This is a genomic window from Methylobacterium sp. 142-1Y (assembly GCF_057747795.1).
Map to the genome: position 1 here is coordinate 695,001 of NZ_CM173224.1, position 55,686 is coordinate 750,686.

Sequence of the window (55,686 nt, forward strand, 5' to 3'; positions counted from 1 at the left end):
CACCGGCAGTCTCCCCAGAGTGCCCAACCAAATGATGGCAACTAGGGACGTGGGTTGCGCTCGTTGCGGGACTTAACCCAACATCTCACGACACGAGCTGACGACAGCCATGCAGCACCTGTGTGCACGCCTCCAAAGAGGACAACGGATCTCTCCGCATAACATGCCATGTCAAGGGATGGTAAGGTTCTGCGCGTTGCGTCGAATTAAACCACATGCTCCACCGCTTGTGCGGGCCCCCGTCAATTCCTTTGAGTTTTAATCTTGCGACCGTACTCCCCAGGCGGAATGCTTAATGCGTTAGCGGCGCCACTGACCTGCATGCAGACCAACGGCTAGCATTCATCGTTTACAGCGTGGACTACCAGGGTATCTAATCCTGTTTGCTCCCCACGCTTTCGCGCCTCAGCGTCAGAACCGGACCAGACAGCCGCCTTCGCCACTGGTGTTCTTGCGAATATCTACGAATTTCACCTCTACACTCGCAGTTCCGCTGTCCTCTTCCGGTCTCAAGCCAACCAGTATCGAAGGCCATTCCGTGGTTGAGCCACGGGCTTTCACCCTCGACTAAATCAGCCGCCTACGCGCCCTTTACGCCCAGTGATTCCGAGCAACGCTAGCCCCCTTCGTATTACCGCGGCTGCTGGCACGAAGTTAGCCGGGGCTTATTCCTCCGGTACCGTCATTATCGTCCCGGAGAAAAGAGCTTTACAACCCTAAGGCCGTCATCACTCACGCGGCATGGCTGGATCAGGGTTGCCCCCATTGTCCAATATTCCCCACTGCTGCCTCCCGTAGGAGTCTGGGCCGTGTCTCAGTCCCAGTGTGGCTGATCATCCTCTCAGACCAGCTACTGATCGTCGCCTTGGTGAGCCGTAACCTCACCAACTAGCTAATCAGACGCGGGCCGATCCTTCGGCAGTAAACCTTTCCCCAAAAGGGCGTATCCGGTATTAGCTCAAGTTTCCCTGAGTTATTCCGAACCGAAGGGCACGTTCCCACGCGTTACTCACCCGTCTGCCGCTGACCCCGAAGGGCCCGCTCGACTTGCATGTGTTAAGCCTGCCGCCAGCGTTCGCTCTGAGCCAGGATCAAACTCTCAAGTTGAAGAGCTGATCAAAGCTGATCACAATAGTAACGGAGGCTCACGACCGACCGGCGTTTCCACCAATCGTGTGAGCACCGAAACGTCAGATCAGCATCATCCTACTCACGACCGGTTCCGACGGAACCGACCCGCAGGGACGACGCCGTCCACGCTTCTCTTTCTCGTATGAACTTGTCAAAGAGCGACCCGATCGAAACCGGGGTATCATCGGCAAAAACGGGACCAGCGCCTGACCGAGGTCAGGCTCACCGGCCCGGACTGTCTCGAAGATGGCTCAGCGGCCGGTCCGCGGGAGCGGCCGGCGCCGATGGGTGGTCGTATAGGCCCTACTTCCCGGACCCGTCAACCCCTTGGCGAAACTTTCACGACAGCCCCTCCCCTACCACCTCTCTCAAACCACCTCTCTCAACCCGTGAGCTTGCCGGACACGCGCAGGTCGCTGCGAGACGCGCGCGACAAGTGCCATTTGGCCGACCCTTCATGCAAGGCATGTATTACATCAGCGCATAGGCTAGAACTGCCTTCAGCTGAGACAACCAGTCACCATCGGTGGTGCGCAATCTTGTTTTCCGGGTGTAATTCTGTCGCATTTGCAAAAAGAAATATTGACCTGCGGCTTCCGAGGACGCATGGGCACGCACTCTGTCATTGGAGCCGATTGAATGCTGGACCAAGATCAAGAAACCAACCTGATTGAACGCGCAGCCGACATCGTGTCGGCCTACGTGTCCAACAACTCCGTTCCGCTGGCCGAGCTGCCGGCCCTGATCAATGCTGTGCACCAGTCGCTGAGCCGGCTCGGCGACGACCAGGCGGTCGAGGCAGAGAAGCCGGTGCCGCTGATGCCGGTCAAGAAGACGGTGACCCCGGACTACCTGATCAGCCTCGAGGACGGGAAGCAGTACAAGTCGCTCAAGCGCCACCTGTCGACCCGCGGGCTCACCCCCGAGGAATACCGCCGCAAGTGGGGCCTGCCGCACGACTACCCGATGGTTGCCGCCAACTACGCCGCCCAACGTTCGGAACTCGCCAAGAACAGCGGGCTGGGTCGTCGCCGCAGCGCCTGATCCTTGCCAGGAACCGTCTCGGGCGAGGGGGCTCCGGCCCGAGCGAAAAAAGCCCCCGGATCGTCGGATCCGGGGGCCTTTCTCATCTCAGCGATGGGTCAGGGCGTTCAGTGCGCCACCAAACCGGATGCGTCGTCGTCCGACCGGGCGGGTGAGGCCTTCGGCAGCGGCTCGTCCCAGTCGATCGCCTCCGGCATGCGAATCAGCGCCCGCTCGAGGACCTGATCCATGCGCGAGACGGGAACGATCTCGAGCCCGTTCTTCACGCTATCGGGGATCTCCGCCAGATCCTTGGCGTTCTCTTCCGGGATCAGCACGATCTTGATGCCGCCCCGCAGAGCCGCCAGCAGCTTCTCCTTGAGGCCGCCGATCGGCAGCACCCTGCCACGCAAGGTGACCTCGCCCGTCATGGCGATGTCGCGGCGCACCGGGATGCCGGTGATGACCGAGACGATCGCCGTTGCCATGGCGATGCCTGCCGAGGGTCCGTCCTTCGGGGTCGCCCCCTCCGGCACGTGGACGTGGATGTCCCGACGCTCGAACAGGGGCGGCTCGACGCCGAAATCGACGGCCCGCGAGCGCACGTAGGACGCTGCCGCCGAAATCGACTCCTTCATTACGTCGCGCAGGTTGCCGGTCACCGTCATCTTGCCCTTGCCGGGCATCATGATGCCTTCGATCGTGAGCAGCTCGCCCCCGACCTCGGTCCAGGCCAGACCCGTGACCGCGCCGACCTGATCGTCGGTCTCGATCTCGCCGTAGCGGAACTTCGCCGGGCCGAGGAAGGTGTCGAGGTTCTCGGCCGAGACCGTCACGCTCTTCACCCCCGAGATCAGGATCTCCTTCACCGCCTTGCGGATCAGGTTCGAGATCTCGCGCTCCAGGTTCCGCACGCCCGCCTCGCGGGTGTAGCGGCGGATCAGAAGCATCAGGCCGTCATCGGTGATCGACCATTCCTTGGGCTCGAGGCCATGCTTCTTCAGCGCGCCCGGCATCAGGTGCTTGCGCGCGATCTCGACCTTCTCCTCCTCGGTGTAGCCGGCGATGCGGATCACCTCCATCCGGTCCAGCAGGGCCGGCGGGATGTTGAGGGTGTTAGCGGTCGTCACGAACATCACGTTCGACAGGTCGTAGTCGACCTCGAGGTAATGGTCGTTGAAGGTCGCGTTCTGCTCCGGATCGAGCACCTCGAGGAGCGCCGCCGACGGGTCGCCGCGGAAGTCCATGCCCATCTTGTCGATCTCGTCGAGCAGGATGAGCGGGTTCGAGGTCTTGGCCTTGCGCATCGACTGCACGATCTTGCCGGGCATCGAGCCGATATAGGTCCGGCGGTGACCGCGGATCTCGGCCTCGTCGCGCACGCCGCCGAGCGACATGCGGACGAACTCGCGACCCGTCGCCTTGGCGATCGACTTGCCGAGCGAGGTCTTGCCGACGCCGGGAGGGCCGACGAGGCAGAGGATCGGACCGGTGAGCTTGTTGGCGCGTTGCTGCACCGCCAGGTACTCGACGATCCGCTCCTTGACCTTGTCGAGGCCGAAATGATCGGAATCGAGCATGGCCTGGGCGCCGGGCAGGTCCTTCTTGATCTTCGAGCGCTTGCCCCACGGGATGCCGAGCATCCAGTCGAGGTAGTTGCGCACCACCGTCGCCTCGGCCGACATCGGCGACATCTGACGCAGCTTCTTCAGCTCAGCCAGCGCCTTGTCCCGCGCCTCCTTGGACAGCTTGGTCTTCTCGATCTTGTCCTCGAGCTCGGCCAACTCGTCGCGACCGTCCTCGTCGCCGAGTTCTTTCTGAATGGCCTTCATCTGCTCATTCAGGTAATACTCGCGCTGGGTCTTCTCCATCTGCCGCTTGACGCGGGTACGGATGCGCTTCTCGACCTGCAGCACCGAGATCTCGCTCTCCATCAGCGAGAGCACGCGCTCAAGCCTTTGGGCGACGGTCGGGATCTCGAGGATCGCCTGCTTGTCGGAGATCTTGACCGCGAGATGCGAGGCGACCGTGTCGGCGAGCTTCGAGGGCTCGTCGATCTGGATCACCGCCGAGACCACCTCGGGCGAAATCTTCTTGTTGAGCTTGACGTAGTTCTCGAACTCCGAGATCACCGAGCGGGCGAGCGCCTCGGCCTCGATCTTGTCGCCGAGATCGTTCGGCAGCACCTCGGCCTCGGCGGCGTAGTACTCGTCCGAGCGGACGAAATCCTGGATCTTGGCGCGGCCGCCCCCCTCCACCAGCACCTTCACGGTGCCGTCAGGGAGCTTGAGCAGCTGGAGCACGCTGGCGAGCGTGCCGATGGTGTAGATCGCGTCGGTGGCCGGGTCGTCGTCGGTGGCGTTGACCTGGGTGGCGAGCAGGATGTGCCGGTCGGTGCGGACCGCTTCCTCGAGCGCGCGGATCGATTTCTCGCGGCCGACGAAGAGCGGCACGATCATGTGCGGGAAGACCACGATGTCGCGCAGCGGCAGGACCGCGTAGGTCCCGCTCGTGCCGGGGACGACGGGCTGGCGCGATTTCGGCTGGGTCATTGACTGACTTCCTTGTGTGGTGACGCCCAGGTCCCTCCCCTCGCGAAGGGGAAAAGCAGGAGGAACCGGGGGGCCGACCGGGCCGCGGGGGTCGGAAACGAGGAGAGCGGCCGGGTCGCGGCACCGCACCTCGTTTGGTGAGCATGCGGCCGCCGCGTCGATCTCAGGTGGCTCCTCCAGGTGCCGCTTTCAAGCACCGTGCCACCCGGCCGCATCCGGCCACCTCTCAAGCAAGAGGCCGCCGTTGTCGCGGCGGCCTCCGGATGCCGATCAGGCGCTTGCACTCGCCGGTGCGTCCTTGCCCCGGTCGCCGTGGATGTAGAGCGGCCGTGACTTTCCGTCGACGACCTCCGGCCCGATCACCACCTGCTCGACCGAATCGAGGCCGGGCAGGTCGTACATCGTCTCGAGCAGGATGCTCTCCAGGATCGAGCGCAGGCCGCGGGCGCCGGTCTTGCGCTCGATCGCCTTGCGCGCGACGAGGCTCAGGGCCTCGTCCTGGAACGTCAGGTCGACGTTCTCCATCTCGAACAGGCGCTGATATTGCTTGACCAGCGCGTTCTTCGGCTCCTGGAGGATGCGCTTCAGCGCGGTCTCGTCGAGGTCCTCGAGTGTCGCCAGCACGGGCAGGCGGCCGACGAATTCGGGGATGAGGCCGAACTTCAGCAGGTCCTCGGGCTCGACGTTGCGGAAGATCTCGCCGGTGCGGCGGTCGTCCGGAGCCTGGACGGTGGCACCGAAGCCGATCGACGTGCCCTTGCCGCGTGCCGAGATGATCCGTTCCAGCCCGGCGAAGGCGCCGCCGCAGATGAACAGGATGTTGGTCGTGTCGACCTGCAGGAATTCCTGCTGCGGGTGCTTGCGACCGCCCTGCGGCGGGACGCTGGCGACCGTGCCCTCCATGATCTTCAGGAGCGCCTGCTGCACGCCCTCGCCCGACACGTCGCGGGTGATCGAGGGGTTATCCGACTTGCGGGAGATCTTGTCGATCTCGTCGATGTAGACGATGCCGCGCTGCGCCCGCTCGACGTTGTAGTCGGACGCCTGGAGCAGCTTGAGGATGATGTTCTCGACGTCCTCGCCGACGTAACCGGCCTCGGTCAGCGTCGTGGCATCGGCCATCGTGAACGGCACATCGAGGATGCGCGCCAGGGTCTGAGCCAACAGTGTCTTGCCGGACCCGGTCGGGCCGATCAGCAGGATGTTGGACTTCGCCAGCTCGACGTCGTTGTGCTTGGTCGCGTGCGCCAGGCGCTTGTAATGGTTGTGCACCGCCACCGACAGGACCTTCTTGGCAAAGTCCTGCCCGATGACGTAGTCATCCAGAACCCGCCGAATCTCCTTCGGGGTGGGTACGCCGTCCCGCGACTTCACCAGCGAGGACTTCGATTCCTCGCGAATGATGTCCATGCACAGCTCGACGCACTCATCGCAGATGAAGACGGTCGGGCCCGCGATCAGCTTGCGAACCTCGTGCTGGCTCTTGCCGCAGAACGAGCAGTACAGCGTGCTCTTCGAGTCGTTGCCGCCAGCCTTGCTCATATGGGTCTCCAAGTCCCCGACCGGCCCCGTCCCGGGGACGCGACCGCATCGCTTTTAGATAGTGGCGCCCGGCTAAAGAAACAGTCACCGCCTCCCGCGCCGCCGGGCGCCCGGTGCAGAATCGCGATGCAAACACGCAGCCACCTCGGGATCAATCCCATCGATGCGACAGGCTCCCGCCAAATGGCCGCATCGTCGGACCCGCCTTCGAGAGTGGCCCCTGTCCTTTTGGGGCAGGCCCGCGCTCCGGGGGACGCTCCCCATACGCGCGGGCCTGCCGCCGAGTTCCGGTGACGCTTGGTGCCGGTTATGCTTGCGCCGGCGCCTCGGCCCGCTTCTGGAGCACCTCGTCGATGAGGCCCCACTCCTTGGCCGCGTCGGCGGTCATGAAGTTGTCGCGCTCCAGGCCCTGCTCGATCGCCTCGTACTCGCGGCCGGTATGCTTCACGTAGATCTCGTTGAGGCGCCGCTTCAGGGCCTCGATCTCACGGGCATGGATCAGGATGTCGGTGGCCTGTCCCTGGAAGCCGCCGGAGGGCTGGTGCACCATGATCCGGGCATTCGGCAGGGCGAAGCGGTGGCCCGCCTCGCCGGCGGCCAGCAGCAGCGAGCCCATCGAGGCGGCCTGGCCGACGCAGAGCGTGGCGACCGGGCAACGGATGAACTGCATCGTGTCGTAGATCGACAGGCCGGAGGTGACCACGCCGCCCGGCGAGTTGATGTAGAAGGAGATTTCCTTCTTCGGGTTTTCCGCCTCGAGGAACAGCAGCTGCGCCACGATCAGCGACGCGGAATAATCCTCGACCGGGCCCGTCAGGAAGATGATGCGCTCGCGCAAGAGGCGCGAGTAGATGTCGAAGGCGCGCTCGCCGCGGCTCGACTGCTCGACCACCATGGGCACGAGCGCGCTGTTGTAATAATCGACCGGATCTCTCATCTCACTGGCCCTCTGAACGGAACCCGGCCGCCTCCAGGCGGCCGGGGTAGCGGCGGAAACGCATGACCTCGCAGGCCCCGTCCCCGCCGCCCGTTCGGGGCCGTCGCGAGGGTCAGGCCGGGTTGGACTCACCCGCGGGAGCGGCCTCGGCCTTGTCGGCCTTGGCCGAGTCAGCCTTGGTCTCCTCGGCGTCGTCCTCGTCGGCGAACAGCGCCTCCTTGGAGACGGGCTCCTCGACCAGTTTGACCTGCCCGAGGACGTGGTCAACCACCTTCTCCTCGAACAGCGGGGCGCGCAGCTCGGCCAGCGCCTGCGGGGTCTTGCGGTAGAAATCCCAGACCTGCTGTTCCTGGCCGGGGAACTGACGGACGCGGGCGATCAGGGCCTGATTCACCTCGTCGTCCGAGACCTTGATATCGGCGCTCTCGCCGGCCTGCGCAAGCACCAGGCCGAGGCGCACGCGGCGCTCGGCGATCCGGCGGTACTCCTCGCGCGCCTTCTCCTCGGTGGTGTCCTCGTCCTCGAAGGTCTTGCCGCGGTTCTTCAGGTCCTGCTCGACCTGGGCCCACACGGCGGCGAATTCCTGGTGGACGAGGCTCGGGGGCAGCTCGAAGGAGTAGCGGCTGTCGAGGGCGTCGAGCAGGCCCTTCTTCAGCTTCTGGCGCGAGGCCGCCTCGTACTCGCGGCCCATGGTGTCGCGCACGGCGTCCTTGAGGGCGTCGAGCGACTCCATGCCGAAGGTCTTGGCGAGCTCGTCGTCGATGGTGAGCTCACCCGGGTACTTGATGCCCTTCACCGTGACGTCGAACTCGGCCTCCTTGCCGGCGAGGTGCTCGGCGCCGTAGCTCTCCGGGAAGGTGACCTTGACCAGGCGCTCGTCGCCGACGTGAACGCCGAGCAGCTGGTCCTCGAAGCCGGGGATGAAGGTGCCGGAGCCGAGGTCGAGATTGATGTCCTCGCCGGTGCCGCCCTCGAACGGGGTGCCGTCGATCCGGCCGGTGAAGTTGATGACGACCCGATCGCCGGTCTCGGCGTACTGGCCCTCCATCCGGTCGTGGAACGGACGGTTGGCCGACGCCATCCGCTCGATCGTCGCGTTGATCTCCTCGTCGGAGGGGGTGACGACCTGCTTGGTCAGGCTCACGTCCGAGAGGTCGACGAGGTCGAAGCTCGGCATCACCTCGAGGGCGATCTTGAACGAGAGGTCGGCCTTGGCGTCGAGCGCTTTCTCGATCTCGTCCTTGTCCTCGGGCATCTGCACCTGAGGTTCGAGGGCGAGCTTGAGCTTGTTGTCCTCGACGATCTTCTGGTTGGCCTCGCTGACGGCGTTCTGGACGACGTCGGCCATCACGGAGCGGCCGTAGACCTTGCGCAGGTGGGCGACCGGCACCTTGCCCGGGCGGAAGCCCTTGAGCTGCACCTTGCCCTTGATCCCGTCGAGCTCCGTCGCGAGCCGGCTCTCCAGCTCGGCCGCGGGCAGGACCACCTGGAATTCGCGCTTGAGCCCCTCGGACTTGGTCTCGGTCACCTGCATCGTCGTCATTCCGCCTTGCACCTTCGAATCCGGCCTGGCTGCGGGCCCGGACGGCGCTGTGAACGACGCCGTGCGACGGGACCGTCAGGACAAGGGGCCGGCACTGCTGCTTGAACCCATTCCGTCGTGTCGCCTGGCGGAGGTGGTGCGGGCGGAGGGGCTCGAACCCCCACGACTCTCGTCACTGGAACCTAAATCCAGCGCGTCTACCAATTCCGCCACGCCCGCGACGCTCGCGCCCGAGGCCTGACGCACCCGGGCGCGGCTCTATAGCATGGTGGATCGGTCACGCAGCAAGAATTTTAGCCGCCGCCTCGCCCCGCGCCAAAGCCCCGGCTACAAGGCGGGTCGCCGCGGGGGACCGCCCTCCCCGCGCGAGACATTCCCCATCCAGCGAGGTGCCATGCCGTCGTCCCTGCCGCCCTCGCGCCGCGCGCTGCTCGCCGGCGCCGCCCTGTCCCTCGCCCCCACCCTCGTCCGGGCGCAGGGCGGCCCGTCCGCGACGCCCTCCCATCCGGCGCCGGGCGCGGCGGAGGCGAAGGCCCTGATCGCGGCGCCCGGCAAGGCGCGGATCAAGCCCGAGCCCGCGCCCGAGACCCCGGTCTGGGCCTTCGACGGCAAGACCGAGCCGCCGGTCCTGCGGGTCAAGCTCGGCGAGGGTGTTCGCCTGCGCCTGGAGAACAAGACCGAGAAGCCCCTGTCGCTGCACTGGCACGGGGTGCGCAACCGCAACGCCATGGACGGGGTCGGCGGGGTCACTCAGGCCCCTGTCGCCCCGGGGGCGAGCTTCCTCTACGAGTTCACGCCGCCGGATGCCGGCACCTTCCTGATTCGCCCGTTGATCGTCGGCGGGTCGAGCGAGCCGTCCGGGCGCGGGCTTGCCGGGATGCTGGTGGTCGAGGAGGCCAAGCCCCCGGTCGTCGACCGCGACGTGCCCCTGCTCCTCCAGGACTGGCGCCTGGAGCAGGACGGGACGCTGGCGCCGTTCGGGCAGACCGCCTTCGCGGCGAGTTCCGGCCGGCTCGGCAACGCGCTCACGATCAATGGAAAGCCCAGCCCTGAGACGATCGAGGCGGCGCCGGGCACACGGCTTCGCCTGCGGCTCGCCAATGCATGCAACGCCCGGGCGACCCGGATTCGCTTCGACGGGCTGAAGGCCTGGGTGGCGGCGGTGGACGGGCAGCCGACCGATACGTTCGAGCCCTTGCGCGCCACGTTGCCGTTCCAGCCCGGCACCCGCTACGACATCCTCCTCGACGTGCCGGCGGCCTCGGAGCCGGCGGGCGCCGTGGTGGCGCTGATCGGCCAGGGAATGCCGCTCGCCCGCATCGTCGCCAAGGGCGAGCCGGTCGCGGCCCGGCCTCCCGTGGCGCCGATCGGCGAGAACAAACTGCTGCCGCCGGAGATCAAGCTCCAGAACGCCTTCCGGCGCGACATCGCCGTCGCGGGCGGCGCAGTGGTCGACAAGGCCAAGCCCGAGGCAGCGCCGGTCTTCACCGGCGACCCGACCCGGATCTGGACCCTGAACGGCGCCGCCGGCCGGGCGGAGAATCCGCCCCTGTTCTCGGTCAAGCGCAACACGGCGGTGGTGCTGGCGCTCACCAACAATACCGCCTTCCCGCAATCGCTGCACCTGCACGGCCACGTCTTCCGGCTGCTCCACCCGCTCGACGACGGCTGGGAGCCCTACTGGCTCGACACGTTCCAGCTGCTGGAGGGCCGAACCGCCCGCATCGCGTTCCTAGCCGACAATCCCGGCCGCTGGCTGGTGAGCGCGACGGCGCTGGAGCGATTCGATACCGGCCTGTGGGGCTGGTTCGAGGTAACGTAACGTTATCCCCGCGTGGATCATGCGTCCGGCGGTCGCAGTGCGACGGCCGGCTACGCTTCAATCCATGTATTCAAGTCCTTGATGCTCAGTGGTTTATCGGTCTCTGCTTCAAGCCTGACAGCAAGGCGATCGAGAGAATGTGTTAACGTGGGCCAATGCGTCCGACGGATGCTTGGAGCATGCTGGTGCACCAGCAGCGCTCAAGGAGCTGCCGTGCATCGACGAGGTGCCCAGCATGGAACATCAGCCGCTTCGCCACATCCGTGACATCGCCGACGTCGAGACGGTCCCGGTCCTTCTGGAAGGCCGCCGGGCCCGGCTCGAGCGCTTCGCCGAGATCCTCGAACGCGATCCGGGCCGCAGCTTCATCACCCTGGAGGAGATCGAGTTCGTGCCCCGCAAGATGCGGGCGGGGATCCGGGCCGACAACTCGCCTCTCGCCTTCGCCTATGCCGATCCGGTGCTGCGGGCGAGCGGGCTTGCCGGCGACACCTTCGGCGACGCCCGCAGCTTCTTCGAGCTGAGCACCGGGGAGGCCCACAACCTGCTCTGCTCGTGCGTGAACGGCCGCACCGTCAAGGCGGGGCCGACCGCCAAGCGCCTGCGCCGGCTGGCGGCCCGCACGCCCGGCCTGTGGCTTGCCTATGGCTGCGCCGCCGGCCTCATCGCGCTCCCGGGCGCGGTCTACCTGCTCGGCTGAGACGCCGCCCAAAACGGAAAAAGGCCGCCCTCGCGGGCGGCCTTTTTCACGCTGCACGAGGCAGCCCCAAAATTACTTGATCTTGGTTTCCTTGAACTCGACATGCTTGCGCGCGATCGGGTCGTACTTCTTGAACGACAGCTTGTCGGTCTTGGTACGGGAGTTCTTCTTGGTGACGTAGAAATAGCCGGTATCGGCGGTCGACAGCAGCTTGATCTTGATGGTGACGGCCTTGGCCATGGCGCGACCTCTTGTGGATGATGGGTGTTGCGCCCGGAGGACCGAAACGCAAAACGGCCGGGCAGGCCCGGCCAGAACGCGGCGCCTTCCTGCCCCATCGCCTCCCAGGCGTCAAGCCCGGCTGACCGACGGCATAGCCGTCGGCGTCAGGGCGCGGCGCGGATCATTCGCCCGCCCACCACCGTGAGATAGGCGACAAACAGGAGCGCCAAGGACCAGGCGAAGCCGTGCGGCGAGGCGAGGTCCATGCCGCCGCCGACGAGCGGCGGCCCCAGCACCAAGCCGATATTGTAGAGCACCAGGAAGGCCGCGTTGGCGCCGGCGAGCGCCGCGCCGTCGAAGCGGGCACCGAGATGGGCAAGCCCGACGGTATAGAGCGTGCCGGCGATGCCGCCCCAGGTAAACAGAATCACGGCGAGCAGCCACGGGTCCCCTTCCCCGAGCGGCAGCGCGGCGGCGCCGACCGCGCCGAGGAACGCGGCGGCAAGCAGCACCCGGCGCTTGTCGATCCTATCGGCGAGCAGACCCACCGGGATCTGGAACAGCACGTTGCCGAGTGCCGCGATGCTGACGAGGCCCGCCGCCTGCTCCGCGCTGAGGCCGAGGCGCAGCCCGTAGATCGGCAGGATGGCGAAGCCCCCGGTCTCGACCGCGCCGTAGACGAGGGCCGCGAGCGTCGCCGAGGGCGCGACCCGCAGGTAGCCGAGGAAGCCCCGGCCGCCCTTGTGCGGGATCTCCGGCGAGAGGCCGCGGGCCATCATCAGGGGCAGCGTTCCGGCGCAGAACAGGGCCGCCCCCGCGAGATACGGCGCCCAGCCATGGGTGCCGAGGACGCGCAGCAGGGTCGGCCCGATGGCGAAGCCGAGCGCCAGCACCGTGGCGTAGACGCCCATCACCAGGCCGCGCCGGGCCGGCGGCGCCGCCTGGTTGATCCAGAACTCGGAGAGGACGAACATCACGCCCAACGCCGCCGAGAACACGAAGCGGAGCGGGAACCACCAAGCGAAGTCGTAGACCGCCCGGAAGCCGAGGAGCGCGAGCGCCGCGACCGCGATCGCGCCCAGCAGCAGCGGCATCACGCCGAGCCGCGCCGCCACCCTCGGCACGAAGGGCAGGACGACGATGCTCGCCACCCCGGCGATCGCCGTATTAATGCCGATCCAGGTGTTGGACAGGCCCATCCGCTCCATCTCGAGGGAGAGAAGCGGGATCGACAGGCTGAGCCCGATGCCGACCACGGCCACGCAGGTGATGGCGGCGGCGATGGCGGCGAGGCGCGCAGCGTCGAACTCGGAGGCGAAGCGGGTCATGATGGGTCGGCCGTCAGGGCCGGCCCATATGGATCAGGCGGCGGCCGAAGGCCACCCCCAGGGCGCCGCAGGTGCCCCCTACAGCTCTTCCCGCGTGTGCTCGCCGTCGACGTCGCGAAAGAACGGCACCGGCAGCATCGGGCCGAACCCCGCCGCGAGCCGCGCCTCAAGCTCGTCGAGCACGATGGCCGTGATGCGCGGCAATTCCAGCTTGCGCGCCGCCGTAAGGTCGACCCAGGCGAGTTCGGTCAGCTCGGAATCGGGGCCGACGATACCGGGGGTCTCGGCCACCACCGCCTCGCGGTCGACGGCGAAGAACCGGGTATCGAAGCGCTTGGGCCGATAAGGCGGGGTGATCGCCCGGGCGACGAACTGGAGCAGTTCGAGGTCGGGCATCACCCCGGCTTCGCGAAACGCGCTCCAGGTGCCGGGCGGCGCCATCTCGGGCGGGCCGTAATCGAGGGAGCCGATCATCAGTCCGGTCTCCTCGTAGGTCTCGCGGATCGCCGCCAGCGCCAGGACGCGGCCGAGATGGAACAGCGGCGGGTGGACCTTCTCGGCGAGCGCCTGTTCGGCCCGGTCGTTGAGGGTGCCGGCGACCGGCATCGCGCGGTCGCCGAGCTCGATCCGTCCGCCCGGGAACACGAACAGGCCGGGCATGAACTTGTGGCCGGCATGGCGCTTGCCCATCAGCACCTTCGGCTGGTCGCCGGAGCGGTCGAGGATGATCAGCGTTGCGGCGTTGCGGATCCGCAGCGGCTTCCTGCGTTCAGGAGCCGGTGCCCCGTCCGTCGGTCCTGCCGCCATCCCGCATCTCCGTCTCGTTCCGGTCCGGACCGTTCGTCACCCGGGCCCCGGCGCGGCGTATCGCGGAAAAGCCGTGCATGCCAAGGGCGTATTGCAGGCCCACCACCGCCCCCTTGGTCGGCTGGAGAAGCAGCAGCGAGGCGATGAGCGCCAGGCCGGGCCAGAACGTCATCTGAAACCACAGCGGCACGTCGAGGCGCATCTCGCTCTCGAGTATGCCGATGCCCGCGAGGTGGCCGACGACGAAGATCACCAGGTAGGGCGGTAGGTCGTCGGCGCGGTGGTGATGCAGCTCGGTCCCGCAGGCCTCGCAGCTCTCCCGCACCTTGAGGAAGCGGTGGAACAGCCGGCCCTCGCCGCAATGCGGGCAGCGGTTGCGAAAGCCGCGCCACATCGCCAGTGCCCAGGACGGCTGGTCGGGCGATTGCGCCACCGCGGGCGGGCGCCCGGTGCCGACGGGATCGGCGGCGGGCCCGGCGTGGATCTCGATCATGCGCGTCTCCCGCGGCGCTTGCTGAGGCTGTCCCGGCTCGCCGGTGCCGGCCGACCCTTGCGGGGGCCGCCACGGGCCGGCGCGGGGGCACCGGCCCGGCCGCCGCTGCCGGCGATCTCGAAGCGCAGAGCGCCGGCCACCGGTGCGGCCTCCATCAACTGCACCTCGACCTTGTCGCCGAGGCGGAAGGTTTGGCGGGTGCGCTCGCCGACGAGGGCGTGGCGGCCCTCCTCATGGCGGAAGTAGTCGGCGCCGAGCGTCGAGATCGGCACGAAGCCGTCGGCCCCGGTCTCGTCGAGCTTGATGAAGAGCCCCGAGCGGGTCACGCCCGAGACCTGCCCCGAGAAGGTCGCGCCGACCCGGTCGGCGAGGTGATGGGCGATCAGCCGGTCGATGGTCTCGCGCTCCGCCGCCATGGCGCGGCGCTCGGCGGCCGAGATCTGCTGGCCGATCTCGGCGAGTTCGCCGGTCTCCGTCCCCGCCGGCAATCCGTCGGCGCCGAGGCGAAGCGCCTTGATCAGGGCCCGGTGCACGATGAGATCGGCGTAGCGCCGGATCGGCGAGGTGAAGTGGGCGTAGCGGCGCAACGCCAGCCCGAAATGACCCGCGTTCTCCGCGGCGTAGACGGCCTGGGCCTGCGAGCGCAGCACCACCTCGTTGAGGAACAGATGATGCTCGCTGCCCTCGACCATACCGAGGATGCGGTTGAACAGGGCGGGCCGGAGGTTGGCCTCCTTCGGCAGCTTCAGGCCGATCGAGGCCATCACCTCGCCAAGCGCCCGCATCTTCTCCAGCGAGGGCTCGTCGTGGACGCGGTAGATCAGGGCCTGGCGCGCGGATTCCAGGACTTCGGCCGCCGCGACGTTGGCCTGGATCATGAACTCCTCGATCAGCCGGTGCGCGGCGAGGCGCTCCGGCACGATCACCCGGTCGACCCCACCCTCGGCGTTCAGGATCACCTTGCGCTCGGGCAGGTCGAGCGCCAGGGGCCCGCGGGCGTCACGCGCCGCCGCCAGTGCATCGTAGGCGGCCCAAAGCGGACGCAGCACCCCATCGAGGAGCGGGCCGGTGATCTCGTCGGGCCGGCCGTCGATGGCGGCTTGCGCCTGCGCATAGGCGAGCTTGGCGCGCGACCGCATCATGACCCGATGGACGCTGTGGCGGAGCTTCCTCCCCTCCGCCGTCACGATCATGCGGACGGCCAGAGCCGGCCGGTCCTGGCCCGGGCGCAAGGAACAGAGGTCGTTCGAGATCCGCTCCGGCAGCATCGGCACCACCCGGTCGGGGAAATAGACCGAGTTGCCGCGCAACAACGCCTCGCGGTCCAGCGCGCTGCCGGGCCGGACATAGGCCGCGACATCGGCGATCGCCACCGTGACCACGAAGCCGCCCGGATTGGCCGGATCGGGATCGGGCAAAGCCATCACGGCGTCGTCGTGGTCCTTGGCATCCGGCGGGTCGATGGTGAGGAGGGGCAGCTCACGCCAGTCCTCGCGGCCCTCCAGCCCGACCTCGCGGGCGGCCTCGGCCTCCGCCAGCACCTCGCGCGGGAAGACGTGCGGGATGCCGTGGGCGTGGATCGCGATCAGGCTGACCGCCTTCTCCGAGCCGAGGCTGCCGAGGCGCTCCTTGACGCGCCCCTGCGTCAGCCCGAACCGGTCCTCGCGGCCCAGCGTCACGGTGACGAGGTCGCCGTCGAGGGCATCGCCCTCCCCGCCCGGCGGCACCGCGATCTCGCGCCCCTGCGCCTTCTTGTCGACGGGCACGATCCGCCCGCCCCCGGCCGGCAGCGCCCGGAACACGCCGAGCGTCTCGGCCTTGTTGCGGCCGATCACCTTGATGACCCGGCCGATGTAGCGCCCCGGCGCGTCGCCGTCGGGCTCGATCTTCAGGAGTGCCCTGTCGCCCGTGCCGGGGGCGGGGCCATTGGTGCGGCGCCCACCGCGCGGCATGAGCACGGTGATCAGGGGCGCGGGCCCCGCTTCCGGATCCCATTGCGCCGGCCGCGCGACCAGTTCGCCGTCGCGGTCGCGGCGGCTGTCGATGTCGGCGACGACGACCGGCGGCAGGCGTCCGGCCTTGCGCAGGCCGGCCCGGTCCTTCTCGATCGCGCCGTCCTCCTGCATCTCCTTGATGAGGCGCTTCAGCTCGATCTTGTCGGAGCCCTTGATGCCGAAGGCCTGGGCGATCTCGCGCTTGCCGACCTTCTGGGGCGACTCCTCGATGAAGGCGAGCACGGCCTCGCGGGTCGGCAGGACGGCGTGCGCCGGTTTCGGGTGAGCGCCCTTGGGATGAATTCTCTTGGCCAACAGTCGATCCAGGCGGCGTGACGCGACGGCTCCCCGGCGGGCAAGCCGCAGCCGCGAGCATGAAATATGGGATGAGTGCGGCTGCAGGGCAACGCCGGGGTTCGCGCGGTCCCCGATTGCTTCACCAAGGAGCGCCGATATCCGCGCCGAGCCGGGCTGCGGCCCGTGCCGGATCGATATCTCGCTGCATCGGAAAGCCAATCACCGAAGATGGGCCTCAGGTCGCGGCATGACGAGGCGGCGAGCAAATCGGTCGAAACAGCGACCAGAAATCGATCGCCAATGTCAACGTCAGCATATGGACAATATTTGCTCACTTACGTCATGTTGACGACGTATCGCGCGCATCGGCTGATCGGGCAGGCCGAATCGGCCGGGATCGATCGGACGCCATGACAGAGATTTCGACGACCAGGATGGTCTCCACCCTGCCCTCTCCCCGCATGAGCCGGCGCCGGCTGTTCCAGTCGGGCGCCGTCCTGGCGGGCTCCGCTCTCGGCAGCCGGATTCCCGGAGCGATGGCCCTGGACGGACCGCAGCCTGGACCGCAGCCGCGCGGGCTCGACGCCCTGGCGCGCGACCTGCACGGGCGGCTGATCCGCCCGGGCGAGCCGGGCTTCCTCGTCGCCGCCTGGCCGAACAACAGCCGCTGGGCCGACATGGCCCCGGCGGCGGTCGCCCTCTGCGTCGACGATCACGACGTCCGCGCCTGCATCGACTGGGCGCGCCAGGAGAACAAGCCCTTCGCGGTACGCTGCGGCGGGCACAACTACGCCGGCTTCTCGACCACGCCCGGCCTGCTCATCGACGTGAAGCCGATGGCCAGGATCGACTTCGATCCGAAGACCGGCCTCGTGACGATCGGAGCGGGCGCCAGCAACCAGGACATGGCCGACGCCTTCCGCGCCACCGGCCTCGCCGTCCCCTCCGGCCGCTGCCCGACCGTGGGCATCAGCGGGCTCACGCTCGGCGGCGGCTGGGGCTTCTCGGCGACGCGCAACGGCCTGACCTGCGACGCCCTGCGGGCGACGGACGCGGTCACGGCGGACGGCAAGCTGCACCGGAACATCGCCGCGACCGGCGACGACGCGCTCCTGTTCTGGGCCGCCCGCGGCGGCGGCGGCGGCAACTTCGCCGTGCACACCTCGTTCACCTACGAGCCGCACCCGGTCTACGACGTGACGGTGTTCAACATCGTCTGGCCGGCCAGGCACCAGATCGAGCTGATGCTGGACCTGCAGGACATCCAGCTCAGCCATCCGCACCTGATCTCGACCCGCAGCAAGCTCGTGCCGACGACCGGCGGCAAGGTGGAGCGCGACAGGCTGGGGGTTCAGACCCTCGGCCAGTTCTTCGGCCCGCCGGACCAATTGAGGGCGCTGATGGACCGCCCCCTCTCCCGGTCGAGGCCGATCGTCGCCGAGATCAACGGCATGAACTACTGGAGCGCGCGGGACTACCTCGTCACCGACGATCCCGGCGGACTCTACGACATCCGGTCGAGCTACGTCGCCGGCCGGCTCCGCGGCGACGCCATCGACACGATGATGACGTGGATGGAGAAGTGGCCCGGCGGCTCGCTGCTGCAGCAGAACATGGGCATCCTGTTCGCGGCCGGTGGCAAGGTGAAGGAGGTCGGGCCCACCGACACGGCCTACGTCCACCGCGATTCCGACTTCATCCTGGAGATGGAGGCGTCGTGGAGTCCGCTCGACACGCCCGACACCGTCGCGCGGCAGCTGGCCTGGCTGACCGAATACTTCGCAGCGATGCAGCCCTTCGTGCGGCCGCAATCCTACGTCAACTTCCCGAGCCGCGACCTGCCGAACTGGCTCAAGGCCTATTACGGCCAGAACGTCGACAAGCTCTGCGCGGTGAAGCGCCAATACGATCCGGACAACGTGTTCAAGTTCCCGCAGAGCGTCCCGCTCACGCCGCCGGCATGAGTGGCGGCAGCCGGCCTCCCCGTTACGCCGTGGAAGCCGGTTCGCCGGGAATGCCGTACATCAGACAGCACCACTCACGTGCGGCTCCGCTCCTTCCCACCTGCGACCTCGTCCTGAGGTGCGAAGAAGTGAGCCTCGAAGGAGGGCTCCAGGGATCGCAGAGGCTTCTGGAGCCCGCCTTCGAGGTCGGTCGACCTGCGACCGTGTGCGATCTCCGATCGCCGACACCTCAGGATGAGGTGGAGGGTGGGACAGCCTATGGCCAGCAGGCTACAGGCCGCCGTCGTGGGCCATGGCCGGACATGAAGAAGGGGCCGGATCGCTCCGGCCCCCTCCCCAACGTCAAAACCGAACCCGGCTCAGAGCGAGTAGTAGTTCACGAACTCGATCGGGTGCGGGGTCATCTCGTAGCGCATCACCTCGGTCATCTTCAGCTCGATGAACGAGTCGATGAAGTCGTCGTTGAACACGCCGCCGGCCTTGAGGAACTCGCGGTCGGCGTCGAGGCTGTTGAGCGCCTCACGCAAGCTGCCGCACACGGTCGGGATCTCCTTGAGCTCCGCCGGGGGCAGGTCGTAGAGGTCCTTGTCCATGGCCGGACCGGGATCGATCTTGTTCACGATGCCGTCGAGGCCGGCCATCAGCAGGGCCGCGAAGGCGAGGTAGGGGTTCGCCATCGGGTCGGGGAAGCGGACCTCGACGCGCTTGGCCTTCGGCGAGGTCGTCCACGGAATCCGGCACGAGGCCGAGCGGTTGCGGGCCGAATAGGCCAGCAGCACCGGCGCCTCGTAGCCCGGGACCAGGCGCTTGTACGAGTTGGTCGACGGGTTGGTGAAGGCGTTGAGCGCCTTGGCGTGCTTGATGATGCCGCCGATGTACCACAGACATTCCTGGGAGAGGTCGGCGTACTTGTTGCCGGCGAAGACCGGCTTGCCTTCCTTCCAGATCGACTGGTGGACGTGCATGCCCGAGCCGTTGTCGCCGTAGACCGGCTTCGGCATGAAGGTCGCGGTCTTGCCGTAGCTCTGGGCGACGTTGTGGATGCAGTACTTGTAGATCTGCAGGTGGTCGGCCATCAGGGTCAGCGTGTCGAACTTCATGCCCAGCTCGTGCTGGGCCGAGGCGACCTCGTGATGGTGCTTCTCGACCTTGACGCCCATCGATTGCATGGCGGCCAGCATCTCGCCGCGCATGTCCTGGGCCGAATCCTGCGGCGGGACCGGGAAGTAGCCGCCCTTGACCTGGACGCGGTGGCCGAGGTTGCCGCCCTCGTACTCGGTCTGGCCGTTGATCGGCAGTTCGACGGAGTCCAGCTTGAAGCCGGTATGGTACGGGTCGGCGGAGAAGCGGACGTCGTCGAAGACGAAGAACTCGGCCTCGGGGCCGACGAAGATGGTGTCGCCGATGCCGCTGGCCTTCACGAAGGCCTCGGCCTTCTTGGCGATGCCGCGCGGGTCGCGGCTATAGGGCTCGCCGGTCGAGGGCTCGAGCACGTCGCAGACGATCGACATGGTCGAGGCCGAGAAGAACGGATCCATGCAGGCGGTCGCCGGGTCCGGCATCAGCAGCATGTCGGATTCGTTGATCGCCTTCCAGCCGGCGATCGACGAGCCGTCGAACATCGTGCCCTCGGCGAAGATGTCCTCGTCGACCAGCGACACGTCGAAGGTGACGTGCTGCCACTTGCCCCGCGGATCGGTGAAGCGGAAATCGACGTACTTGACGTCGTTTTCCTTGATTTCCTTGAGGACGTCCGTCGCGGTCTTAGACATTCTCGTTTGACCCCTTCCTAGAGCGGCGGCTGGGCCGCCACAAAGCCGCGGTCCTGGATGTCAGGCCGCGGTTTTCGTCGTCGCAGATGGAGGCGGCAGGTGATGGAGACGGGGCGTCAGGTCGCGCCTTCGTCAGATCGCATCCTGGCCGGTCTCGCCGGTGCGGATGCGGATCGCTTCCTCGATCGAGGAGACGAAGATCTTGCCGTCCCCGATCCGGCCGGTCTGGGCGGATTTGCGGATAGCCTCGACGGCGCCGTCCACCAGCGTGTCGGGGAGCACGATCTCGAGCTTCACCTTGGGCAGGAAGTCGACCACGTACTCGGCGCCCCGATAGAGCTCGGTGTGGCCCTTCTGGCGGCCGAAGCCCTTGGCCTCGATCACCGTGATGCCCTGAAGGCCGACCTCCTGCAGGGCCTCCTTCACCTCGTCGAGCTTGAAGGGCTTGATGATCGCTTCGATCTTCTTCATGCCGGGCGGGCCTGGTCTGCAACGGTTCCGGCGGCATTCCTAGCATCGCGCCGCGCCGAAAACCACGGGGGATTTCCCCGGACCGGACCGGTAATGCCTAATATATAAGCAATCACTGCGCGTTTGTTGCGCAATCCGCCGTTCTTGCGCCTGGCGCCGCAGCAAAGCTGCCGCGCCCGGGCGCCTCTGGGAGTCTGACGCGATGGCCGGGACCGAGCTCATCACCACCGCCGAGATGCGCCGCGCCGACGACGCGGCGATCCGCGCCGGCACCCCGGGCCTGACCCTGATGCACCGAGCCGGCGCGGCTGTGGCGGAGCGCGCCCGGGCACTGATCGGCGAGGGCCGCATCCTGGTCCTGTGCGGACCGGGCAACAACGGCGGCGACGGGTTCGTGGCCGCCAGGGTGCTGGCCGAGGCGGGCCGCGAGGTGGAGGTCGCCCTGCTCGGGAACCGCGACGCGCTGAAGGGCGACGCCGCCGCGGCGGCCGCCGAGTGGACGGGCCGGGTCGCCGATGCCGCCGAGGCCGCGCCCACGGGCTACGCCCTGGTTGTCGACGCGCTGTTCGGCGCCGGCCTGTCGCGGCCGCTCGACGGCGCGGCGGCGTCCCTTGTCGAAAGGCTCAACGGGGCGGGCGTGCCGGTGCTGGCGGTCGACGTGCCCTCGGGCCTCGACGGCGATACCGGAACCGCCGGCGGCGCCGTGGTGACGGCAACCGAGACGGTGACCTTCTTGCGGCGCAAACCCGGCCACCTGCTCCTGCCCGGCCGGCGCCTGTGCGGCCCGGTGACGGTCGCCGATATCGGTATCCCGGACGCCATCGTGGCGGAGATCGGCCCCCAGGCCCACGTCAACGGGCCGGACCTCTGGGGCGCCGCCTTCCCGCGCCTCGCGGAGGACAGCCACAAATATACCCGCGGCCACGCCGTGGTTCTCTCGGGCCCGGCCCACCGGACCGGCGCGGCGCGGCTCGCCGCCCGCGGCGCCCTGCGGATCGGCGCCGGCCTCGTCACCGTGCTGTCGCCGACGCCGGCTCTTCCGGAGAACGCCGCCCAGCTCACGGCGATCATGCTGAAGCCTTGCGACAGCGCCGACGACCTCGACGACACGTTGACCGACGAGCGCCTGAACGCGATCGTCGCCGGCCCGGGCCTCGGCACCGGCGCCCCGACCCGCGACCTCGTGCGGGTCGCCGCGGAATCCGGCCGCGGCCTCGTCCTCGACGCCGACGCCCTGACGAGCTTCTCGGCCAAGGCCGACGACCTGGCGGAGATGATCGCGGCGGGCGACGCCCAAGCCGTCGCGACCCCGCACGAGGGCGAGTTCGCCCGCCTGTTCAAGGGCGTGGCGGCGGTACCGCTGAAGGGCTCGAAGCTCGTGCGTGCCCGCGCCGCCGCATCGGCCCTCGGCGCCGTCGTGGTGCTGAAGGGACCCGACACGGTGATCGCCGCCCCCGACGGCCGCGCCGCCATCAACCCGAACGGCACGCCCTGGCTCGGCACTGCCGGCAGCGGCGACGTGCTGTGCGGCTTCATCGGCGGCCTGCTCGCCCAGGGCATGACGCCCTTCGACGCGGCGTGCGCCGCGGTCTGGCTGCACGCGGCGGCGGCACGCCGGCACGGGCCCGGCCTGATCTCGGAGGACCTGCCGGAGATGATGCCGGGGGTGCTTCGAGACGTGCTGGAGGGACCTGAGCCGGCGTGAGGGCCCGCTCCGATCGCCTCCCTGCGTCGTCGTCCCGGTTCCGCTGCGCGGCTTCACGACGATGGAGGGGGTGAAGCCGGCCTTCCGCGTCGACCACGCCCTCAGAGTTCCATCAGGTCGCGTCCGACGACGATCTCGCCCTTGAAGTGCGGCCGCACCGCGTCGAGCCAGACCTCGTCCTTGATGAACGGGTAGCCGCCCGGCACGAAATGCGAGAGGACCAGCGTCTTCACGCCGGCCTCGGTCGCCACGCGCCCGACCTCCTCGGCGGTGGTGTGGCTCGCGATCAGGTGCTCGCGCAACGTCTTGGCGTTGGGCTCGGTGGCGATCAGCTTGTCGAGCTCGGGCAGGTACATGACCTCGTGGACGAGGATGTCGGCGCCCTTGGCGAGCGCGATCAGGTTCGGCGAATAGCGGGTGTCGCCCGAGATCACGATCGACCGGTCGGGACAATCGAAGCGGAAGGCGAAGGCCGGCTCGACCGGCGGGTGCTGGACCAGGGCGGCCGTGACGCCGACGCGCTCGTCGCGCATCACCTCTCCGGGTCCGGTGATCTCGTGCGGCACGATCAGGTCGGCGAGGGGGGGCCGGCCCTCGTCGGCCATGCGGGTCTTGATGTCGTAGTCGTTGAGGTCGAGGAACTGGCGCGTCATCCGGACGAGCGGGGGCGGCCCGTAGGTGTTCACCCGGTGGGCGAGGTCGGTCGCCCAGGCGAGCAGGAGCACGTTGCCGTAATCGGCGTTGTGGTCCGAATGCTGGTGGGTGAGGAACACCGAATCGAGCGATCCGAGCTTCAGCTTCGCCAGCACCATCTGCCGGCCGGTCCCGTTGCCGGCATCGACCAGGTAGGTGTGGCCGTCGACCACGATGGCCTGGGCCGGCGCGGCCCGGTTCGGCTTCGGCGTCGGCCCACCGGCCGTCCCGAGCAGGATCAGCCGTGAACGCCGTGCGGCGGGGGCCGGCGCCTGCGCCGCGGCGCCCCCGGCGGGGAGGAGCGCTGTCAGGGCCGCGGTACTCAAGGCCGCGGTACTCAAGGCCGCGGTGCCGCCGAGGATCGTCCGCCGGGTCGGGAGAAGGGTGTCGTCGGGCATCGTGTCTATCCGCGTGTCGCTGCGTTAGGCCGTCCTTCGCTCGTCCAGGACGGCGGCCGACCCGTCAAGGCGCGTAGGCCGCCCTCGCGCGGCCGCCGTCTCGGACCAGGAGCGACAACGTGCTTGGTTCGTGCGAGAGCACGCAGCGAGGCCCTATCGGAGCGGGACGGGGCAGGGCAGCCCTCGGCGTGAGGGCAAGGTCGGAGCGGCCGGCTGGGTGAGGTGGCATGGGCGTGCGGCGCCGGCCGTGACCTCCGGCGAAGAGCGGGATGGATGATGGTCCGAAATCGCACCGCATCACGCCGGACGCGGGCCGGACGCGGCCTGCTCCTGTGCTGCGCGCTCTTGGTCTCGGCTTGCACGGATGACGACGGCGCGGCGCGGCGGCGCGCGCTCGGCGATCGTCCCGGTCTCGATGCGGCGTTGCGCGCCGCCGATCCGCGCCGGGGCAGCCGCCTGTTCGGGCAATGCGCCGCCTGCCACACCATCGGCCCTGGCGCGGGCGACCGCGACGGCCCCAACCTCTTCGGCGTGATGAACAAGCCCGTCGCGAGCACAAGCCCGCGCTACGGCTACACGGCGGCGCTCAGCGCCCTGGGCGGCATCTGGACACCGGAGGCGATGGACCGGTGGCTCGCCGATCCGACAAGGGTTGCGCCCGGAACGCGCATGCATTTCGGCGGGCTGCCCGATCCCCTGGACCGTGCGGATGTCATTGCCTACCTGCAATCGCAGTCGGCGGCCTCCGCCTCGACGCGCTGACGGGCGCGAGGCGGGCCGGCGCCCGGCTTGCGCGCATTGAGGCAGCGCAAGGATGGCCGGCCGGGCCGGGTGCAGGACAAGGCGTCCCTCCCGAGGAAGCCAGCCCCATGCTGTGGACCGCCGCTCTCCTGCCCGTCTTTGCCGCCCTGTGCCTGGCCAAGGGCGATCCGGGCCGCACCCTGGGCTGGCTCTGCCTGATGAGCGTGCTGGTACTGATCGCCTGTTCGAGCGTCGTCCGGCTCGCCCTGCCGCGGCCCCGCTGATCGTCAGGGGCGGCTCACGCATTCAGGCGGCGGAGCGCCGCCTTGTCCTGGAGCAGGACGGTGCGGCGATGAGCCGGCAGCGCGATGATGCCGTCCCGCTCCAGCTGGGTCAGGGTGCGCGACACGCTCTCGATCGTCAGGCCGAGATGGTCGGCGATGTCGGTCCGCGACATCGGCAGCGCGATCGCGCCGTCCGTCCCGGCCCGCTCCGCGAGCCCGAGAAGGAAGCTCGCGACGCGCTCGCGCGCCGACTTGCGGCCGAGCAGCACCATATGGTCCTGCGCCCGCTCCAGCGCCCGCAGCATCGCCGCCACCACCTCCTGGGCGAGCGCCCCGGCCGCGCCGGTCAGGGCATCGCGGTCGCTGCGGCGAAAGGCGGCGAGCGTGGTGTCGATGACCGCGTCGGCACCGGTCCGCCGTTCGGCGCCGGCCTCGAGGCCGAAGATGTCGCCCGGGAGATGGAACCCGTCGATCTGGCGGCGCCCGTCGCTCAGGAGCCGGTAGGTCCGCACCGCGCCGGACACGACCTTGTAGAAATGCACGACGCGGTCGCCCTCGGCGTAGATCTCCTCCTCGGCCTCGCAGCGGCGGCGCGCCCCCGCCTCCGTGCCGTCCTGCCGGCTCCGGAGGACGGATGCGGCATCGAGCACGGGGCCGAGGCCGGCGGTGGCGAGCGCGAGCTGCATGGGAGTCCCTCGTCCGGATCGCGTGTGACGAGGCCATGGCTACGGCACGGGGGCGTTGCGCGAAATTCCGGTACAGCGCTTAAGGGGTTTCCCTGAGGCGACAGGCTTCCCTACGGCCTCGTGCCTCAGGGCGAAGCCGCGAGGGCGGCGTGGATGCCGGCGAGCAGCGACCCGTCCTCGAAGGGCTTCTCCACCACCTGTCGGAAGCCGGCCCGCACCGCCCGCTGCCGCAGTTCCTCCGTGAGCCGGCCGGTGACCAGGATGGCGGGCAGGCCGACGCGGCGCTCCCGCAGCCGGACGACGAGCGCGACGCCATCCATGCCCGGCATGTGATAGTCGACGACCAGGCAGCCCGCTCCGGGCAATCCGGTCTCCCCGAGCAGGTGCGCGGCGTCCGCGTAGAGGCGCACCTCGTACCCTTCGAGCTCAAGGGCGAATTTGAGCGAGCGCCGGACGGCCTCGTCGTCGTCGACGACGAGGAGCGGTCCTCTCGGGACGGGAACGACCGACTTGTCCGGCATGGCCGATTGTGCTGGCATGACCGCCCTTGGAGCGCCCTGGATTCCGACCACCCGGACGATAAGCCGGGCCACTCCGCCGGGTCGTTGATCTGTCTCAAGCGCCGGCAGTTCACCCCAACGCCGGAACCTCGGCGGCCTCGCGCGCCGAGGGGGACCCGACCGCCGGGATGTCGCGCAACGAGATCACCCCGACCACGTCGTCGCCGCGCATCACCGGCAGGTGCCGGAACCCGCCGGCGATCATGAGGCGGTGCGCCTCCGCGAGGCGCGCCTCGGCGTCGATCGTCTGTGGATCGGGCGTCATCACCTCCCGCACGAGGGTCAGCATCGGGTCGCGGTGGCCCGCGACGACGCGGACGGCGATGTCCCGCTCGGTGATGATGCCGACGAGCCGCCTGGCCTTCATCACCACGAGGGCGCCGATGCCGTAGTCCCGCAGGCGGTGGCACACGCTCGCGACGGTGAAGCTCCCGCTCACGCCGCGCACGGGACGGCCGGCGAGGACGTCGAGGAGGGTTCGGTTGGGCATGGGGCGACCTCACGCGGATTCGGGGCGGTCGTCGACGCCCCCGGACGGCAAAAAAGGCCGGGCACCCTCGCGAGAGGAGCCCGGCCCGCACGCTGCATCGGGTTTGTCCGTCCCGGCCTCCCCTCGCGCCCGGACGGCACGTCCGCGGACCGCATCCCGATCGGCCGATCCGATGCAGCGGCCCGTCCCGTTTACCGGCGGCCGGCGGGGCGGCCTTGATCCACCTCAAAGCCTCCGGCGCGAACCTGGCCGGCGAGACGACGATTGCGCTGGATCAATGCACGGCCGCCAGCGCTCCCGGACCTTCGGGACATGGGGGCCGGACGTCACGCGGCCCGCGGGGGGCGGGGACACGACATGCTGGTCGATACGGGTTCGGGCGAGAGATCGATCGAGCGGTCCATGCAGCCCTGTCACCGCGGGCGACCGGCGCTTCCTTGCGCCGATTGCGCGGCGCGCCCGCTCGGCGTCTGCTCGGTCCTCGCCCTGCCCGAACTGGCGGAGTTCGAGGCGCTGAGCCAGCACCTCGCCCTCGACAAGGGCCAGGCCTTGTTTCGCCAGGAGGAGCCGGGCGACGCGGTCTACACCGTGATCGAGGGCGCCTTGCGCCTCACCCGCCTGCTGCCCGACGGCCGGCGCCACATCACGGGCTTCTCGCTGCCGGGCGACTTCCTCGGCCTCGCCCTCGAGGAGCGCCACTCCGTCTCCGCCGAGGCTCTCGGCCCGGTCGTGGCCTGCCGCTTCGGACGAGAGGACTTCGCGGCCCTGCTGGAAGCCAAGCCCCACTTGCTCATGAGCGTGCACGAGCGGGCCGGCACCGCGCTGCGGCTGGCACAGGACCAGATGCTCCTCCTCGGGCGCCGCACCGCCGAGGAGAAGGTGATCGCCTTCCTCCTCGGCCTGCGGGACCGCTACGCCCGGTCGGGGCGAAGCTCCGTCACGGTCGAGCTGCCGATGGGCCGCCAGGACATGGCCGACCATCTCGGGCTGACCATCGAGACGGTCAGCCGGATGCTGACCCGCCTCGACCGCCAGCACCTCGTCCTGATCGTTCCGGGCGGCGTGCGCCTCCTGGACGTGGAGCGGTTGGCACGGCTCGCGGCGATCTGAGCGTCAGTGGCACATCAGACAGCAGAGCGGCGCATCCTGGAGGATGTCCCGGGTCACGCCGCCCAGGAGCCATTCGCGCAGCCGCGCATGCCCGTAGCCGCCCATCACCACGAGATCCGCGTCGTGACGCTCGGAAAAGTGCAGGATCTCGCCGGCAACGGTCCGGTTGGGCGCTTCGAGCGCATGCGCGGTGACGTGCGCGCCGTGGCGGGCCAGGAGGTCCGCCACCTCCCCGGCGCCCTCGTGGGAGGCCTCGCGACCGACGCCGACGACGAAGACCTGATCGGCGCGGGTGATGAACGGCAGGGCGGCCGTCACCGCGCGGCGCGCCTCGGGGGCGTCCTTCCAGGCGACGACGATGCGGGCGGCCGCGAGGCGATCGATCCCCGGCGGCACGACCAGGACCGGGCGGCCGACCTCCATCAGCACGGGACCGGGCGCGGCCCCGAGCGCGCCAGCGCCGTCCCCGCGCGGGTCGCGCCCGACCACCACGAGGTCCGCTCCCCGCGCCTGCCGGACCAGGAAAGCCTCGGGCCCGGCCTCGATCTGCCGCCATTCGGTGCGGAGCGCCGAGCCGGAACTCCGCGCGAAGATTGTCCGGGCCTCCGCCAGGTCGTCGACCAGGGCGGCCCGCTCCTCGGCATAGGCGTCCTGCGCCTCCAGGATGTCGCCGACCGGCGCCGGCGTGTCGATGGTCCGGGCGGCGATGCCGATGAGGCCGGCCTCGAACCGGCCGGCGAGATCGGCCGCGAGACGGACGCGGTCGCCCGCGCTCCGTCCGAGGTCGAGAGAGACCATGATGCTGGCGATGGACATCTGAGAACCCGGGATCGCGGCGTGATCGTCGGGAAGACTATTTCGATCGCCGCCGGCCCGGCCTTGTGCTGGATCAAAACCGCACGGGCCGGCGGACGTCAGCCGCCCAGCGGCGAGGGCACCGGCGACACGCCCTGCGCCTCCGCCGCCGCCCGCTCGGCCGCCAGCGCCCGAGCATAGGACGGCTCCTCCTTCAGCCCGGCCCAGTAGGCGCGAGCGAAGTCCGGCAGCTCGTCGGCGAGCCCGGCGAACTCGGCCAGCATCAGGGCGTAGCCGATGCTGATGTCGGCGGCGGTGAAGCGGCCGGCGCAGACGAAGCGGCGATCGCCCAGACCCACGCCGAAGCCCTTGAGCCGCGACAGGAACCAGCGGGAATAGTCCTCGACGAGGCCGGGATTGCGCCGCTCGGGCGGCTCGAACCGGCCGTAGCGCAGAACCAGGGTCTGCGGGAAGGTCAGGGTCGCCTCGCCGAAATGCAGCGCGTTGAGGTAGCGGCCGTATTCCGCCTCGTCGGAGCCCACGCCGAGCCCCCCGGCGCCGTGGCGCGCCGCGAGGTACTCGCAGATCGCCGCCGATTCGGTCATCCGCGTCTCGCCGTCCTCGAAGAGCGGGATCGTCCCGAGGGGGTTGAGGGCGAAGTACTCCTTGGCACGGACCCGCGGCGGGAACGGCAGCATCGCCAGTTCGTAGGGCAGATCCAGCGCCTCCAGGGCCCAGAGCGGCCGGAACGAGCGGGCGCCGACGCAATGATGCAGCTTCATGGTGTCACCAGCGGGCAGTGGCCGCTCTTGAGCGGCCGGAAGGCCTGGTCGGCGGGGATGGTCGAGACCAGGCGGTAATAGTCCCAGGGGCCCTTCGACTCCGAGGGCTTCTTCACCTCGAACAGGTACATCGGATGGGTCACCCGCCCGTCGGCCCGCACCTCGGAGCGGCCGAACAGCGGGTCCTCCGCGGGCGCCCTCCGCATCTCGGCGGTCACCGTGGCGGGGTCCTTGCTGCCGGTCGCCTTCACGGCCTTGAGGTAGTGCATCATGCCCGAATACACGCCGGCCTGGACCATGGTCGGCATGCGGCCCTTGTGGCGCTCGGCGAAGCGGCGCGACCAGGCACGGGTGCCGTCGTCGAGGTCCCAGTAGAAGGCCTCCGTCAGCACCAGGCCCTGGGCCACCTTGAGGCCCAGGGAATGCACGTCGCTCAGGAAGACAAGCAGGCCGGCGAGGCGCTGCCCGCCCTCCGCGACGCCGAACTCGGCGCCCTGCTTGATGGTGTTGATCGTGTCGCTGCCGGCATTGGCCAGCCCGACCACCTTGGCCTTCGAGCCCTGCGCCTGGATCAGGAACGAGGAAAAGTCGTTGGCCGCGACCGGATGGCGGACCGAGCCCAGCACCTTGCCGCCGTTGCGCTCCACCACCTCCGACACGTCGCGCTCCAGCGCCTTGCCGAAGGCGTAGTCGGCGGTGATGAAGAACCAGGTATCGCCGCCCGAGCGCACCATCGCGCCGCCGGTGCCGTTGGCGAGCGCCCAGGTGTCGTAGGTCCAGTGGATGGTGTTGGGCGAGCAGAGCGCGCCGGTGATCTCCGAGGCGCCGGCGCCCGAATTGATCATCAGCCGGTTCTTCTCGCGCACGATCTGGTGCACGGCGAGCGCCACGGAGGAGAACGGCACGTCGAGCACCACGTCGAGGTCGTCGCGGTCGATCCACTGGCGCACGATGCCGGCGCCGACATCCGGCTTGTTCTGGTGGTCGGCCGACAGGACCCGGATGTCGAAGTCCGGGTTCTGCGCCTTGAAGTCGGACGCCGCCATCTCGGCCGCCACCGCCGAGCCCTCGCCGGCGAGGTCGGAATAGGGCCCGGCGCGGTCGTTCAGCACGCCCAGGGTGACGCGGGTCGAGGCGGCCTGGGCCTGGGCGAGGGTGAGGAGGGAGGCGGCGGCGAGCGCCAGGATGCGAAACGGTCGGCGGAGATGGCGTATCGGCATGGTGTCCTCCCGGTGGTGTCGCCGCATCCGGTCGTTGGTCGCCGGATGCTCCATGAATCTCCGTCGTCATCCCGGGGCCGCGCAGCGAAATCCAGGATGGCGGCGTGTGTCTGAGAGCCTGATTGCTCGATTCAGGCCCTCGAACCCACCCGCGACCTCATCCTGAGGTGTCATTCCATCGCAGATGGACTGACCTCGAAGGAGGGCTCCAGAGGTCTCAGCGATTCCTGGAGCCCTCCTTCGAGGTCAGCCGATTTTCAATCGGCTAACGCCTCAGGATGAGGTCGCGGATGGGGGGCAGAATTCTCTTGTTAGCCTCCGATATGGAGCGATCATGAGGCCGGGACGATCGTCACGCCCCTCCCCGCTCCCTGAGCGCTCGCCGGATGATCTTGCCCGTCGCGGTCATCGGCAGTTCCTCCACGAAGGCGACGTGGCGCGGGTATTCGTGGGCGGCGAGCCGGGTGCGGACGAAATCCTGGATCGCGCGCCCTAAGTCCGGCGTGCCCGCGACGCCGTCCTTGAGTACGATGAAGGCCTTCACCGCCTCGGTCCGGACCGGGTCCGGCACGCCGACGACGCCGCACAGCGCGACGGCGGGGTGGCGCAGCAGGCAATCCTCGATCTCGCCCGGCCCGATCCTGTAGCCGGACGAGGTGATGACGTCGTCGTCGCGGCCGACGAACCACAGGAAGCCGTCCGGGTCGCGCCGGCCGAGATCGCCGGTGATCAGCCACTCGCCGATGAACTTCTTCTCCGTGGCCTCCGGGTTCTGCCAGTAGCCGAGGAACATCACCGGATCGGGCCGGCGCACCGCGATGTGCCCGGTCGTGCCGTCCGGCACCTCGCGGCCCTCCCCGTCGACGATCCGCACGTCGTGGCCCGGGACCGGCTTGCCCATGGCGCCGGGCCGGGCCGGAAACAGGTCGGCGCAGGACGACACGACGAGGTTGCACTCGGTCTGGCCGTAGAACTCGTTGATCGGCACGCCGAGCACCGTCTCGCCCCAGGCCAGCATCTCCGCCCCCAGGCTCTCGCCGCCGCTGCCGACCGAGCGGAGGTTCAGGCCGGGATAGGGTGTGGCGTGGGTCTGGCGCATCAGCTTCATGGCGGTGGGCGGCAGGAAGACGTTGCGGACCTCCTGCCCGGCCATCAGCCGGAACGCCGCCTCCGGATCGAATTTCTTGGCCCGATGCGAGACGACCGGGACGCCGTGATGCAGGGCCGGCAGCAGCACGTCGAGGAGGCCGCCGATCCAGGCCCAGTCCGCCGGGGTCCAGAACCGGTCGCCCGGCTGCGGCAGGAAGCGCTGGGGCATCTCGACCCCCGGCAAATGGCCCAGCAGCACCCGATGGGCGTGGAGCGCCCCCTTCGGGTCGCCGGTGGTGCCCGAGGTGTAGATGATGACCGCCGGGTCGTCGGCCACGGTGTCGACCGGGGTGAAGGCGTCGGAGGCCCGGGCGCACAGCGCATGGAAGTCCTCCGCACCGTCCTCGGCTCCGTCGATGCAGTAGATCCGCTCCAGGTCGGGGAGCGCGTCGCGCAAGCCCGCCAGCAGCACGGCCCCGGCCCGATCGGTCACCACCGCCTTGGCGCCGCTGTTGCCGAGGCGGTAGGCGAGCGCGTCCGGCCCGAACAGCACGAAGAGCGGGATGGTGATCAGCCCGGCCCGGAAGCCGGTGATGTGGGCAATCGCCGTCTCGGGCGATTGCGGCAGCAGCACGCCGATCCGGTCTCCGGGGGCGAGGCCGTGCGCGGCGAGCACGTTGGCGAAGCGGTTCGACAGCCGGCGCAGGTCGTCGAAGCCGTAACGCTGCACGGCGCCGTCGTGGTCGAGATGGATCAGCGCGAGCGGGTTGCCAGGGGCGTGCCGGTCGCAGACGTCTGTGCCGATGTTGTAGCGGGCCGGGATCCGCCAGCGGAAATGTTTCACCAAATCGGCATAGGTGTCCGCGCGCTGCAGCATCGGCGTGTTCCACCCGTGATCGTTACGTGGACCGTTCGGCGGTCCTTCGATTGAAACGATCGTTCATTCGTTTTTGGGTGTCAACACGGGTGGGGGCGGGATGCGCGACCGGGATAGCAGGGGGGCGCGTGCAATCATGACCATGTCCGCGTCCCATCCGCGACCTCATCCTGAGGTCGCGGGTGGGACGGATGGAGGATGAATGATCCCCCTCACCCGCCCTTCACCGCCCCGGCCGTCAGCCCGGCGACGATCTGGCGCTGGGCGAAGACCGTCAGCACCAGCACCGGCAGCGTCACGATCAGCGCCGCCGCCGCGAGCGGCCCCCAGCTCAGCTGGTCGAACGAGATCATGTTGTAGACCGCGACCGGCAGGGTGCGGGTCTCGCGCCCGGCGAGCACGATGCCGAAGACGAAGTTGTTCCAGGAGAAGATCACCGCCAGGATCATCGCCACGGCGATGCCGGGCTTGGCGATCGGCAGCGCGACGTAGCGAAAGACCTGCCAGCGGCTGGCGCCGTCGATCACCGCCGCCTCCTCCAGTTCCAGCGGCGTCGTCTCGAAATACCCGATCATGATCCAGATCACGATCGGCACCGTGACGACGAGGTGGATGATGATCTGCGGCCAGAGGGTGCCGAGGAGCCCGAGCCACTGGAACAGCAGGAAGAGCGGGATCAGGTAGGACAGGCCCGGGGTGATGCGGGCGACCAGGATCACGACCGCGGCCTTGGCGGCCTTCATCCGGGCGATGCCGTAGCCCGCCGGCACCCCGACGAGGAGCGCGAGCAAGGTCGCCGTACCGGTGACCAGCAGGCTGTTGACGAAGTAGGTCGAGAACCGGTTCGATTCGAGGACGTCGGTGTAGTTCTTCCAGGCGAAGCGCTCGGGGATCAGCACCGGTGGATAGGCGGCGTTGTCGATCTCGTACTTGACCGAGAGCGACAGCATCCAGACGAAGAACAGGATCACCGGCGAGACGATGACCAGGACGGCGAAGAGCAGGGCGGCCTGCTTGAGGAGCCAGCGCCAGTTCATGCCACCGCCCCTTGCGTGCGCTTGCGGACCACCAGCAGGGCGGCGGCGAGCGCGATGATGAGGAGGAAGAACACCACGGCGATCGCCGAGCCGTAGCCCACGTCGTAATAGGCGAAGGCGACACTGTAGAGATAGATGTTGATCGTCTCCGAGGCGGTGCCCGGTCCGCCTTGGGTAATGGCGAAGATGATGTCGAAGCTCTTCACCGCGTCGATCATCCGGATCATCGCGGCGACGAACAGGAACGGGGCGACCAGCGGCAGGGTGATGTGGCGGAACATCTGCCAGATCGAGGCGCCGTCGATCTGCGCGCTCTCGTAGGGCTCGGTGGGCAAAGCCGCGAGGCCGCCGAGCACGATCAGCATCACGAGCGGCGTCCATTGCCAGGTCTCGACCAGCACCAGCGACGGGATCACGGTCGCCGGATGGAACACCCAGAGCTGGGGGGGAATGCCGACCAGCGACAGAAGATAGTTCAGCACCCCGAGCTGGGGGTGGAACATCATGGTCCAGACCAGCGCGATGGCGACGGGGGTCGCCATCATCGGCAGGATGAACACGCCGCGCAGGAAGCCGCGCAACGGGAACTTGGCGTGGAACACGCAGGCCGCCAGCGTTCCGAGGATGAGCGGTAGCACCACCGAGAGCGCGGTATAGACCAGCGTCTGCCACACCGCATCGAGGAAGCGCGGATCGGTCGGCAGCCGCGTGTAGTTGGAGAGGCCGACGAAGGCCGGCGCCGCGCCGACCTTCCATTCATGCACGCTCATCCACAGGGTGAAGGCCCAGGGGAAGACGATCACCCCGACGACGACGACGAGGGCCGGCACCACGAAGGGCCAGTAGCCCGGGGGGCGCCAGCGGGCGGGCGCGGCCTCGTCGGCCGATGACAGGTCGTCCGCTGGCGATGCGAGGCCGGCCCGCGCCATCAGGCCTTCTCGCTGCGCTCGAGGATCGGCCGGTACTGCTCGGCCGCCTTCTTCAGCTCGACCGCCGGATCGGCCCCCGACAGGGTGGCGGTGACGGCGGAGCCGACGATGTCGCGGAACTCCGCCACCGGCACCACGACCGGCAGGCCGAGCTTGCTGATCTTGGCCGAGCCGATCACCGAATCGAGCCACTCGCGCGGCATCTTCACGCCCTGCTGGACCTCCGCGTCGCTGAGGATCGAATCGCGGAACGGCACGCCGCCGCCCGCCTGGAGCAGGCGCCCGCCCATCAGCTTCGACACCGCCCATTGGCAGTAGAGGTAGCCCGCCTCCTTCTTGGAACTCGCCGCCGCAACGCCGATGCCGTCGCCGTAGGTCGCCGAGGCGTGGTCCTTCGGTCCCTTCGGCACCACCGCGTAGCCGACCTTGCCGACGACGCGGGAGGCGTTCGGGTCTTCGAGCGGCGGCGCCCAGCCGACGCCGTCGAGCCACATCGCGGCCCGCCCTTGCGTGAAGGCCGCCATCGACTCCATCCAGTTGAAACCGACGACGCCGGGGGGCGCGGTCTTGGTCAGCAGGCGCTGGTAGAGCTTGGTCGCCTCCACGGCCTCCGGGCCGTCGATCAGCAGGTTGCCCTTGTCGTCGAGGAAGCGGCCGCCATAGGCGAGGAAGAATGCCCCCCACAAGGCCATGTTGGCGTTGCGCAAGCCCCGGCCGACGAAGCCGTAGGTGCCGGCCTTCGGGTCGGTCAGGGTCTCGGCCGCCCGCATCATGTCGTCGAAGGTTTCGGGATAAGCGACGTTCTTCTTCTGGAACAGTTCCTTGTTCCAGTACAGAATGAAGTAATCGACCGAGAGCGGCAGCGAGCGCATCTCGCCGTTCGGGGTCTTGGCATATTGCAGACCCGCATTGCTGAAATCGGCCTCCTTCAGGGAGGGTTCGGTCAGGTTCGGGTCCTTCATGAACCCGGAGAGGTCGGCGAGCCAGCCGGCCTTGTCGAACTGGCGCTTCTGCACGTGGTAGCTCAGGTGCACCACGTCGAAGCTCGGCCGGCCCGAGGTCAGCTCGATGACGATCTTCTGGCGCTGCTGCTGCTCGGGGATCACCTCGGAGGAGACCTTGATCCCGGTGAGCGCCGTGAACTCGGCGGCGCTGCGGTGGAGCAGGTCGCCGCGCGGGCCCTTGATCAGGTTGACCTCGAGGGTGGTGCCGGCGTGCTTCTTCCAGTCCACGGCCGCGAAGGCCGGTCGAATGTTCAGGGATCCTGCGCCGATCATCCCGAGACCGGCCGCGGCGGCGCCGGATGCCAGGAGGCTGCGACGGCTCGGGCCGCCGCGAGAAATCTCGCCCATCGTTTCCTGCCCTTCGGGATCTGCCCGGATCTGATGCCCGGGCTTGTTCGAGGCGGGGCCGGTTCTCCGGCCCCCGTCGCGCCGCTCCGCCTTTTGGCGTGGCGAAGCGGCAGCGCTGCCGCAAGCGTAGTGCAAGACGCGCGGCCGTGGGAAGCGGCTCGCCGTGACGGCTCTGAAAAATCCTCAGGGACCGGCTACGGCACCGCGAGATTCACCGTCAGGGCGAAACAGGCGCCGCCCTTGCCCGTGACGGTGAGTTCGCCGCCGAGCTGGCGGGCAAGACCATGGATCACCCGCATGCCGAGGCTGCGGCGCGCGGCCCCCGTGTCGAACCCGTCCGGCAGGCCGACGCCGTCGTCGGAGACGCCGAGGCGGACCCGGCCCTCGCCCTCGGGCACGGCCGCGACCCGCACCGGGCCGTGGCCGCCCGGATAGGCGTACTTGATCGCGTTGGTGACCAGTTCGTTGACGAACAGGCCCAGCGGGATCGCGAGGTCGGCCGGGATCGGCATGGCGGGAGCCTCGCAGGTGATGGCGTGGCCGGGCGCGCTCTCCCGCAGCTTCCCGCACAGGGAGCCGAGGAAGCCCGACAGTTCCACCGCCGCGAGGTCGGGCTGGCGCCAGAGCTGGTCGTGGACCTGCGCCACCGCCTCGACCCGCGAGCGGGCATCCGCCAGGGCGTCGCGCGCCTGCTGGTCCTCGGTGGTCCGGGCCTGGAGCGAGAGCAGGCCGGCCACGGTGGCAAGGCTGTTCTTGACCCGGTGGCTCATCTCCCGGGTGAGCAGTTCCTGCCGGTCGAGGGCGGCCTGGAGGCGGGCTTCCGAGCGCTGGCGCTCGATGGCGCCACCGAGCAGGTTGGCGAAGCCCTGCATGAAGGCGATGTCGGCTTCGTCGAACTGGCCCTCGCGGGTGTCGTCGACCTCCAGCACCCCGAAATCGCCCTCGCGGTTGCGGATCAGCACGTTGAGCGCCCGGCGCACGCCGTGATCGGCCATCAGCTGGGGGGTGCGGAAGCGGTGCTCGTTCTCGAGGTGGTTCGAGATCACCGGCTGCCCGGTCTTGAGGGCGTAGCCTGCCGGAGAGGCGAGATCGGCGCCGACGGTGGCGTGGCCGACGACGTTCGGCCCCCAGCCGACGCCCGCGATGACCAGGAGCGTGTCGCGGCCGGGCTTGTATTCGAGCGCCTTGCAGAACTGCGCCGACATCCCGTCCGCGCAGAGTTCGGTGGCGCGTTGCAGCAGCCGGCCGAGATCGTCGGCGCGCAGGGCCTCGACGCCGAATTCGGACAGGATCTTCTGCTGCTTCAGGCGGTAATCGAGATCCGGACGGCTGAGTTCCGCCATCGTCTGGTATCCTGTCCTTTCCCTGCGCGAGAGGCGGGGTCCTGCTTTGGGTCGATGTCGGCAGCGGGACCGGATCGATCCCTGACCGGAGCCTGTCTGCAGTGGGGCCATGTCTGCCGGAGCGGGTCAAGCAGGCAGGAAAGCGGAGCCAGGATGCCGCACCGCGCCATCCCCAGCCCCTCCGGACCCGTCGCTCGCGCGCGGACCTGTCAGTGCATGCAACCGGTCCCATATGGTACAGTGCAGTGCACACACAGCAGGAGTGCGGGTCCGTGCTGCGCCTCGTTGCCCTCGGGATCATCCTGACCGCCGCCGTGACGATCGTGGTCGCGCTCCTGGCGCCACCATCCGTGCGGGCGCAGCAGGAAGAGAGCTATTGCCGCCCTCCCCTCAAATTCGCGGCCGGTGCCTGCGTGGCGCAATGCCCGGCCGGCTACGAGGATCGCGGCCGGGTCTGCGCCTTCCGCAGCCTGTCGCGCTGATCCGTCAGGCCGCATCCGCCTCAGGCGCCACGATCTTGGGCGCCACCGCGGCATGAACGTCGCCCCAGGCCTTGAGTGCACGGATCACCGGTTCGAGGCTGCGGCCGAGCGCCGTCAGGCGATACTCCACCCGCGGCGGCACTTCGGCATAGACCGTGCGGTGCACGAACCCATCCGCCTCGAGCTCGCGCAGCTGGTTGGTCAGCATGCGCTGGGTCACGTTCGGCATCCGCCGGCGCAACGCGTTGAACCGGAGCGAGTCCTCCGGCGCCGGCGCCTCGGCCAGGAGGTGGTAGAGGATCACGCCCTTCCACTTGCCGTCGATGAGTTGCAGCGTCGCCTCGACGGCGCAGCCCGGGCTGCAATCCAGGCTGCGGTGCCGGGTGCGGGCCATGACGGTATCCTTTTCGACACTATGGGCGCTTCATGTGCGTTCTTGCGCATCATGACGGTAGCGGTCATCTCGGCTTCCGTCATCTCCGAGCCGTCCCGCTCGCGCGGGCCTGCTCGGATTCTTGTGTTGCATCATTCATTTCGCCGAACCGGTGACCACTTCGGCGAATGATGCAGAGGAGCCCGCCCATGCGCGCCGTCGGTTACCAGACCTCCCTGCCGATCGAGGACGAAGCCGCCCTCCAGGACATCACCCTGCCCCGCCCCGAGCCCACGGGCCGCGACCTTCTCGTCGAGGTCCGGGCGGTCTCGGTGAACCCCGTCGACACCAAGGTGCGCCGCCGCGCGGCGCCCGAGGCCGGCGGCTGGAAGGTGCTGGGCTGGGACGCCGCCGGCATCGTCGTGGCCGCCGGTCCCGAGGCGACGCGGTTCCGCTCCGGCGATGAGGTGTTCTATGCCGGCGCCCTGGAGCGCCCCGGCACCAATGCCGAGTTCCACCTCGTCGACGAGCGTATCGTCGGCCGCAAGCCCGCCTCGCTCTCCTTCGCCGAGGCCGCGGCCCTGCCGCTGACCGCGATCACAGCGTGGGAGACGCTGTTCGACCGTCTCGACATTCGCAAACCCGTGCCGGGGGCGGCCCATGCCGTGCTGATCGTCGGCGGGGCCGGCGGCGTCGGCTCGATCGCGACCCAACTCGCGCGCCAGCTCACCGACCTCACCGTCATCACCACCGCCTCGCGGCCGGAGACGACAGCGTGGAGCCGTGAACTCGGTGCCCACCACGTCGTCGATCACGGGGCCTCGCTCGCCGCTCAGATCGCCGCTCTCGGCCTCGGCGCCCCGGGGTTCGTCTTCTCGACCACCCATACCGACACGCACCTGCCGGCGATTGCCGAGCTGATGGCACCGCAGGGTCGGCTCGCGCTGATCGACGACCCGGCGACGCTCGACGTGTCGCTCCTCAAGCGCAAGAGCCTGTCGCTGCACTGGGAATTCATGTTCACCCGGCCGATGTTCGGCACCGTCGACATCGCGGCGCAAGGCGACCTGCTCGACGAGGTGGCGCGGCTGGTCGAGGCCGGGCGGCTGCGCACCACCTTGGCCGAGCATTTCGGGCCGATCGGTGCCGCGAACCTGCGCCGGGCGCATGCACTGCTGGAGAGCGGGCGGGCGAAGGGGAAGATCGTGCTGGAAGGGTTTGCCTGACGGGCGGTCACTCGCAGATCGGATCGACGAACTCGAGCGTCAGTCCACGCGCGTTCCAAACTCTGAAGGTCATCCCGGGGCTCGCCTATCGGCGAGAACCCGGGATGACGACGGAGGGTTGTCGGTCGGTCGCCCGACACGAACGGACTTCAGATCCGTCGAGGATCAGTCATCGGGATCCTCAGCGCATCACCTGCCGATACGCCCGATGCACCTTCGTCTTGGCGTGATGCCGGTGCTTCACCCGCACGCTCCGCGCCCGCGGAGCATATCCGGGCTCGCCATAATAGCCCGCCGGCGCGTAGCCGTAGCCCGGGTCCTGGTACGCGCGGACCGGACGCATCGGGGCCTGGATCGCGTCGTACGGCCCATGCCCGGTGCGAGCGCGATACGCCGCGCCGGCGAAGTCCCCCGGGGTCGGCGGGGTGCCGGGCTGCGAGAAGCTGGTCTCGGGCCGATAGGCCGGCCCCCAGCCGATCTCGTCGTCGCCGGCCGGATCCCTGCCCGGGAGGCCTGTGACGTAGCCGACGCTCTGGGCCGCGGCCGGCAGCGCCGCGGCGACGGTGGCGAGGCCGGCAAACAGGCCCGCCGCGAGGAGGCGTGCACGCATGGGGACGTTCCTTCCGTGGGGGTGAGGATCAGTAGGCCCGGCTGCCGAGGATGTAATCGGCCATGCGGTGCGGGCGGTTGAGCGGGCCCTCGCTCGGGCTGTCATTGTAGTAGCCGTAGCCGGTCGGCCCGAAGGCGCCGCCATTGGTCACGGCGGCGACCGGCACGGCGCGGATCGCCACCAGGCCGGTCGGGCCGGCGGGCAGCGGGCCGACGATCACGTCGGGCGAGACCTGCAGCACGGTGGGGCCGGGTGCGGCGGCGCGGCTGTAGATGTCCGGCGCGACGGCAGGCGGGCGCACCCGCACCGCGAGGGGGGACTGGGCAAGGGCCGGGCCCGAGAGGCAGGCTGGAGCGACACAGGCCAAGCCGGCGAGCGGCAGGATGAAACGACGGATCACGCGGGGCATCCTCCGGTGACGGGATGCCGGTTAACGCACTGAGAGCGGCGCCCGGTTCCAGGGCGCGGCGTGGTGTCCGGGGTGGAGCGGCCGTCAGCCCTTGGTGCGGACCACGACCTCGCGCTCGCGCCGCACCCGCTCGCAATCGGCCCAGTAGCCGTTGAGCAATGCCGGGGTCGAGGAGCAGCGATAGGCGACGTCGGGGCTCGGGGCCGGGACGGGGTCGCGGGCGATGATCGGGTTCGGCGCGCAGGCGGCCGGCAGGGCGGCCGCGGCGGCGAGAACGACGAGCTTCAGCGAGCGACGCATCGGAGACCCTGAGGTGGAACCAAACCTTGGCCGCACCCTGACGCCGCGCGAGGCCCGGATCAACCCGGAGGGCGGCCGGAGGCGCGATTGCGCCTCCCCTGTCGCCCCCCGGCCACAAGTGTCGGACTCATCCGGTTTCCGATCGATCGCTTCGCGATGCGGAAACCGGCTTCGCTCATGCGCCGCGCCGGCTTGGTGATGCGCTGTCCGAACGGATCGTTTCGGACAGCGTATCAGCCGACCTTCTGCATCGGCACGATGTTGTGCAGGGTGCGGTCGGCATTGTCGAAGAAGCGGCGGATGTTGCGGGCCGCCTGGCGGATGCGCTGCTCGTTCTCGACCAGGGCAATGCGCACGTAATCGTCGCCGTGCTCGCCGAAGCCGATGCCCGGCGCCACCGCCACGTCGGCCTTCTCGACGAGCAGCTTCGAGAATTCGAGGCTGCCGAGACTCCTGAAGCGCTCCGGGATCGGCACCCAGGCGAACATCGAGGCCGACGGCACCGGGATGTCCCAGCCCGTCTTCTGGAACGCATCGACCATCGCATCGCGGCGGCGGCGATAGGTGGCGCGCATCTCGTGGATGCAGTCCTCCGGGCCGTTCAAGGCCGCGGTGGCGGCGACCTGGATCGGCGTGAAGGCGCCGTAATCGAGGTAGGACTTCACCCGCGTCAGCGCCGCGAGCAGCCGCTCGTTGCCGACCGCGAAGCCCATCCGCCAGCCGGCCATCGAGAAGGTCTTCGACAGGGAGGTGAACTCCACCGCCACGTCGATCGCGCCCGGCACCTGCAAGATCGAGGGTGGCGGGTTCTTATCGTCGAAATAGACCTCCGCATAGGCGAGGTCGGAGAGCAGGATCAGCTCGTGCTTCTTCGCGAAGGCGACGAGGTCGCGGTAGAAGTCGAGGGAAGCGACGTAGGCCGTCGGGTTCGAGGGATAGCAGACCACCATCGCCACGGGCTTGGGGATCGAGTGCTGCATCGCCCGCTCGGCCGCCGGGAAGAAGGCCGGGGTCGGCTCGGCCGGGACCGAGCGGACCACGCCGCCCGCCATCAGGAAGCCGAAGGCGTGGATCGGGTAGCTCGGGTTGGGCACCAGCACCACGTCGCCCGGCGCCGTGATGGCCTGCGCCATGTTGGCGAAGCCCTCCTTGGAGCCGAGTGTGGCCACGACTTGCGTGTCGGGGTTGAGCGAAACGCCGAAGCGGCGCTGGTAGTAGTTCGCCTGGGCGCGGCGCAGGCCGGCGATGCCCTTCGAGGCCGAGTAGCGGTCGGTGCGCGGCTTGCCGGCGGTCTCGACCAGCTTCTCGATCACGTGGCGGGGCGCGTCCAGGTCCGGATTGCCCATGCCGAGGTCGATGATGTCGGCGCCGTTGGCGCGGGCGGCGGCCTTGATCCGGTTGACCTGCTCGAAGACGTAGGGGGGCAGTCGCTTGATGCGGTGAAAATCGGTCATGGCCGGGTCCTGGATCGGCGCCGCCGCTGCGACGCGCGTGTCACATAGGCTGTCTAGAGGGGTTTTGGGGCAAGAGGAAGTTCGCCGGTCCGCACTTGCGTCACTCGGCCGGCGGGACCTTAGTTGGAGGGGACTTGCGGCGGAGCCGGCGGCTTGACCGCGCCGCCGACCTTGGCGGCGTCGCGGCCCCGCGCCTCGTTGCGCTGGCGGCTGGCATCGAGATCGGCCTCGAGCTGCTTCACCCCGGCGGCCGACTTGGCGCGGGTTTCGCGAGGCGGGGCCGATTCGCCGACCGGCAGGAAGTCTCCGCCCCCACGGCGGGACTGGGTCACGAAGTCGGGGGCCGCGACCTCCTTGGGGCCGAACCCGGCCGACTTGGCGGCCTCGCGCACGCCGGCCCCGTCGAGGACGCAGCCGCCGGTGGCGAGGCAGGTCAGGAGCATTGCGGCGCGGGCGAAGGCGGGCGAAAGAGCGGGGAACGCGGGCATGACGTTTGGGGAACCTTGCGCGAGGGCACCGTGGCGATGAGGAAACCCGGTCCGGTCATCTGGCGGAACCGGCGGTTTGCGACGATATTTTGTCCGAAAGGCGGCTTGCTCCGGCGGACCGCCGACAATCAGGGAGGAGAACGCGCGTGACATCTGAGAGGAGTACGGCGTCGGGTGCGCAGGGACCGGGCGCGCAGATACCGGGGGCGGATGTGGAGGCCCTGTCGCGCAACGCGGGCCTGATGACCGAGCAGTTCAGCCGGGCGCTCGCCGCCTACGCCAAGCCTCTCGAAGCGGGCAAGCCGAACACGGCTCTGGCCGAATCGGTGACCGAGGTCGTGCGCACGCTCGGCACCGTGGCCGAGAAATGGTTCACCGATCCTCAGAAGGCGATGGAGGCCCAGAGCCTGATCGGGGGGCAGTTCCTGGCCCTGTGGGGCTCGACCCTGCAGAAGATGCAGGGCGAGACGGTCACCCCCGTCGCGCTGCCCGATCCGAAGGACAAGCGCTTCGCCGCCCCCGAATGGACGACGAACCCGGTCTTCGACTTCCTGAAGCAGGGCTACCTGATCACCACCCGCTGGGCCGAGATCCTGGTCGACGAGGCCGAGGGGCTCGACGCCCACACCCGCGCCAAGGCGCAGTTCTACGTCCGGCAGATCTCCGGCGCGATGTCGCCGTCGAACTTCGTGGCGACCAACCCGGAACTGATCCGCGAAACCTTCCGGGAGAACGGCGCCAACCTGGTGCGCGGCATGAAGATGCTGGCCGAGGACGTGGAGGCTGGCGGCGGCGAACTGCGCGTGCGCCAGACCGACCAGGGCCAGTTCAAGGTCGGCGTCAACATGGCGAGCACCCCCGGCGAGGTCGTTTTTCGCAACGACCTGATCGAGTTGATCCAGTACGCGCCGCAGACCGACACGGTGCTCAAGCGCCCGCTCCTGATCGTGCCGCCCTGGATCAACAAGTTCTACATCCTCGATCTGAACAAGGACAAGAGCTACATCGGCTGGGCGGTGAGCCAGGGTCTGACGGTGTTCGTGATCTCGTGGGTCAACCCGGATGCGCGCCACGCCTCGAAGGACTTCGAGAGCTACATGCGCGAGGGCATCTTCTCGGCCCTGGAGGCGATCGAGAAGGCGACCGGCGAGCGCCAGGTCTCGGCGGTGGGCTACTGCGTCGGCGGCACGCTGCTGGCGGTCAGCCTCGCCTACATGGCGGCGGTGGGCGACGACCGCATCGCCAGCAGCACCTTCCTGACCACCCAGGTCGACTTCACCCATGCCGGCGACCTCAAGGTTTTCGTCGACGAGGCGCAGATCCGCTCGATCGAATCCGGCATGAAGGATCGCGGCTACCTCGAAGGCGCCAAGATGGCCAACGCCTTCAACATGCTACGGCCGAACGACCTGATCTGGCCCTACGTCGTCAACAACTATCTGAAGGGCAAGGCGCCGCTGCCCTTCGACCTCTTGTACTGGAATTCCGACGCGACCCGGATGCCGGCCGCCAACCACTCGTTCTACCTGCGCAACTGCTACCTCGACAACAAGCTGTCGCGCGGCGAGATGGTGCTGGGCAACGTGCGCCTCGACTTGGCCAAGGTGACGATCCCGGTCTTCAACCTCGCGACGCGGGAGGACCACATCGCCCCCGCCCTCTCGGTCTTCGAGGGCTGCCGTGCCTTCGGCGGCACGGTCGATTACGTGCTGGCGGGTTCGGGCCACATCGCCGGCGTGGTCAACCCGCCGGCCAAGCCCAAATACGGGTACTGGACCGGCGGGCCGGCCCACGGCACGCTCCAGGACTGGATCGCGGCCGCGACCGAGCACAAGGGCTCGTGGTGGCCGTACTGGCTGCAGTGGCTGGAATACCAGAATTCCGAGCGGGTGCCGGCGCGCCAGCCGGGCGGCGGGGTGCTGCCGTCCCTGGGCCAGGCGCCCGGGACCTACGTGCTTGAGAAGGCGTGAGATGACGCAGAGCCCCCGGGGAGTGGTCCCGGGGGCTCTCTTCTAAAGCGTTGCTCAAGGTCCGAAGTCTATCACCTCAGCCACGTGAAGGGCCACCGAGAGTAAAAAGCGGAAGGACCATCACTCCTTGACCTCCTCGCGAACCAGCGCTTCGAGCAAGGCGACGTCATCCTCCACATCCTCGCTTCCGCGGAAGCGAGAATATTCGATGTGCCCGTCCTCGAACACATCGATCTCGATCCGCTCGCCGACCAAGGTTGCCGTAACCATGATGCTGTCGTCGCGGTGGCGATCAAGACGGTAGTGAATGCGCTCCCGTTCGAGCAGGCGTATCACGCGGTAGAGTTCGTGGGTCATGGCTGTCGCGATTGTTGATGTCGGCACAGAGTCGTCTAAATCGCGTCGCGACCAACATCCCATCATCAGGACGACTGGCTTTCGGCCCTAGCCGAGAGCTGCGCGCCGCGCCTGCTCGGCTTCGGCCTCGAGGTCCCGTCTCAGACGGGCTATCTGCCGCTCCTGGACCCGGACCGCGACGTAGGCGGCGCCGACCGCGACGAAGGGGACGATCAGGGCGAGGACCGCATACTCGTTCATGGGATGAGCCCTCTGAGAGCGCGTCGTGCCAGATAATGTAGGAGCGCGGAGCCTCCGAGCCAACAGGAGACGATGACTGCCAGAAACCACCATGGCACCTGGTTCAGTCCACTCACTCCGAAGAGCCAGCCGGTCACAGGCGTTGCTGCGCCGACCGTGAAACACGCCGTCGATGCTCGGTCGAGATTGTTCGCGAACAGCTTGGCGGTTTCGTTGATGACGAGCTTGCGATTGTCGGGGATAGGGGTCGGCGGGAGAGTCGTCATGAACTCTCATCGGATTCTGACGACGCGCTTGAACCGCTCAGCAGTCGGAAATCCGTCCGATACGTCATTCCGGGCTCCGTTGCGCGGCCCCGGAATGACATGCAGTGTGGAAACGCCATCGAGAGGGGCCGTCCACTGCCCCTCGAAGGGCGCCCTCCCGTCAGTACTTCCTCACCAGCGGCACCGGGATCGGTGCCGGGGCCGGCGGGTTGTCCCAGCGGTACTTCAGGCCGACCGAAACGATGTCGGCGCTGGCATCCGAGGTGGCCAGGAAGGCGAGCGGCGGGGTGTAGAGCGGCTCGCCCGGCACGATGGCGATCCGGTTGCGGCCGCCGACCGAGAACAGGTGCTGGTAGGAGACGTCGAACTGGATCTTCTCGCTGTAGCGGTAGCTGGCGCCGACCGAGGCGAAGTAGCGGTCGCCGTCGGGCAAGCGGGTCGAGCGGTTCGAGAGGTCGATCGGCGACTGCTCGTAGGCGAAGCCGAGGCGGCCGGTCCATTGCGGCGTGAAGTCGTACTCGGCGCCGACCGAGTAGTAGAAGCCGTTCTTGTAGTTCAGCGGCAGGGCCGTCACCGGCCGGCCGAGCGCCAGCGAGACGATCGCCGGCGAGCCGAGCCGGGTCCAGTTGTCCCACTCGAAGCCGAAATTCAGGCGGAAGTCCTGGGTGATCGCCTGGGTCAGGCCGACCGAGACCTTCTCGGGGGTGTTCAGCGAGGAGCGGATCCGGCCGATGCCGAAGGCCGAGCCCTCGAGCTGGTGGTTGATCGAGGAGCGGTAGCCGACACCGACCGTGGTGCCCTCGGAGAGCCGCGCCACGACACCCGCCGTGAAGCCCCAACCCCAGTCGTCGCCCTTGATGAACGCCGTATTCGCGCTCGGGGTGATGCCGGTCGCCTGGCGGAGCGTCAGCTTGAAGTATTCGAGCACCGGCCCGGCGGCGACCGACAGCCAGTCGTTGACCTTGTAGCCGATCACCGGGTTGAAGTTCAGCGAAAAGATCTTCGAGGACCGGCTGTAGGTCTGGCCGGCCCAGACCGGGCTCGGCTTGGTGATGAGGCCGAACGGCGCGGCGCCGGACAGGCCGATGAACAGCCGGTCGTTGAGCTGATAGTTCGAGTAGGTGGCGGGCAGCACCGCGGCCTGGCCGATATCGCCCGAACTGCCGAGCCCGATCAGTGGCGGGAAGGTGCCGGTGGTCGGCGTGATGGTGGCCGAGGGTGCCACCAGGGTGGCGTTGAAGTCCGAGTTCCAGCCCGGCTTCATCGTGACGACGGCCGGGTTCCAGAACATCGACGACAGGCCGCCGGAGCCGGAGGCCGCACCCGCGAAGGCGAGCCCCATCGCCTGGGCGCTCTGCTCGCGCAGCCCGAACGCCGCCGCCTGCGCCGCCCCGTTGGCCCCCGCCAGCAGCATCAGCGATGCGCCGGCGAGCAGCGCCGCCCTCCTCGAACCCGTCATGACGTTACCTCGACACCCATAGATTCCGTGCCGTGCGGCTTCTTCGGACGCCCACAGCTTGAGCGGGATGATGATACGGCAGGCATCCGGCAGGCAATCCCGGACCGGCGCTGCCGCTCCGTCAGCACGACTTGTCGATACCTGCTATCGAACCAGGAATGACTGCCATCTCCCGGCAAGATAGCAACCAAAACAGTGTAGGCTGTCGTCGGCGATGTATAGGCAAGACGGGCCTCGAGTGTTGCCAAACGCCCCTTCGGCACGGTTTCGCCACAGATGTGACGAAACTGCAACGGGCCCAAAGCCCTCGGGCCGTGCCTGCCGGCTTGCGGCGGAAAGGCGCCGGCGCCAATGTCCCGGCCCGCAAGGACCTTTCTCGGAGACGACCAATGAAGCTTGTGCGCTGGGGCGAGAGCGGGGCGGAGAAGCCGGGCCTCGTCGACCGGAACGGCACGATCCGCGACCTGTCGGGCGTGATCCGCGACGTCGCCGGTCCCCATCTCGCCGCCGACACCCTGGCCAACCTGCGGGCGATCGATCCGGCGAGCCTGCCCGAGGTGCCGGCCGGCACGCGGCTCGGGCCTTGCGTCGGCAACGTGCGCAACTTCATCGCCATCGGCCTCAACTATGCCGACCACGCCGCCGAGACCGGCTCGCCGATTCCCGCCGAGCCGATCCTGTTCAACAAGGCGCCGTCCTGCATCGTCGGCCCGACCGACGACGTGATCCTGCCCAAGGGCTCGGCCAAGACCGACTGGGAGGTCGAGCTCGCCATCGTGATCGGCAAGCGCGCCTCCTATGTCCACGCCAACGAGGCGCTCGACTACGTCGCGGGCTACTGCGTCTGCCACGACGTGTCCGAGCGCGAGTTCCAGCTCGAGCGCGGCGGCACCTGGACCAAGGGCAAGGGCTGCCCGACCTTCGGCCCCCTCGGCCCCTGGCTCGTCACCCCGGACGAGATCGCCGACGTGCAGAATCTCGGGATGTGGCTCGATGTGAACGGTGAGCGGATGCAGACCGGCTCGACCCGCACGATGATCTTCGACTGCCGGCAGATCGTCTCCTACCTGTCGCACTTCATGCTGCTCGAACCCGGCGACGTCATCACCACCGGCACGCCGCCCGGCGTCGGCATGGGCATGAAGCCGGCCCGCTTCCTGAAGGCCGGCGACGTCGTCTCCTTGGGGATCGAGTCCCTGGGCGAGCAGCGCCAGACGATCGTCGCCTTCGACGACTGGACCGCCAAGGTCTCGGCCGGACAGCCGACCAACTGAAGACGAGACGACTTCGAGGCAAGACGGCCCTGAGGCAAGACGGCCCTGAGGCAAGACGGCCCTGAGGCAAGACGGCCCTGAGGCAAGACGGCCCGCGGCGGCGCCGCGGGCCCAACCGGAGTGAGGACGCCATGGACGTGCTCGTCGTCGACGACCACCCGATCGTGCTGCAGGGCTGCCGCCGGGTGCTGGAGGATGCCGGCGTCGCGACGGTGCACGAGGCCACCGGCATCGCCGCCGGCTACCGGCGCTTCCGGCGCCACCGCCCCGACCTCGTGGTGGCGGACCTCACCTTCCAGGGCGCCTCCTTGAGCGGACTCGCGCTGATCCGGCGGATCCGGGCAGTGGCGCCGGGCACTCGCATCCTGGTCTTCAGCATGCACGACGATCCGGAGATCGCCGCTCGTGCCCTCGAGAGCGGGGCGGCCGGCTACGTGCTCAAGGACACCGCCTCGTCGGAGCTGCACCTCGCCTTCGAGCGGGTGCGGGACGGCGGCACCTACGTCGCGCCGTCGCTCGCCGCCGAGGTCGACCGCCTGCGGCGCGAGACGCCGACGGCGCCCCCCCTCACCCCGCGCGAGCGGCAGATCCTGGCGCGCCTCGGCGCCGGCCGCTCGCACGGCGCGATCGCCGAGGAACTGGGCCTGAGCTACAAGACCATCGCCAATGCGTGCACGCAGCTGCGGCGCAAGCTCGGCGCCCGCACCCTCGCCGACCTGATCCGCATCGCCCTGCGGGAGGCGGCGCGCACCCTGTGAGGCCCCGCCCGGCCAACCTTGGCCGCACCGTGGCGCGGGCACGACCCCGACCGCTCCGGGTGCACCTTGCGAAAACAGTTAACCAATGTAAACCGCGACAATCCACCCAATCACCATTCCCGAGTATGCGCCAGAATATCTTTATTTTGACTGTTCCATAATGTCGCCTCGTTCTGTTTTATGTTGCACCGCGTCAAGCAACAAGAACGGGAATGCGAAATGGTTTCGAAGGCAAAGCTGGCGATCATCGGCCTCGCAGCAGCGGGCGCCGTCGGAGTGACGATACAAGCCAGCACGCCCGCCGAAGCCCAGTCCGGCCGTGCCTCCTGGTACGGCCCCGGATTTCAGGGCCGGCGCACTGCGAATGGCGAGCGTTTCAACACGCACGCCCTCACGGCGGCTCACCGCCGCCTCCCCTTCGGCACCCGGGTCCGGGTCACCAACACGACGAACGGCCGCTCGGTCGTGGTGCGCATCAACGACCGCGGCCCCTATGTCGGCGGCCGGGTGATCGACCTGTCCCAGGCCTCGGCCCGGGCGATCGGCATGTCGGGCGTCGCCCGCGTGCGCCTCAGCCGCCTCTGAGCGGCGAACGATCACCCCTCGCGACGAGATCATCCGCTGCGGACGGCCCTGCGCCGCGTGACGGCGCAAGGCCCGTGTCCGGACGAAATCTTCCGGAAATAGTCTTCGCCCAAGAAGACGATCGACCCGTCCAGTCCCGGCGCCGCCTCGTCTTAAAGGCGTGCCGATTCCGGACGGGTCGATCCGGTCGGGCGGCAGTCGAGGCCCGGTGCTCCGGCATCGGCAGCGGCTCTCGCTCAGCCACAAATCTCGGTGTTTCCGCAGCGGAAGCTTGCCCGCGGCCCCCAGGCTGCTAAAAGCGCGCACGGCCGGGGACATCCATTGTGGCGGGACGGGTCGGGCAGGATCTCGCCTCCCCGCTCCGGACCCGCCCTCCCATCCCTCCTTCGGAGAGACGTCGTGCTCCTGCGCTCCACCCTGATCCTCGTTCTGACCACCGGCGCCGCACTGGCCCAGCCTCTCATGGCCGACCGCGCGGTGCTCAAGCAGCACTGCACCGGCGATTACCTGACCTATTGCGGCAATCTCTCGCCGGACGGGCCGGAGGTGCAGGCCTGCTTCCGCCAGAACAAGTCCAAGCTGTCCCCGGACTGCCAGGCGGCGATCACCAGCTACATGAAGGGCCAGCGCAAGGGCTGAGGCGAAGGGCTGACGCAATCGGGCGGGAGCCCTTCCCGCGACGCGATCCGGCTGGGACCGACGCCCGGCCTTAAGCCAGTTGCCCCGCATCGGGCCGCCGCCCGGATGGCGGCCTCGCCGCTCCAACCTGCCGGCGGGAATTTTATTCGCGATAATATTGCGCCAAATGGAATTGCATCGGTCGCGGCTGCGACCATGCGGGCCCACGTCCTGGGAAATGCTGGCAACTCGCCACCGGGCATAGCCGCCGCCTCGACGGACGGCTCCGCTGCACCGAACCGCCCGCTGCGCCATCCATCAACGAAGGCGGCCCCAGCGGTCCATGCGAATCTACCGGATCAGGCGGATAACATCCTATAGTATAACACGCAAATTCGCCTTAACGACGTTTTGTAAGCCACAAGTTATAGGCTTATTTTCTTGCGCAAATCATGATCCGGAAGAATTTTTTCTTCATCGTTCAGTAACGACCTCGGCGCAGTGTCCGCCTCACGAGACGCAGAGGCTCCCGCCGTGTCCTTCCTTCACTCGCGCCATGCGGCGCTGCTCGCGGCCGTCGACCGGTCGCAGGGCCGGATCGAGTTCGACCCCTCCGGGACGATCCTCGACGCGAATGCCTGCTTTCTCGGCCTGACCGGCTACACCCTGGCCGAGTTGCGGGGCCGGCATCACGGCCTGCTGGTGCCGCCGGCCGAGCGGGAGGGCCCGGCCTACGCCGCGTTCTGGCAGGGCCTGCGCGAGGGCCGGTTCGAGACCCGGGAGTTCCGCCGCATCGCCAAGGACGGCCGCTCGATCTGGATCCAGGCCTCCTACGACCCGGTGCTCGACCGGCGCGGCCGCGTCGTGCGGATCGTGAAGCTCGCCTCCGACATCACCGCTCGCAAGGAGCGCGACGCCTCCCTGGCCGGCCAGATCGCGGCCCTCGACCGCTCACAGGCGGTGATCCACTTCACCCTCGACGGGACGATCACCGAGGCCAATGCCGTCTTCCTCGACGTGATGGGCTACACCCGCGACGAGGTGGTGGGCCGTCACCACAGCCTGTTCATCGCCGAGGCCGAGCGGTCGGGCGCCGCCTACGCGGCGTTCTGGGAGGCGCTCGCCGCCGGCCGCCACCAGGCCGGCGAGTTCCATCGCATCGCCAGGGACGGCCGGGAGGTGTGGATCTTCGGCGCCTACAACCCGGTGCTCGATCTCGACGGCCGGCCTTGCGCGGTGGTGAAGTTCGCCACCGACATCACCCGGCAGGTCGTCGATCGCCAGCGCCGGAGCGCCGGCCAAAGGGCGATCGAAGCCGACATCGCGGCGATCACGGTCGCAGTCTCGGAGGTCTCGGACCAGGCCCGGGCCACCGCCGATCAGACGGCCCGGACCTCCAGCAACGTCGAGGCGGTGGCCGCCGGGACCGAGGAGTTCGCCGCCTCCATCGCCGAGCTCGGCCGTCACGCCGAGGATGCCCGCTCCGCTTCCGACGCGGCGGTGCGCAAGGCCCAGGATGCCGGCGGCATCGTGGCGGGCCTGACGAAGGCCGCCGACCGGATCGGCGAGGCGGTGTCGCTGATCTCCTCGATCGCCGACCAGACCAACCTGCTGGCGCTCAACGCCACCATCGAGGCGGCCCGAGCGGGCGCGGCCGGCCGCGGCTTCGCGGTGGTGGCCGCGGAGGTCAAGGCGCTGGCCAGCCAGTCGGCGAGGGCGACGCAGGAGATCGGCACGCAGATCGACGCCGTGCAGGGCGCGACCTCGGAGGCGGTCGCGGCGCTCGAGGGCATCGTCGCGGCGATCGGCCATGTCAGCGAGATTTCGGTCGGGGTATCGAGCGCCATCACCCAGCAGGCCGCGGTGACGCGCGACATGTCGGCCAACATGCAGGATGCCGCCCGGAGCGTCGCCTCGGTGCGCCGGAACATGGAGCGGATCACCGGCTCGGCCGGCGAGGTCGACACCTCGATCCGCAAGGTCGCGCAAGCGGCCCGGGCGCTTCTTTGATACGAGATCCGGACGATCCTTCCCGGATTTCGTATCACGAAAAAAGCTTCACGATCGCGCCGCAATCGCGAAGCTTCTGGTTTTACCGCATTGTCTGCGACGAACCGGCATCCACTTCGTCGGAAAATGCTCTATTTCGCCTTCAGGAACTCCCCGACCTCCAAGAGCACGAACTCGTTGTCGTCCACCTTGTGCGGATCGCGGCTCGCCGAGAACGGCAGGTTGTTGTCGTTGCCGACGATGATGTGGGTGTCGTCGACCTTGTCGACGTTCTCGATGGTCCAGAACGGGAAGGCGAGCGCGCCGTCGGTGAGCGGCTTTTGCGCCTTCCTGTCCGGATCGGCGATGCGCATCAGGTCGATGAAGCCGATCTTGCGCACCGGACCGCCCTGGTCGGTGTCGGTCATCGCGATCTTGTAGACGCGCTTGAACTTGGCCGGGACCGAGAAGCAATCCGGGCCCTTCTGGCCCGCCGGGCAGGCCCTATCGGCAGTGCCCTCGCCGTCGTCGCGCTCGATGATCAATCCGGTCGTACCGTCGATCAGGTTGAAGTCGCCGATGGCGTTGCCGGCCTGCTCCAGCGGGTAGAGCCAGGATCGGCCGGTCCAGGTCTCGGCCCTGGTGTCGAATTCGAGGATCCGCAGCACGGCGCGGCCGTCATGCGTCTCGAACGCCTTGGCATCGGCGTCCCAGAGCGGGCCTTCGAGGAGCGCGTAGAGCCGGCTGCCGTCGGGCGAGGCCGCCATGCCCTCGAAGCCCTTGGAGCGGCGGGCGTTGAAGACCACCGGCCCGCCCGGCGCCGCCGGAGTGGTCACCGCCGGGTTGTCGGGGGAGCGGACCGGCTTGCCCCCGGCCAGGGTGTCGAACACCGCCTCGATCCGGCCCTTGCGGTCGGCCTTGATCAGGAACGGGCCGAACTCGTCGCCGATCCAGATATGGTCGCCGACGAACTGGAAGCTCTCGGGGTCGAAGTCGCTGCCGGTGAGGTAGCGGCTGTCCGTTCCCTCGTTGGCGATGCGGAACGGGACCTTCTTGTCCGGATCGCGCAGGTAGATCGTCTCCAGGCGCTCGACGCCGCCCTTGTCGAAATCGATACGGTAATGGTTCAGGTACAGCATCGCGTCGGGCGAGTTCGCCTTGGTGCCGAAGCCGTTATCGGTCAGCACCCAGTAGGTGCCGTCCGCCATGTGCTTGATGCCGGAATGGCCCTGGAGCGGCTGGCCGCGCAGGGGCAGCTTCATGCTGGTGGTCCGACCCATCGACTGTGCCTCGACCGTGCCGACCGCCTCGACCCGGCGGCCGGTGGTGAACTTGCCCGGCGTGGCGAGGTCCTTCGGCGCATCCGCCGGCAGCGGCGCGAGGCTGTCGGCCGGCAGCACGGCGTGGCCGGCGAGCCTGGCCGGGAAGGCTTGCGGGGCCTGCGCCAGGGCGGCGGACGCGCCCGACATCAGGAGCGTGACGGCGAGAAGCGAAATGCGGGGCATGGGTTCCTCGCGAGAGAACGGGCGCGGCCGTTCTGACCCATCATCCATGTCGGCGCGGTGACGACACGGTCCGCCCCTGCGAAATCCTCAGCCGTGATGCGGCTCGCCCGGGGCCGGCATGGCCTTCGCGCCGCGGTCGAGGGCGGCGCGGATCCGGTCGGCGAGCTCGGCCTTGCGGTAGGGCTTGCCGAGCACGTCCATGGTCGGGGTGGCGGGGCCCTCCGCCACCAGGTCCTCGTTGTAGCCGGTGGTCAGCAGCACCGGCAGGTCGGGCCGCATCCTCCTGGCGCGTTCGGCCAGGATCAGGCCGTTGACGCCGCCCGGCATCACGATGTCGGAGAACAGCAGGTCGATCCGCTCCTCCCCTTCCAGGATCCCCAAGGCTTCCTCGCCGTCGCGGGCCGCGAGCACCTGGTATCCGAGACTCTCGAGGTATTCGCGGGCAAGCGCCCGCACGTCGTCGCTGTCCTCGACCACCAGCACGGTTTCGTCGCCGCGCCGCAAGACCGCCTTGCGCTCGGCGGGCTCCTCCTCGACGGCGGCGCCGCTCCCGGAGGGAAACAGCATCGTGACGACGGTGCCGCCGCCGGTGCCGTCACTCTGTGGCCGGCTCTCGATCTCCAGCCGGCCGCGGGATTGCTGCACGAAGCCGTGCGCCATGGCGAGGCCGAGGCCGGTGCCCTTGCCCGGGCCCTTGGTGGAGAAGAACGGCTCGGTCGCCCGCTCGGCGACGTGGGGCGCCATCCCCTCCCCCTCGTCGCGCACCTTGAGCGCCACGTAGTCGCCCGGCGGCAGGTTGCGGGCCTTGCCGTTCCCGTTGAGATGGACCGTGCCGGTCGAGATCGTCACCGTGCCGCCCTTCGGCATCGCGTCGCGGGCGTTGATGAGCACGTTGAGCAGCGCCATCTCGAGGTTGGTGCGGTCGAGGGTGACCGCCGGCAGCCGCGGCGTCAGGTCGAGGCGCACCGAGACGGTGCTGCCGAGCGTGCTCTCCGCCACCTCCGCGAAGGCGAGGACCAGGGCGTTGAGGTTGAGCGAGCGCGGCTCCAGCCGCGCCTTGCGGGCGAAGGACAGGAGCTGCTTCGTCAGCTTCGCCCCCCGCTCCGCCGCGCCGGCCGCGTTGGCGAGCTGGCGCTGCGCCCGCTCGTGGGTGACGGAGTTGCGCGCCAGTTCGAGGTTGCCGGTCACCACCTGCAGCAGGTTGTTGAAGTCGTGGGCGAGGCCGGCGGTGAGCTGGCCGATCGCCTCCATCTTCTGGGCCTGGCGGAAGGCCTGCTCCGAGACGCGCCGACGGGTCACGTCGAGCTGCGAGGCGAAGAAATACACGATCTCCCCGGCCTCGTCGAAGACCGGGCCGATGAAGATGCCGTTCCAGAACGGCGAGCCGTCGCGCTTGTAGTTCAGGATCTCGGTCGCGATCGCCCGACGCTCCTCGACCGCCTGGCGCAGCTCGGCCACGGTCTCGCGGCTGGTCTCGGGGCCTTGCAGGAAGCGGCAATTGCGGCCGACCAGCTCGGCTTGCGGATAGCCGACGAGATCCTGGAACGCCCGGTTGGCGAACACGATCGGGTTGTCGGGCTGCCGGGGATCGGTCAGGATCATCGGCATCCGTGTCATCTCGATCGCCGCGAAGAACACGCTGCCGCGATCGTCGAGCCCGGGCTCGCGGATCGTCGCGGATTTGAGATGCGCCAGCGACGGCGCTTCCGCGGAATGGCTGGCTCCCGGCTCCGGTCTCCCGGCCTGATCGTCGTCTCTCACGCCACCACCCGGCTCGCCATACGCCACCCCGCCGGTGTCGATCGTCCTGACCACGGGACAATGAGGGGCGCGAGCGGATCGCGCAAGGCCCGCCCGCGTCCCGGACCGGACGGGCTCCGTCGCGGCGCGGATCGGGCCGGCTGCCGTGCCGGCTCAAGAAACTCGGCCATCCCGCATGAACGGCCTTGCGGACCCGGGATGCCCTGGCTATAAGCCCGGTCGTCGGCCACGGCCGGCCGTTCGGAGTGTAGCGCAGTCTGGTAGCGCACCACGTTCGGGACGTGGGGGTCGCAGGTTCAAATCCTGCCACTCCGACCATTTCTCCCTAGGAGAAATCGTCTTCCCGAGAGGTTAGGCTTCGGCCCGACCAAACATTCGACCAAACAATGGTCGAAAGCGACGTCAGGCGGTCAGGCCGCCTTCCGCTTGCCGCCACGCCGGCCCAACGCCTCGCGCGCGCCTTCCATGTGCTTGGCGCTGTGGTGCCCGTAGCGGCGCTCGATCATCTCGACCGACATGCCGACGTAACCGGCCAGTTCCCAGATCGGGACCCCGGCCTGCATGCCCCACGTCACCGCGGTGTGCCGGAGGCTGTGCCGAACGACGTCATCGCCCAGGCCCTCCTCCCAAACCAGGTTCGCGAAGCTCTTCTTCGTCGAGATGACCGGCTTGCCCTCGAACTCGACGACGAACTTCTGACCCAGCACATGGTGCCAGCGCCAGAGATGGTTGACGAGCGAATCGGGCATCCGGACCGTGGGGGCGCGCTTGTTGTCCTTCTCCTGCGTCCCAAGCGCCTTCCGGTGGAAGATCGCCACCCGCTTGATCGTGGGCACCTGCACCCGGCGCTCGAACGTCGCGCCGTCGATGACG

At 68.8% G+C, this 55,686-nt stretch carries 51 protein-coding genes, 2 tRNA genes and 1 rRNA gene (2 of these 54 running past the window's edge); 17 read left to right on the plus strand and 37 right to left on the minus strand.

Annotated elements, in window-relative coordinates; all coding sequences use genetic code 11:
• Window positions 1–1,107, minus strand: a 16S ribosomal RNA gene (locus AC3AOF_RS03195); it reaches 376 nt to the left of the window's first position.
• Window positions 1,108–1,770: 663 nt separating this feature from the next.
• On the opposite strand from AC3AOF_RS03195, the gene AC3AOF_RS03200 reads away from it, so the two are divergent.
• Complete coding sequence (locus AC3AOF_RS03200) at window positions 1,771–2,175, plus strand: Ros/MucR family transcriptional regulator (RefSeq protein ID WP_236992067.1); 405 nt, start codon at window positions 1,771–1,773, stop codon at window positions 2,173–2,175.
• Between the two features lie 107 nt (window positions 2,176–2,282).
• Here AC3AOF_RS03200 and lon read toward each other — a convergent pair whose 3' ends face one another.
• From lon to AC3AOF_RS03225, 5 genes are all read right to left on the minus strand, one after another.
• Window positions 2,283–4,706 (minus strand): endopeptidase La, encoded by a 2,424-nt coding sequence (gene lon / locus AC3AOF_RS03205; RefSeq protein ID WP_236992066.1) that lies wholly within the window; start codon window positions 4,704–4,706, stop codon window positions 2,283–2,285.
• 270 nt (window positions 4,707–4,976) lie between these two features.
• Window positions 4,977–6,248 carry an ATP-dependent Clp protease ATP-binding subunit ClpX gene (gene clpX, locus AC3AOF_RS03210; protein WP_236992065.1) on the minus strand — a complete coding sequence of 424 codons (1,272 nt, stop codon included), beginning with the start codon at window positions 6,246–6,248 and terminating at the stop codon, window positions 4,977–4,979.
• Window positions 6,249–6,555: 307 nt separating this feature from the next.
• Window positions 6,556–7,185, minus strand: coding sequence for an ATP-dependent Clp protease proteolytic subunit (locus AC3AOF_RS03215; protein WP_048427128.1), 630 nt, complete (start codon window positions 7,183–7,185; stop codon window positions 6,556–6,558).
• Window positions 7,186–7,297: 112 nt separating this feature from the next.
• Window positions 7,298–8,719, minus strand: coding sequence for a trigger factor (gene tig, locus AC3AOF_RS03220; RefSeq protein WP_236992906.1), 1,422 nt, complete (start codon window positions 8,717–8,719; stop codon window positions 7,298–7,300).
• 143 nt (window positions 8,720–8,862) lie between these two features.
• Window positions 8,863–8,947: transfer RNA gene (locus AC3AOF_RS03225), tRNA-Leu, on the minus strand.
• A 175-nt stretch (window positions 8,948–9,122) separates the two neighbouring features.
• On the opposite strand from AC3AOF_RS03225, the gene AC3AOF_RS03230 reads away from it, so the two are divergent.
• Window positions 9,123–10,550, plus strand: a complete 1,428-nt coding sequence (locus tag AC3AOF_RS03230; protein WP_236992064.1) for a multicopper oxidase family protein — start codon at window positions 9,123–9,125, stop codon at window positions 10,548–10,550.
• Between the two features lie 235 nt (window positions 10,551–10,785).
• Window positions 10,786–11,250: a hypothetical protein gene (locus AC3AOF_RS03235; protein ID WP_236992063.1), complete on the plus strand. Its 465-nt coding sequence runs from the start codon at window positions 10,786–10,788 to the stop codon at window positions 11,248–11,250.
• A gap of 72 nt (window positions 11,251–11,322) precedes the next feature.
• On the opposite strand, the gene rpmG is transcribed toward AC3AOF_RS03235, so the two are convergent.
• The 5 genes from rpmG to rnr form a co-directional block, all read right to left on the minus strand.
• Window positions 11,323–11,490 carry a 50S ribosomal protein L33 gene (gene rpmG / locus AC3AOF_RS03240; protein ID WP_048427126.1) on the minus strand — a complete coding sequence of 56 codons (168 nt, stop codon included), beginning with the start codon at window positions 11,488–11,490 and terminating at the stop codon, window positions 11,323–11,325.
• Window positions 11,491–11,636: 146 nt separating this feature from the next.
• Window positions 11,637–12,800: an MFS transporter gene (locus AC3AOF_RS03245; RefSeq protein WP_236992062.1), complete on the minus strand. Its 1,164-nt coding sequence runs from the start codon at window positions 12,798–12,800 to the stop codon at window positions 11,637–11,639.
• 78 nt (window positions 12,801–12,878) lie between these two features.
• Window positions 12,879–13,607: an NUDIX hydrolase gene (locus AC3AOF_RS03250; RefSeq protein ID WP_236992061.1), complete on the minus strand. Its 729-nt coding sequence runs from the start codon at window positions 13,605–13,607 to the stop codon at window positions 12,879–12,881.
• Entirely contained in the window at window positions 13,570–14,001 is a 432-nt protein-coding gene (locus tag AC3AOF_RS03255; RefSeq protein WP_236992904.1) for a DUF983 domain-containing protein, read from the minus strand. Before AC3AOF_RS03255 ends, AC3AOF_RS03250 begins: the two co-directional genes overlap by 38 nt.
• A gap of 95 nt (window positions 14,002–14,096) precedes the next feature.
• Window positions 14,097–16,409 carry a ribonuclease R gene (gene rnr, locus AC3AOF_RS03260; protein ID WP_488347700.1) on the minus strand — a complete coding sequence of 771 codons (2,313 nt, stop codon included), beginning with the start codon at window positions 16,407–16,409 and terminating at the stop codon, window positions 14,097–14,099.
• Between the two features lie 392 nt (window positions 16,410–16,801).
• Between rnr and AC3AOF_RS03265 the strand changes: the two genes are divergently transcribed.
• Entirely contained in the window at window positions 16,802–18,355 is a 1,554-nt protein-coding gene (locus AC3AOF_RS03265; RefSeq protein WP_488347701.1) for an FAD-binding oxidoreductase, read from the plus strand.
• Window positions 18,356–18,714: 359 nt separating this feature from the next.
• Here AC3AOF_RS03265 and glnA read toward each other — a convergent pair whose 3' ends face one another.
• Both glnA and AC3AOF_RS03275 read right to left on the minus strand, forming a co-directional pair.
• Window positions 18,715–20,127 (minus strand): type I glutamate--ammonia ligase, encoded by a 1,413-nt coding sequence (glnA, locus tag AC3AOF_RS03270; RefSeq protein ID WP_236992058.1) that lies wholly within the window; start codon window positions 20,125–20,127, stop codon window positions 18,715–18,717.
• A 132-nt stretch (window positions 20,128–20,259) separates the two neighbouring features.
• On the minus strand, window positions 20,260–20,598 hold the full coding sequence (locus AC3AOF_RS03275) for a P-II family nitrogen regulator (protein ID WP_060845473.1): 339 nt from the start codon (window positions 20,596–20,598) through the stop codon (window positions 20,260–20,262).
• A gap of 202 nt (window positions 20,599–20,800) precedes the next feature.
• Here AC3AOF_RS03275 and AC3AOF_RS03280 point away from each other — a divergent pair, with 202 nt between their 5' ends.
• A complete protein-coding gene (locus AC3AOF_RS03280; RefSeq protein WP_488347702.1) occupies window positions 20,801–22,303 on the plus strand; it encodes an NAD(P)H-hydrate dehydratase in 1,503 nt (500 codons plus the stop codon).
• A 101-nt stretch (window positions 22,304–22,404) separates the two neighbouring features.
• Here the strand turns inward: AC3AOF_RS03280 and AC3AOF_RS03285 are convergent, their stop codons facing one another.
• Window positions 22,405–23,394, minus strand: coding sequence for an MBL fold metallo-hydrolase (locus tag AC3AOF_RS03285; RefSeq protein WP_236992056.1), 990 nt, complete (start codon window positions 23,392–23,394; stop codon window positions 22,405–22,407).
• A gap of 273 nt (window positions 23,395–23,667) precedes the next feature.
• Between AC3AOF_RS03285 and AC3AOF_RS03290 the strand changes: the two genes are divergently transcribed.
• Complete coding sequence (locus tag AC3AOF_RS03290; RefSeq protein WP_236992055.1) at window positions 23,668–24,156, plus strand: c-type cytochrome; 489 nt, start codon at window positions 23,668–23,670, stop codon at window positions 24,154–24,156.
• A gap of 107 nt (window positions 24,157–24,263) precedes the next feature.
• Entirely contained in the window at window positions 24,264–24,419 is a 156-nt protein-coding gene (locus AC3AOF_RS03295; RefSeq protein ID WP_236992054.1) for a hypothetical protein, read from the plus strand.
• Window positions 24,420–24,433: 14 nt separating this feature from the next.
• On the opposite strand, the gene AC3AOF_RS03300 is transcribed toward AC3AOF_RS03295, so the two are convergent.
• From AC3AOF_RS03300 to AC3AOF_RS03310, 3 genes are all read right to left on the minus strand, one after another.
• Window positions 24,434–25,105, minus strand: a complete 672-nt coding sequence (locus AC3AOF_RS03300; protein WP_488347703.1) for a helix-turn-helix domain-containing protein — start codon at window positions 25,103–25,105, stop codon at window positions 24,434–24,436.
• 125 nt (window positions 25,106–25,230) lie between these two features.
• Complete coding sequence (locus AC3AOF_RS03305; RefSeq protein ID WP_236992052.1) at window positions 25,231–25,644, minus strand: response regulator; 414 nt, start codon at window positions 25,642–25,644, stop codon at window positions 25,231–25,233.
• Between the two features lie 91 nt (window positions 25,645–25,735).
• A complete protein-coding gene (locus AC3AOF_RS03310; protein WP_236992051.1) occupies window positions 25,736–26,155 on the minus strand; it encodes a CBS domain-containing protein in 420 nt (139 codons plus the stop codon).
• 402 nt (window positions 26,156–26,557) lie between these two features.
• On the opposite strand from AC3AOF_RS03310, the gene AC3AOF_RS03315 reads away from it, so the two are divergent.
• Window positions 26,558–27,265 (plus strand): Crp/Fnr family transcriptional regulator, encoded by a 708-nt coding sequence (locus AC3AOF_RS03315; protein WP_488347704.1) that lies wholly within the window; start codon window positions 26,558–26,560, stop codon window positions 27,263–27,265.
• A 3-nt stretch (window positions 27,266–27,268) separates the two neighbouring features.
• On the opposite strand, the gene AC3AOF_RS03320 is transcribed toward AC3AOF_RS03315, so the two are convergent.
• The 8 genes from AC3AOF_RS03320 to AC3AOF_RS03355 all read right to left on the minus strand — a co-directional run bounded on the left by AC3AOF_RS03320 (window position 27,269) and on the right by AC3AOF_RS03355 (window position 36,689).
• Window positions 27,269–28,081: a universal stress protein gene (locus AC3AOF_RS03320; protein ID WP_236992049.1), complete on the minus strand. Its 813-nt coding sequence runs from the start codon at window positions 28,079–28,081 to the stop codon at window positions 27,269–27,271.
• A 98-nt stretch (window positions 28,082–28,179) separates the two neighbouring features.
• Window positions 28,180–28,842 (minus strand): glutathione S-transferase family protein, encoded by a 663-nt coding sequence (locus AC3AOF_RS03325; RefSeq protein ID WP_236992048.1) that lies wholly within the window; start codon window positions 28,840–28,842, stop codon window positions 28,180–28,182.
• Window positions 28,839–30,062, minus strand: a complete 1,224-nt coding sequence (locus AC3AOF_RS03330) for an ABC transporter substrate-binding protein (protein WP_488347705.1) — start codon at window positions 30,060–30,062, stop codon at window positions 28,839–28,841. Before AC3AOF_RS03330 ends, AC3AOF_RS03325 begins: the two co-directional genes overlap by 4 nt.
• A 352-nt stretch (window positions 30,063–30,414) precedes the next feature.
• Window positions 30,415–32,028: an acyl-CoA synthetase gene (locus AC3AOF_RS03335; RefSeq protein ID WP_488347706.1), complete on the minus strand. Its 1,614-nt coding sequence runs from the start codon at window positions 32,026–32,028 to the stop codon at window positions 30,415–30,417.
• Between the two features lie 212 nt (window positions 32,029–32,240).
• Window positions 32,241–33,065, minus strand: coding sequence for a carbohydrate ABC transporter permease (locus tag AC3AOF_RS03340; RefSeq protein WP_048462165.1), 825 nt, complete (start codon window positions 33,063–33,065; stop codon window positions 32,241–32,243).
• The gene (locus AC3AOF_RS03345; RefSeq protein WP_488347707.1) at window positions 33,062–33,994 is read right to left on the minus strand and encodes a carbohydrate ABC transporter permease; all 933 of its coding nucleotides are present in this window, start codon (window positions 33,992–33,994) and stop codon (window positions 33,062–33,064) included. Before AC3AOF_RS03345 ends, AC3AOF_RS03340 begins: the two co-directional genes overlap by 4 nt.
• The gene (locus tag AC3AOF_RS03350) at window positions 33,994–35,346 is read right to left on the minus strand and encodes an ABC transporter substrate-binding protein (RefSeq protein WP_442919322.1); all 1,353 of its coding nucleotides are present in this window, start codon (window positions 35,344–35,346) and stop codon (window positions 33,994–33,996) included. The genes AC3AOF_RS03345 and AC3AOF_RS03350 overlap by 1 nt, the downstream gene beginning before the upstream one ends.
• Before the next feature lie 194 nt (window positions 35,347–35,540).
• Window positions 35,541–36,689, minus strand: coding sequence for a sensor histidine kinase (locus AC3AOF_RS03355; protein ID WP_236992044.1), 1,149 nt, complete (start codon window positions 36,687–36,689; stop codon window positions 35,541–35,543).
• Between the two features lie 272 nt (window positions 36,690–36,961).
• Between AC3AOF_RS03355 and AC3AOF_RS03360 the strand changes: the two genes are divergently transcribed.
• Window positions 36,962–37,171 carry a hypothetical protein gene (locus AC3AOF_RS03360; protein WP_488347708.1) on the plus strand — a complete coding sequence of 70 codons (210 nt, stop codon included), beginning with the start codon at window positions 36,962–36,964 and terminating at the stop codon, window positions 37,169–37,171.
• A gap of 4 nt (window positions 37,172–37,175) precedes the next feature.
• Here AC3AOF_RS03360 and AC3AOF_RS03365 read toward each other — a convergent pair whose 3' ends face one another.
• Window positions 37,176–37,565 carry a winged helix-turn-helix transcriptional regulator gene (locus tag AC3AOF_RS03365; protein WP_236992042.1) on the minus strand — a complete coding sequence of 130 codons (390 nt, stop codon included), beginning with the start codon at window positions 37,563–37,565 and terminating at the stop codon, window positions 37,176–37,178.
• Between the two features lie 188 nt (window positions 37,566–37,753).
• Here AC3AOF_RS03365 and AC3AOF_RS03370 point away from each other — a divergent pair, with 188 nt between their 5' ends.
• Window positions 37,754–38,770: a zinc-binding alcohol dehydrogenase family protein gene (locus tag AC3AOF_RS03370; RefSeq protein ID WP_488347709.1), complete on the plus strand. Its 1,017-nt coding sequence runs from the start codon at window positions 37,754–37,756 to the stop codon at window positions 38,768–38,770.
• A gap of 181 nt (window positions 38,771–38,951) precedes the next feature.
• Here the strand turns inward: AC3AOF_RS03370 and AC3AOF_RS03375 are convergent, their stop codons facing one another.
• From AC3AOF_RS03375 to AC3AOF_RS03395, 5 genes are all read right to left on the minus strand, one after another.
• Window positions 38,952–39,380 carry a hypothetical protein gene (locus AC3AOF_RS03375; protein WP_236992040.1) on the minus strand — a complete coding sequence of 143 codons (429 nt, stop codon included), beginning with the start codon at window positions 39,378–39,380 and terminating at the stop codon, window positions 38,952–38,954.
• Window positions 39,381–39,408: 28 nt separating this feature from the next.
• Window positions 39,409–39,780: a hypothetical protein gene (locus tag AC3AOF_RS03380; RefSeq protein ID WP_442919321.1), complete on the minus strand. Its 372-nt coding sequence runs from the start codon at window positions 39,778–39,780 to the stop codon at window positions 39,409–39,411.
• A 93-nt stretch (window positions 39,781–39,873) separates the two neighbouring features.
• Window positions 39,874–40,089, minus strand: a complete 216-nt coding sequence (locus AC3AOF_RS03385; protein ID WP_236992038.1) for a hypothetical protein — start codon at window positions 40,087–40,089, stop codon at window positions 39,874–39,876.
• A gap of 233 nt (window positions 40,090–40,322) precedes the next feature.
• A complete protein-coding gene (locus AC3AOF_RS03390) occupies window positions 40,323–41,543 on the minus strand; it encodes an LL-diaminopimelate aminotransferase (protein ID WP_236992037.1) in 1,221 nt (406 codons plus the stop codon).
• 119 nt (window positions 41,544–41,662) lie between these two features.
• Complete coding sequence (locus AC3AOF_RS03395) at window positions 41,663–42,031, minus strand: hypothetical protein (RefSeq protein WP_236992036.1); 369 nt, start codon at window positions 42,029–42,031, stop codon at window positions 41,663–41,665.
• A gap of 242 nt (window positions 42,032–42,273) precedes the next feature.
• Between AC3AOF_RS03395 and phaC the strand changes: the two genes are divergently transcribed.
• Entirely contained in the window at window positions 42,274–44,001 is a 1,728-nt protein-coding gene (gene phaC, locus AC3AOF_RS03400; protein WP_236992902.1) for a class I poly(R)-hydroxyalkanoic acid synthase, read from the plus strand.
• 120 nt (window positions 44,002–44,121) lie between these two features.
• On the opposite strand, the gene AC3AOF_RS03405 is transcribed toward phaC, so the two are convergent.
• The 3 genes from AC3AOF_RS03405 to AC3AOF_RS03415 form a co-directional block, all read right to left on the minus strand.
• Window positions 44,122–44,358, minus strand: a complete 237-nt coding sequence (locus AC3AOF_RS03405; protein WP_236992035.1) for a hypothetical protein — start codon at window positions 44,356–44,358, stop codon at window positions 44,122–44,124.
• A gap of 87 nt (window positions 44,359–44,445) precedes the next feature.
• Window positions 44,446–44,598: a hypothetical protein gene (locus AC3AOF_RS03410; RefSeq protein ID WP_488347710.1), complete on the minus strand. Its 153-nt coding sequence runs from the start codon at window positions 44,596–44,598 to the stop codon at window positions 44,446–44,448.
• A 426-nt stretch (window positions 44,599–45,024) separates the two neighbouring features.
• Entirely contained in the window at window positions 45,025–46,323 is a 1,299-nt protein-coding gene (locus AC3AOF_RS03415; RefSeq protein ID WP_236992034.1) for an OmpP1/FadL family transporter, read from the minus strand.
• 389 nt (window positions 46,324–46,712) lie between these two features.
• On the opposite strand from AC3AOF_RS03415, the gene AC3AOF_RS03420 reads away from it, so the two are divergent.
• The 5 genes from AC3AOF_RS03420 to AC3AOF_RS03440 all read left to right on the plus strand — a co-directional run bounded on the left by AC3AOF_RS03420 (window position 46,713) and on the right by AC3AOF_RS03440 (window position 51,568).
• A complete protein-coding gene (locus tag AC3AOF_RS03420) occupies window positions 46,713–47,597 on the plus strand; it encodes a fumarylacetoacetate hydrolase family protein (protein ID WP_236992033.1) in 885 nt (294 codons plus the stop codon).
• Between the two features lie 131 nt (window positions 47,598–47,728).
• Window positions 47,729–48,355: a response regulator gene (locus tag AC3AOF_RS03425; protein WP_236992032.1), complete on the plus strand. Its 627-nt coding sequence runs from the start codon at window positions 47,729–47,731 to the stop codon at window positions 48,353–48,355.
• A 219-nt stretch (window positions 48,356–48,574) separates the two neighbouring features.
• A complete protein-coding gene (locus AC3AOF_RS03430) occupies window positions 48,575–48,940 on the plus strand; it encodes a septal ring lytic transglycosylase RlpA family protein (protein ID WP_165088967.1) in 366 nt (121 codons plus the stop codon).
• A gap of 399 nt (window positions 48,941–49,339) precedes the next feature.
• Entirely contained in the window at window positions 49,340–49,579 is a 240-nt protein-coding gene (locus AC3AOF_RS03435) for a hypothetical protein (protein ID WP_236992031.1), read from the plus strand.
• A 513-nt stretch (window positions 49,580–50,092) separates the two neighbouring features.
• Window positions 50,093–51,568, plus strand: a complete 1,476-nt coding sequence (locus AC3AOF_RS03440; RefSeq protein ID WP_488347711.1) for a methyl-accepting chemotaxis protein — start codon at window positions 50,093–50,095, stop codon at window positions 51,566–51,568.
• A 131-nt stretch (window positions 51,569–51,699) separates the two neighbouring features.
• Here the strand turns inward: AC3AOF_RS03440 and AC3AOF_RS03445 are convergent, their stop codons facing one another.
• Together AC3AOF_RS03445 and AC3AOF_RS03450 are read right to left on the minus strand one after the other, a co-directional pair.
• Entirely contained in the window at window positions 51,700–53,052 is a 1,353-nt protein-coding gene (locus AC3AOF_RS03445) for an esterase-like activity of phytase family protein (protein ID WP_488347712.1), read from the minus strand.
• An 87-nt stretch (window positions 53,053–53,139) separates the two neighbouring features.
• A complete protein-coding gene (locus AC3AOF_RS03450) occupies window positions 53,140–54,813 on the minus strand; it encodes a histidine kinase famiy protein (protein WP_488347713.1) in 1,674 nt (557 codons plus the stop codon).
• Window positions 54,814–55,054: 241 nt separating this feature from the next.
• On the opposite strand from AC3AOF_RS03450, the gene AC3AOF_RS03455 reads away from it, so the two are divergent.
• Window positions 55,055–55,131, plus strand: a tRNA-Pro gene (locus AC3AOF_RS03455).
• 92 nt (window positions 55,132–55,223) lie between these two features.
• On the opposite strand, the gene AC3AOF_RS03460 is transcribed toward AC3AOF_RS03455, so the two are convergent.
• Window positions 55,224–55,686, minus strand: the final stretch of a protein-coding gene (locus AC3AOF_RS03460) for a site-specific integrase (RefSeq protein ID WP_279356772.1). 857 nt of this gene lie beyond the right edge of the window; 463 of the gene's 1,320 nt are visible here — the last part of the coding sequence; the start codon falls outside the window, past its right edge; it ends in the stop codon at window positions 55,224–55,226.

Coding starts and splice junctions, on each gene's coding strand:
- AC3AOF_RS03200 (WP_236992067.1), top strand. CDS start 1,771: ATGCTGGACCAAGATCAAGAAACCAACCTGATTGAACGCGCAGCCGAC.
- lon (WP_236992066.1), bottom strand. CDS start 4,706: ATGACCCAGCCGAAATCGCGCCAGCCCGTCGTCCCCGGCACGAGCGGG.
- clpX (WP_236992065.1), bottom strand. CDS start 6,248: ATGAGCAAGGCTGGCGGCAACGACTCGAAGAGCACGCTGTACTGCTCG.
- AC3AOF_RS03215 (WP_048427128.1), bottom strand. CDS start 7,185: ATGAGAGATCCGGTCGATTATTACAACAGCGCGCTCGTGCCCATGGTG.
- tig (WP_236992906.1), bottom strand. CDS start 8,719: ATGCAGGTGACCGAGACCAAGTCCGAGGGGCTCAAGCGCGAATTCCAG.
- AC3AOF_RS03230 (WP_236992064.1), top strand. CDS start 9,123: ATGCCGTCGTCCCTGCCGCCCTCGCGCCGCGCGCTGCTCGCCGGCGCC.
- AC3AOF_RS03235 (WP_236992063.1), top strand. CDS start 10,786: ATGGAACATCAGCCGCTTCGCCACATCCGTGACATCGCCGACGTCGAG.
- rpmG (WP_048427126.1), bottom strand. CDS start 11,490: ATGGCCAAGGCCGTCACCATCAAGATCAAGCTGCTGTCGACCGCCGAT.
- AC3AOF_RS03245 (WP_236992062.1), bottom strand. CDS start 12,800: ATGACCCGCTTCGCCTCCGAGTTCGACGCTGCGCGCCTCGCCGCCATC.
- AC3AOF_RS03250 (WP_236992061.1), bottom strand. CDS start 13,607: ATGGCGGCAGGACCGACGGACGGGGCACCGGCTCCTGAACGCAGGAAG.
- AC3AOF_RS03255 (WP_236992904.1), bottom strand. CDS start 14,001: ATGTGGCGCGGCTTTCGCAACCGCTGCCCGCATTGCGGCGAGGGCCGG.
- AC3AOF_RS03265 (WP_488347701.1), top strand. CDS start 16,802: ATGACAGAGATTTCGACGACCAGGATGGTCTCCACCCTGCCCTCTCCC.
- glnA (WP_236992058.1), bottom strand. CDS start 20,127: ATGTCTAAGACCGCGACGGACGTCCTCAAGGAAATCAAGGAAAACGAC.
- AC3AOF_RS03275 (WP_060845473.1), bottom strand. CDS start 20,598: ATGAAGAAGATCGAAGCGATCATCAAGCCCTTCAAGCTCGACGAGGTG.
- AC3AOF_RS03280 (WP_488347702.1), top strand. CDS start 20,801: ATGGCCGGGACCGAGCTCATCACCACCGCCGAGATGCGCCGCGCCGAC.
- AC3AOF_RS03285 (WP_236992056.1), bottom strand. CDS start 23,394: ATGCCCGACGACACCCTTCTCCCGACCCGGCGGACGATCCTCGGCGGC.
- AC3AOF_RS03290 (WP_236992055.1), top strand. CDS start 23,668: ATGATGGTCCGAAATCGCACCGCATCACGCCGGACGCGGGCCGGACGC.
- AC3AOF_RS03295 (WP_236992054.1), top strand. CDS start 24,264: ATGCTGTGGACCGCCGCTCTCCTGCCCGTCTTTGCCGCCCTGTGCCTG.
- AC3AOF_RS03300 (WP_488347703.1), bottom strand. CDS start 25,105: ATGCAGCTCGCGCTCGCCACCGCCGGCCTCGGCCCCGTGCTCGATGCC.
- AC3AOF_RS03305 (WP_236992052.1), bottom strand. CDS start 25,644: ATGCCAGCACAATCGGCCATGCCGGACAAGTCGGTCGTTCCCGTCCCG.
- AC3AOF_RS03310 (WP_236992051.1), bottom strand. CDS start 26,155: ATGCCCAACCGAACCCTCCTCGACGTCCTCGCCGGCCGTCCCGTGCGC.
- AC3AOF_RS03315 (WP_488347704.1), top strand. CDS start 26,558: ATGCAGCCCTGTCACCGCGGGCGACCGGCGCTTCCTTGCGCCGATTGC.
- AC3AOF_RS03320 (WP_236992049.1), bottom strand. CDS start 28,081: ATGTCCATCGCCAGCATCATGGTCTCTCTCGACCTCGGACGGAGCGCG.
- AC3AOF_RS03325 (WP_236992048.1), bottom strand. CDS start 28,842: ATGAAGCTGCATCATTGCGTCGGCGCCCGCTCGTTCCGGCCGCTCTGG.
- AC3AOF_RS03330 (WP_488347705.1), bottom strand. CDS start 30,062: ATGCCGATACGCCATCTCCGCCGACCGTTTCGCATCCTGGCGCTCGCC.
- AC3AOF_RS03335 (WP_488347706.1), bottom strand. CDS start 32,028: ATGCTGCAGCGCGCGGACACCTATGCCGATTTGGTGAAACATTTCCGC.
- AC3AOF_RS03340 (WP_048462165.1), bottom strand. CDS start 33,065: ATGAACTGGCGCTGGCTCCTCAAGCAGGCCGCCCTGCTCTTCGCCGTC.
- AC3AOF_RS03345 (WP_488347707.1), bottom strand. CDS start 33,994: ATGGCGCGGGCCGGCCTCGCATCGCCAGCGGACGACCTGTCATCGGCC.
- AC3AOF_RS03350 (WP_442919322.1), bottom strand. CDS start 35,346: ATGGGCGAGATTTCTCGCGGCGGCCCGAGCCGTCGCAGCCTCCTGGCA.
- AC3AOF_RS03355 (WP_236992044.1), bottom strand. CDS start 36,689: ATGGCGGAACTCAGCCGTCCGGATCTCGATTACCGCCTGAAGCAGCAG.
- AC3AOF_RS03365 (WP_236992042.1), bottom strand. CDS start 37,565: ATGGCCCGCACCCGGCACCGCAGCCTGGATTGCAGCCCGGGCTGCGCC.
- AC3AOF_RS03370 (WP_488347709.1), top strand. CDS start 37,754: ATGCGCGCCGTCGGTTACCAGACCTCCCTGCCGATCGAGGACGAAGCC.
- AC3AOF_RS03375 (WP_236992040.1), bottom strand. CDS start 39,380: ATGCGTGCACGCCTCCTCGCGGCGGGCCTGTTTGCCGGCCTCGCCACC.
- AC3AOF_RS03385 (WP_236992038.1), bottom strand. CDS start 40,089: ATGCGTCGCTCGCTGAAGCTCGTCGTTCTCGCCGCCGCGGCCGCCCTG.
- AC3AOF_RS03390 (WP_236992037.1), bottom strand. CDS start 41,543: ATGACCGATTTTCACCGCATCAAGCGACTGCCCCCCTACGTCTTCGAG.
- AC3AOF_RS03395 (WP_236992036.1), bottom strand. CDS start 42,031: ATGCCCGCGTTCCCCGCTCTTTCGCCCGCCTTCGCCCGCGCCGCAATG.
- phaC (WP_236992902.1), top strand. CDS start 42,274: ATGACCGAGCAGTTCAGCCGGGCGCTCGCCGCCTACGCCAAGCCTCTC.
- AC3AOF_RS03405 (WP_236992035.1), bottom strand. CDS start 44,358: ATGACCCACGAACTCTACCGCGTGATACGCCTGCTCGAACGGGAGCGC.
- AC3AOF_RS03410 (WP_488347710.1), bottom strand. CDS start 44,598: ATGAACGAGTATGCGGTCCTCGCCCTGATCGTCCCCTTCGTCGCGGTC.
- AC3AOF_RS03415 (WP_236992034.1), bottom strand. CDS start 46,323: ATGACGGGTTCGAGGAGGGCGGCGCTGCTCGCCGGCGCATCGCTGATG.
- AC3AOF_RS03420 (WP_236992033.1), top strand. CDS start 46,713: ATGAAGCTTGTGCGCTGGGGCGAGAGCGGGGCGGAGAAGCCGGGCCTC.
- AC3AOF_RS03425 (WP_236992032.1), top strand. CDS start 47,729: ATGGACGTGCTCGTCGTCGACGACCACCCGATCGTGCTGCAGGGCTGC.
- AC3AOF_RS03430 (WP_165088967.1), top strand. CDS start 48,575: ATGGTTTCGAAGGCAAAGCTGGCGATCATCGGCCTCGCAGCAGCGGGC.
- AC3AOF_RS03445 (WP_488347712.1), bottom strand. CDS start 53,052: ATGCCCCGCATTTCGCTTCTCGCCGTCACGCTCCTGATGTCGGGCGCG.